At 60.5% G+C, this 55,332-nt stretch carries 59 protein-coding genes, 1 pseudogene and 1 riboswitch (2 of these 61 running past the window's edge); of the genes and pseudogenes, 23 read left to right on the top strand and 37 right to left on the bottom strand.

Translation table 11 applies throughout. The annotated features are described in order from the left end of the window. A protein-coding gene (locus HX823_RS10095; RefSeq protein ID WP_016974948.1) for a BON domain-containing protein crosses the window boundary here: on the top strand, positions 1 to 69 show its 3' end. It extends 513 nt beyond the left edge of the window; the window shows 69 of its 582 coding nt (coding positions 514-582); its start codon lies beyond the left edge, outside the window; its stop codon occupies positions 67 to 69. A gap of 58 nt (positions 70 to 127) precedes the next feature. On the opposite strand, the gene HX823_RS10090 is transcribed toward HX823_RS10095, so the two are convergent. The 7 genes from HX823_RS10090 to HX823_RS10060 form a co-directional block, all read right to left on the bottom strand. Continuing rightward, the gene (locus tag HX823_RS10090; RefSeq protein ID WP_177074787.1) at positions 128 to 901 is read right to left on the bottom strand and encodes an OmpA family protein; all 774 of its coding nucleotides are present in this window, start codon (positions 899 to 901) and stop codon (positions 128 to 130) included. Positions 902 to 1,093: 192 nt separating this feature from the next. Further along, the gene (locus tag HX823_RS10085; protein ID WP_177074786.1) at positions 1,094 to 1,738 is read right to left on the bottom strand and encodes an MBL fold metallo-hydrolase; all 645 of its coding nucleotides are present in this window, start codon (positions 1,736 to 1,738) and stop codon (positions 1,094 to 1,096) included. An 85-nt stretch (positions 1,739 to 1,823) separates the two neighbouring features. After that, positions 1,824 to 4,553: a LuxR C-terminal-related transcriptional regulator gene (locus HX823_RS10080; protein WP_177074785.1), complete on the bottom strand. Its 2,730-nt coding sequence runs from the start codon at positions 4,551 to 4,553 to the stop codon at positions 1,824 to 1,826. A 186-nt stretch (positions 4,554 to 4,739) separates the two neighbouring features. Beyond that, entirely contained in the window at positions 4,740 to 6,104 is a 1,365-nt protein-coding gene (locus HX823_RS10075; RefSeq protein ID WP_177074784.1) for a DUF1329 domain-containing protein, read from the bottom strand. Positions 6,105 to 6,147: 43 nt separating this feature from the next. Next, a complete protein-coding gene (locus tag HX823_RS10070; RefSeq protein ID WP_038849886.1) occupies positions 6,148 to 8,016 on the bottom strand; it encodes a DUF1302 domain-containing protein in 1,869 nt (622 codons plus the stop codon). A gap of 331 nt (positions 8,017 to 8,347) precedes the next feature. After that, the gene (locus tag HX823_RS10065; protein ID WP_177074783.1) at positions 8,348 to 10,030 is read right to left on the bottom strand and encodes a fatty acid--CoA ligase; all 1,683 of its coding nucleotides are present in this window, start codon (positions 10,028 to 10,030) and stop codon (positions 8,348 to 8,350) included. A gap of 131 nt (positions 10,031 to 10,161) precedes the next feature. Next, complete coding sequence (locus HX823_RS10060; protein WP_010213066.1) at positions 10,162 to 10,794, bottom strand: LysE family translocator; 633 nt, start codon at positions 10,792 to 10,794, stop codon at positions 10,162 to 10,164. An 85-nt stretch (positions 10,795 to 10,879) separates the two neighbouring features. Here HX823_RS10060 and HX823_RS10055 point away from each other — a divergent pair, with 85 nt between their 5' ends. The 3 genes from HX823_RS10055 to HX823_RS10045 all read left to right on the top strand — a co-directional run bounded on the left by HX823_RS10055 (position 10,880) and on the right by HX823_RS10045 (position 13,719). Further along, a complete protein-coding gene (locus tag HX823_RS10055) occupies positions 10,880 to 11,845 on the top strand; it encodes a 2-hydroxyacid dehydrogenase (RefSeq protein WP_177074782.1) in 966 nt (321 codons plus the stop codon). A 30-nt stretch (positions 11,846 to 11,875) separates the two neighbouring features. Then, positions 11,876 to 12,874 carry a class I SAM-dependent methyltransferase gene (locus tag HX823_RS10050; RefSeq protein WP_177074781.1) on the top strand — a complete coding sequence of 333 codons (999 nt, stop codon included), beginning with the start codon at positions 11,876 to 11,878 and terminating at the stop codon, positions 12,872 to 12,874. Positions 12,875 to 12,925: 51 nt separating this feature from the next. Then, a riboswitch (yybP-ykoY riboswitch) is annotated at positions 12,926 to 13,045 on the top strand. 89 nt (positions 13,046 to 13,134) lie between these two features. Next, positions 13,135 to 13,719, top strand: coding sequence for a TMEM165/GDT1 family protein (locus HX823_RS10045; protein WP_016978300.1), 585 nt, complete (start codon positions 13,135 to 13,137; stop codon positions 13,717 to 13,719). A 47-nt stretch (positions 13,720 to 13,766) separates the two neighbouring features. Here the strand turns inward: HX823_RS10045 and HX823_RS10040 are convergent, their stop codons facing one another. After that, complete coding sequence (locus HX823_RS10040; protein WP_038849881.1) at positions 13,767 to 14,585, bottom strand: M48 family metallopeptidase; 819 nt, start codon at positions 14,583 to 14,585, stop codon at positions 13,767 to 13,769. Positions 14,586 to 14,763: 178 nt separating this feature from the next. On the opposite strand from HX823_RS10040, the pseudogene HX823_RS32290 reads away from it, so the two are divergent. Then, positions 14,764 to 16,107, top strand: a pseudogene (locus HX823_RS32290) (HAMP domain-containing protein); the annotation flags it as partial. A gap of 15 nt (positions 16,108 to 16,122) precedes the next feature. After that, positions 16,123 to 16,965, top strand: a complete 843-nt coding sequence (locus HX823_RS32285; protein ID WP_371317952.1) for a methyl-accepting chemotaxis protein — start codon at positions 16,123 to 16,125, stop codon at positions 16,963 to 16,965. On the opposite strand, the gene HX823_RS10030 is transcribed toward HX823_RS32285, so the two are convergent. Genes HX823_RS10030 through HX823_RS10020 form a run of 3 tightly spaced genes read right to left on the bottom strand, consistent with a single transcriptional unit; the run spans position 16,962 to position 18,072 of the window. Next, on the bottom strand, positions 16,962 to 17,582 hold the full coding sequence (locus HX823_RS10030) for an SOS response-associated peptidase (protein WP_016978303.1): 621 nt from the start codon (positions 17,580 to 17,582) through the stop codon (positions 16,962 to 16,964). The two genes, HX823_RS32285 and HX823_RS10030, sit on opposite strands and share 4 nt — an antisense overlap. A 36-nt stretch (positions 17,583 to 17,618) precedes the next feature. Further along, positions 17,619 to 17,879 (bottom strand): putative signal transducing protein, encoded by a 261-nt coding sequence (locus HX823_RS10025; protein WP_033899411.1) that lies wholly within the window; start codon positions 17,877 to 17,879, stop codon positions 17,619 to 17,621. Between the two features lie 10 nt (positions 17,880 to 17,889). Beyond that, positions 17,890 to 18,072, bottom strand: coding sequence for a CPXCG motif-containing cysteine-rich protein (locus tag HX823_RS10020; protein ID WP_010213079.1), 183 nt, complete (start codon positions 18,070 to 18,072; stop codon positions 17,890 to 17,892). Positions 18,073 to 18,204: 132 nt separating this feature from the next. Between HX823_RS10020 and HX823_RS10015 the strand changes: the two genes are divergently transcribed. Then, positions 18,205 to 19,368, top strand: coding sequence for a 1-acyl-sn-glycerol-3-phosphate acyltransferase (locus tag HX823_RS10015; protein WP_177074779.1), 1,164 nt, complete (start codon positions 18,205 to 18,207; stop codon positions 19,366 to 19,368). Between the two features lie 118 nt (positions 19,369 to 19,486). Here the strand turns inward: HX823_RS10015 and HX823_RS10010 are convergent, their stop codons facing one another. After that, positions 19,487 to 19,744, bottom strand: a complete 258-nt coding sequence (locus HX823_RS10010; RefSeq protein WP_177074778.1) for a hypothetical protein — start codon at positions 19,742 to 19,744, stop codon at positions 19,487 to 19,489. Positions 19,745 to 19,926: 182 nt separating this feature from the next. Here HX823_RS10010 and HX823_RS10005 point away from each other — a divergent pair, with 182 nt between their 5' ends. Beyond that, a complete protein-coding gene (locus tag HX823_RS10005; protein ID WP_033899405.1) occupies positions 19,927 to 20,136 on the top strand; it encodes a hypothetical protein in 210 nt (69 codons plus the stop codon). A gap of 57 nt (positions 20,137 to 20,193) precedes the next feature. On the opposite strand, the gene HX823_RS10000 is transcribed toward HX823_RS10005, so the two are convergent. Next, the gene (locus HX823_RS10000) at positions 20,194 to 20,781 is read right to left on the bottom strand and encodes a YajG family lipoprotein (RefSeq protein WP_177074777.1); all 588 of its coding nucleotides are present in this window, start codon (positions 20,779 to 20,781) and stop codon (positions 20,194 to 20,196) included. A gap of 194 nt (positions 20,782 to 20,975) precedes the next feature. On the opposite strand from HX823_RS10000, the gene HX823_RS09995 reads away from it, so the two are divergent. Together HX823_RS09995 and mqo are read left to right on the top strand one after the other, a co-directional pair. Beyond that, a complete protein-coding gene (locus HX823_RS09995; RefSeq protein WP_033899399.1) occupies positions 20,976 to 21,209 on the top strand; it encodes a hypothetical protein in 234 nt (77 codons plus the stop codon). A 718-nt stretch (positions 21,210 to 21,927) separates the two neighbouring features. Beyond that, positions 21,928 to 23,436: a malate dehydrogenase (quinone) gene (mqo, locus tag HX823_RS09990; protein ID WP_038849871.1), complete on the top strand. Its 1,509-nt coding sequence runs from the start codon at positions 21,928 to 21,930 to the stop codon at positions 23,434 to 23,436. A gap of 63 nt (positions 23,437 to 23,499) precedes the next feature. Here the strand turns inward: mqo and HX823_RS09985 are convergent, their stop codons facing one another. The 4 genes from HX823_RS09985 to HX823_RS09970 form a co-directional block, all read right to left on the bottom strand. Next, the gene (locus tag HX823_RS09985) at positions 23,500 to 23,787 is read right to left on the bottom strand and encodes a PA4642 family protein (RefSeq protein WP_016976601.1); all 288 of its coding nucleotides are present in this window, start codon (positions 23,785 to 23,787) and stop codon (positions 23,500 to 23,502) included. Between the two features lie 73 nt (positions 23,788 to 23,860). Continuing rightward, positions 23,861 to 24,346: a hypothetical protein gene (locus HX823_RS09980; protein ID WP_177074776.1), complete on the bottom strand. Its 486-nt coding sequence runs from the start codon at positions 24,344 to 24,346 to the stop codon at positions 23,861 to 23,863. 35 nt (positions 24,347 to 24,381) lie between these two features. After that, positions 24,382 to 24,849: a WbuC family cupin fold metalloprotein gene (locus HX823_RS09975; protein WP_016976599.1), complete on the bottom strand. Its 468-nt coding sequence runs from the start codon at positions 24,847 to 24,849 to the stop codon at positions 24,382 to 24,384. 3 nt (positions 24,850 to 24,852) lie between these two features. Continuing rightward, the gene (locus HX823_RS09970) at positions 24,853 to 25,410 is read right to left on the bottom strand and encodes a hypoxanthine-guanine phosphoribosyltransferase (protein WP_038849867.1); all 558 of its coding nucleotides are present in this window, start codon (positions 25,408 to 25,410) and stop codon (positions 24,853 to 24,855) included. Positions 25,411 to 25,574: 164 nt separating this feature from the next. On the opposite strand from HX823_RS09970, the gene upp reads away from it, so the two are divergent. Further along, a complete protein-coding gene (gene upp / locus HX823_RS09965) occupies positions 25,575 to 26,213 on the top strand; it encodes a uracil phosphoribosyltransferase (RefSeq protein WP_010213094.1) in 639 nt (212 codons plus the stop codon). A 2-nt stretch (positions 26,214 to 26,215) separates the two neighbouring features. Next, on the top strand, positions 26,216 to 27,490 hold the full coding sequence (locus tag HX823_RS09960) for a uracil-xanthine permease family protein (RefSeq protein WP_177074775.1): 1,275 nt from the start codon (positions 26,216 to 26,218) through the stop codon (positions 27,488 to 27,490). Positions 27,491 to 27,620: 130 nt separating this feature from the next. Here the strand turns inward: HX823_RS09960 and hisC are convergent, their stop codons facing one another. The 10 genes from hisC to HX823_RS09910 form a co-directional block, all read right to left on the bottom strand. Next, complete coding sequence (gene hisC / locus HX823_RS09955; RefSeq protein ID WP_016976595.1) at positions 27,621 to 28,673, bottom strand: histidinol-phosphate transaminase; 1,053 nt, start codon at positions 28,671 to 28,673, stop codon at positions 27,621 to 27,623. 3 nt (positions 28,674 to 28,676) lie between these two features. Beyond that, positions 28,677 to 29,999, bottom strand: coding sequence for a histidinol dehydrogenase (gene hisD / locus HX823_RS09950; RefSeq protein ID WP_177074774.1), 1,323 nt, complete (start codon positions 29,997 to 29,999; stop codon positions 28,677 to 28,679). A gap of 128 nt (positions 30,000 to 30,127) precedes the next feature. Then, positions 30,128 to 30,763, bottom strand: coding sequence for an ATP phosphoribosyltransferase (hisG, locus tag HX823_RS09945; RefSeq protein ID WP_003188599.1), 636 nt, complete (start codon positions 30,761 to 30,763; stop codon positions 30,128 to 30,130). 154 nt (positions 30,764 to 30,917) lie between these two features. Then, on the bottom strand, positions 30,918 to 32,183 hold the full coding sequence (gene murA, locus HX823_RS09940; RefSeq protein ID WP_010213103.1) for a UDP-N-acetylglucosamine 1-carboxyvinyltransferase: 1,266 nt from the start codon (positions 32,181 to 32,183) through the stop codon (positions 30,918 to 30,920). Between the two features lie 23 nt (positions 32,184 to 32,206). After that, the gene (locus tag HX823_RS09935; protein ID WP_003188597.1) at positions 32,207 to 32,446 is read right to left on the bottom strand and encodes a BolA family protein; all 240 of its coding nucleotides are present in this window, start codon (positions 32,444 to 32,446) and stop codon (positions 32,207 to 32,209) included. A gap of 114 nt (positions 32,447 to 32,560) precedes the next feature. After that, positions 32,561 to 32,866, bottom strand: coding sequence for a lipid asymmetry maintenance protein MlaB (locus tag HX823_RS09930; protein WP_016976200.1), 306 nt, complete (start codon positions 32,864 to 32,866; stop codon positions 32,561 to 32,563). After that, positions 32,863 to 33,510 carry a phospholipid-binding protein MlaC gene (locus HX823_RS09925; RefSeq protein ID WP_016976201.1) on the bottom strand — a complete coding sequence of 216 codons (648 nt, stop codon included), beginning with the start codon at positions 33,508 to 33,510 and terminating at the stop codon, positions 32,863 to 32,865. Before HX823_RS09925 ends, HX823_RS09930 begins: the two co-directional genes overlap by 4 nt. An 11-nt stretch (positions 33,511 to 33,521) precedes the next feature. Then, on the bottom strand, positions 33,522 to 33,989 hold the full coding sequence (gene mlaD / locus HX823_RS09920) for an outer membrane lipid asymmetry maintenance protein MlaD (RefSeq protein ID WP_003171814.1): 468 nt from the start codon (positions 33,987 to 33,989) through the stop codon (positions 33,522 to 33,524). Further along, complete coding sequence (gene mlaE, locus HX823_RS09915) at positions 33,989 to 34,786, bottom strand: lipid asymmetry maintenance ABC transporter permease subunit MlaE (protein WP_028618862.1); 798 nt, start codon at positions 34,784 to 34,786, stop codon at positions 33,989 to 33,991. Before mlaE ends, mlaD begins: the two co-directional genes overlap by 1 nt. Continuing rightward, on the bottom strand, positions 34,786 to 35,595 hold the full coding sequence (locus HX823_RS09910; protein WP_003171811.1) for an ATP-binding cassette domain-containing protein: 810 nt from the start codon (positions 35,593 to 35,595) through the stop codon (positions 34,786 to 34,788). Before HX823_RS09910 ends, mlaE begins: the two co-directional genes overlap by 1 nt. Positions 35,596 to 35,892: 297 nt before the next feature. Here HX823_RS09910 and HX823_RS09905 point away from each other — a divergent pair, with 297 nt between their 5' ends. The 10 genes from HX823_RS09905 (at position 35,893) to HX823_RS09860 (ending at position 42,902) form a co-directional block, all read left to right on the top strand. Further along, positions 35,893 to 36,867 (top strand): KpsF/GutQ family sugar-phosphate isomerase, encoded by a 975-nt coding sequence (locus HX823_RS09905; RefSeq protein ID WP_177074773.1) that lies wholly within the window; start codon positions 35,893 to 35,895, stop codon positions 36,865 to 36,867. Continuing rightward, positions 36,868 to 37,392, top strand: a complete 525-nt coding sequence (locus HX823_RS09900) for an HAD family hydrolase (RefSeq protein ID WP_010213109.1) — start codon at positions 36,868 to 36,870, stop codon at positions 37,390 to 37,392. A gap of 8 nt (positions 37,393 to 37,400) precedes the next feature. Further along, positions 37,401 to 37,973, top strand: coding sequence for an LPS export ABC transporter periplasmic protein LptC (gene lptC, locus HX823_RS09895; RefSeq protein ID WP_038851048.1), 573 nt, complete (start codon positions 37,401 to 37,403; stop codon positions 37,971 to 37,973). Further along, positions 37,960 to 38,493 (top strand): lipopolysaccharide transport periplasmic protein LptA, encoded by a 534-nt coding sequence (gene lptA / locus HX823_RS09890; protein WP_038851047.1) that lies wholly within the window; start codon positions 37,960 to 37,962, stop codon positions 38,491 to 38,493. The genes lptC and lptA overlap by 14 nt, the downstream gene beginning before the upstream one ends. After that, complete coding sequence (gene lptB, locus HX823_RS09885; protein WP_003171806.1) at positions 38,493 to 39,218, top strand: LPS export ABC transporter ATP-binding protein; 726 nt, start codon at positions 38,493 to 38,495, stop codon at positions 39,216 to 39,218. The genes lptA and lptB overlap by 1 nt, the downstream gene beginning before the upstream one ends. Before the next feature lie 185 nt (positions 39,219 to 39,403). Beyond that, entirely contained in the window at positions 39,404 to 40,897 is a 1,494-nt protein-coding gene (locus tag HX823_RS09880; RefSeq protein WP_177074772.1) for an RNA polymerase factor sigma-54, read from the top strand. 75 nt (positions 40,898 to 40,972) lie between these two features. Further along, on the top strand, positions 40,973 to 41,278 hold the full coding sequence (hpf, locus tag HX823_RS09875) for a ribosome hibernation-promoting factor, HPF/YfiA family (protein WP_003171804.1): 306 nt from the start codon (positions 40,973 to 40,975) through the stop codon (positions 41,276 to 41,278). Between the two features lie 10 nt (positions 41,279 to 41,288). Further along, positions 41,289 to 41,753, top strand: a complete 465-nt coding sequence (gene ptsN, locus HX823_RS09870) for a PTS IIA-like nitrogen regulatory protein PtsN (RefSeq protein ID WP_038851044.1) — start codon at positions 41,289 to 41,291, stop codon at positions 41,751 to 41,753. Between the two features lie 2 nt (positions 41,754 to 41,755). Continuing rightward, positions 41,756 to 42,613, top strand: coding sequence for an RNase adapter RapZ (gene rapZ, locus HX823_RS09865; protein WP_028618857.1), 858 nt, complete (start codon positions 41,756 to 41,758; stop codon positions 42,611 to 42,613). 16 nt (positions 42,614 to 42,629) lie between these two features. After that, the gene (locus HX823_RS09860; protein ID WP_016974292.1) at positions 42,630 to 42,902 is read left to right on the top strand and encodes an HPr family phosphocarrier protein; all 273 of its coding nucleotides are present in this window, start codon (positions 42,630 to 42,632) and stop codon (positions 42,900 to 42,902) included. Between the two features lie 37 nt (positions 42,903 to 42,939). Here HX823_RS09860 and HX823_RS09855 read toward each other — a convergent pair whose 3' ends face one another. The 6 genes from HX823_RS09855 to pmbA form a co-directional block, all read right to left on the bottom strand. Further along, positions 42,940 to 43,833, bottom strand: a complete 894-nt coding sequence (locus HX823_RS09855) for a ZIP family metal transporter (protein ID WP_177074771.1) — start codon at positions 43,831 to 43,833, stop codon at positions 42,940 to 42,942. A gap of 32 nt (positions 43,834 to 43,865) precedes the next feature. Further along, complete coding sequence (locus tag HX823_RS09850) at positions 43,866 to 44,477, bottom strand: superoxide dismutase (RefSeq protein ID WP_177074770.1); 612 nt, start codon at positions 44,475 to 44,477, stop codon at positions 43,866 to 43,868. A 1-nt stretch (position 44,478) separates the two neighbouring features. Then, positions 44,479 to 44,907: a hypothetical protein gene (locus HX823_RS09845; protein WP_016976210.1), complete on the bottom strand. Its 429-nt coding sequence runs from the start codon at positions 44,905 to 44,907 to the stop codon at positions 44,479 to 44,481. Positions 44,908 to 44,934: 27 nt separating this feature from the next. Beyond that, entirely contained in the window at positions 44,935 to 46,311 is a 1,377-nt protein-coding gene (locus HX823_RS09840; RefSeq protein WP_177074769.1) for a lyase family protein, read from the bottom strand. After that, positions 46,304 to 46,699: a hypothetical protein gene (locus tag HX823_RS09835; protein WP_038851040.1), complete on the bottom strand. Its 396-nt coding sequence runs from the start codon at positions 46,697 to 46,699 to the stop codon at positions 46,304 to 46,306. Before HX823_RS09835 ends, HX823_RS09840 begins: the two co-directional genes overlap by 8 nt. A gap of 150 nt (positions 46,700 to 46,849) precedes the next feature. Further along, positions 46,850 to 48,196, bottom strand: coding sequence for a metalloprotease PmbA (gene pmbA / locus HX823_RS09830; protein ID WP_033899352.1), 1,347 nt, complete (start codon positions 48,194 to 48,196; stop codon positions 46,850 to 46,852). 108 nt (positions 48,197 to 48,304) lie between these two features. Here pmbA and yjgA point away from each other — a divergent pair, with 108 nt between their 5' ends. Continuing rightward, entirely contained in the window at positions 48,305 to 48,826 is a 522-nt protein-coding gene (gene yjgA, locus HX823_RS09825; RefSeq protein ID WP_033899348.1) for a ribosome biogenesis factor YjgA, read from the top strand. 47 nt (positions 48,827 to 48,873) lie between these two features. On the opposite strand, the gene tldD is transcribed toward yjgA, so the two are convergent. From tldD to rng, 4 genes are all read right to left on the bottom strand, one after another. Further along, positions 48,874 to 50,316: a metalloprotease TldD gene (tldD, locus tag HX823_RS09820; RefSeq protein WP_038851034.1), complete on the bottom strand. Its 1,443-nt coding sequence runs from the start codon at positions 50,314 to 50,316 to the stop codon at positions 48,874 to 48,876. A gap of 16 nt (positions 50,317 to 50,332) precedes the next feature. Continuing rightward, positions 50,333 to 51,181, bottom strand: coding sequence for a carbon-nitrogen hydrolase family protein (locus HX823_RS09815; RefSeq protein ID WP_038851033.1), 849 nt, complete (start codon positions 51,179 to 51,181; stop codon positions 50,333 to 50,335). Between the two features lie 48 nt (positions 51,182 to 51,229). Beyond that, on the bottom strand, positions 51,230 to 55,045 hold the full coding sequence (locus HX823_RS09810; protein ID WP_177074768.1) for a YhdP family protein: 3,816 nt from the start codon (positions 55,043 to 55,045) through the stop codon (positions 51,230 to 51,232). A 76-nt stretch (positions 55,046 to 55,121) separates the two neighbouring features. Further along, positions 55,122 to 55,332 carry the end of a ribonuclease G gene (rng, locus tag HX823_RS09805; RefSeq protein WP_003171790.1) on the bottom strand. 1,247 nt of this gene lie beyond the right edge of the window, so 211 of the gene's 1,458 nt are visible here — the last part of the coding sequence; its start codon lies beyond the right edge, outside the window; its stop codon occupies positions 55,122 to 55,124.

Below are 55,332 nucleotides of genomic sequence, written 5' to 3'. Positions count from 1 at the left end.
GCAGCCAACTTGGTGCAGGGTGTGTCCGGGGTACAGAAAATCGTCAAGGTGTTCGAGTACATCGACTGACCGAAACGACAGCCACAAAAAAGGGCGCCGCACGGCGCCCTTTTTTATTAGCGAATGTTTACTGGTACTGCGAGTACGGGTTGCCCTGGAACTGGTTGTTCTGTTGTGGCGCCTGTTGCTGGGCACTTGGCTGGCCATACTGCTGGCCTGGGATCGGGCCGAGGTTGACTTCTACGCGACGGTTCTGGGCACGGCCGTTGACGTCGGCGTTGCTGGCAATCGGGTTATCCGGGCCAGCACCGCGGGCGCTCAGGTTGGCGCCGTTGACGCCTTGGGACGTCAGGTAGTTGGCCACGCTCTGGGCGCGACGCTGGGAGAGGTCCATGTTCAACTGGCGGCTACCCGTGCTGTCGGTGTAGCCGACGATCTGGATAGTGTTCTGGTTGAACTGCTTGAGCGAGTTGGCCAGGTTGTTCAGCGGCTGGTAGAAGCTGCTGGAGATCGCGTCCGAGTTGGTCGCGAAGGTGATGTTGCCCGGCATGATCAGCTTGATCTGGTCACCCTGGCGCTGAACTTCAACACCGGTGTTGGCCATGCTTTCACGCAGTTTCTTTTCCTGCTGGTCGGCGTAATAGCCGTAACCCGCAGCGCCGGCACCCGCTACGACGGCGCCGATCAGTGCGCCCTTGCCACGGTTGTTGTGGTCGATAGCCGCACCCGCCAATGCACCGGCCAGGGCACCCAGGCCACCGTACTTGGCGGTCTTGCTCATACCGCCGGATTCATTACTCGCCTGTCCCTGGCTGCTGCCGTCATAAGGGTTAGGTGATGCGCAGCCGGACAACAGGGCTACGACGGTAGCGACAACAAGCAGACGACGCGAAGTGAACATGAAGGGAGCTCCTACTTTTGCATTCTATGGTGCAAAGGACATTGGCAATGGACCTGTGCCGAGTTTGGAACGCGACAAACGGTAAAAATTCCGTGGCTACAGAAACCGTAGCAGACGCACGCTGAACACGACCTGAGTTTTTGCGACAAGGCTTGCCTGTTATAGAACGCGTGCTTCCCGGAAATTATTCCTTTACGCCCGCACAAAAGGGTTCTCACGCATTTCATCGCCCAGTCGGGTATCCGGCCCATGACCGGTCACCACCGTCGCGCCCTCGTCCAGGGTGTACAGGCGCTGCTTGATCGAACGCACGATGGTCGCCTGGTCGCCGCCCCACAAGTCCGTACGCCCCACACCTCGACGAAACAGCGTATCGCCAGCAATCAGCAGCTTGGCATCGGCAAACCAGAAGCTCATCGACCCCGGCGTATGACCTGGGGTGTGCAACGCCACGCCACAGCCGCAGGCCAACTCCTCATCATGCTCCAGCCAGCGATCCGGCGAAGGCACCGGGATGTAGGGCACGCGAAACATCTGGCATTGCATTTCCAGATTGTCCCAAAGGAATTGATCCTCTTTGTGCAGGTGCAACGTAGCGCCGGTCTTCTCTTTCAACTGGCCGGACGCCAGGAAGTGATCCAGATGGGCATGGGTGTGGATGATGCTCACCACCTTCAGGCCCAAGGCATCGAGTCGCGCCAGGATCAGCTCATGATTACCGCCAGGGTCGACCACGATGGCCTTCTTGCTGATGGGGTCGCCGATGATGGTGCAGTTGCATTGCAACGGGCCGACGGGAAAAGTTTCGCGGATGAGGGTCGGCTTGGCGGTTTCCATTCAGGGTCCTGTCGTGCAAGTGAAATGTCGATTCCGGGCAAATATCGCCAGAATAATTGCACCATTAAAACAGACTGGGCCCCTCCTAGCCGATCAACCTCAGCTCTTGAGCCCTAGCCACCGCCTGGGTACGCCGCTCCACACCCAGCTTGCTGTTGATGTGGCTCGCGTGCGTCTTGACCGTGTGCAGGGAGATAAACAACCGGTTGCTGATCTCTTGGTTGGAACACCCCTGAGCAATCAATTGCAGCACCGCCAGCTCCCGCGCGCTCAACGTCTCATGGGTTGAAACAGCCTCCACCACCACGACCGACGGCAACAACGCCAGCAGACTCTGGTTCAGCAGCCCATGGGGATCTTTGGCAAGTTGCTCGCGCATCCAGTCTGGATGAGTCTCCAGCAAACGCTGGAAGGGTTGCAACGCGCCACCCATGCCGGCCTCAAGGGCCTGGGCAAATACCGGACGCGCCTTGGCCTCCTGGCCGTCCTCCAGCAGCAGTTGCACCTGCTGGGTCAGGGCCATCAGCGCGATCATCTGACGCCCGCTGTTGTGCGCCTGTTGCGCCAGTTCTTCAAGGCGCTGCAACGCTGCAGCAGGTTGGTGGCGAGTCGCGTCCAACGCAGCCTGTTGCAGCCCGATGTGCTGCGGCAGGTGTGGGTGGAACTCCGGCGCCGCGGCGGCGTGTTCGCCATTGTAGGTTTGCCCCAGGCGCGTCAACCAGGCGTCGGCCAGGTCGGTACGGCCCTGGGCCAGCCACAGCTCGCACTTGATCAGGGTGATCATTGCCAGGTAGTAGATCGGCGGCACGTCCCAGATATGCATCAGGCGCTCGGCCTCGGCCAGTTCGGCGAAGGCTTTGGCGAAGTCGCCACGGCGCCCCTCGAAATTGGCAATCACACAATGGCCGATCAACACACTGATATCGCGACACGCGCGGGCTTCAGCAAGACCGGCACGCAAGCGGGCAAGACCCGCTTCGGGCTGGAGCCGCACCAGCAACAAAAAACCCTCGTAAAGCGATAACCGTGCACGCACCGCGTACAAGCGCTGCGGCGCCAGACCGTGCAGGCGTTGCAGGCCCTGGCGCACTTCATCCAGGGAACGCAGGATTTCGCCGCGCGCCTGCAACACCCGCGCACGGTCGTAATGGGCCAGGGCTTCGAACAAGGGGTTGCCGACGCGCTGCGCCAGTTCCAGGGATTCACGATTCAAGCCACGTGCACGCCACAGGTCGGCATCGACAATGGCCAGGTTGGACAGGGTCGACAAGCACATCAACCGCTGGCCATAACGCCGTTGCGGCAAGCTTTCCAGCGCCTCGCTGCAATAGCGCTGGGTCAGTTCGCGATCGCCCCGGCCACGGGCGATGATCCCGCTCAACGCCAGCCACTGGGCCAGCATCGATTTTTGCGCAGTGGCCGACGGTGCCGGCAGGAAGCGACTGAGATAGCTGGACAGTTCCTCCGCCGCATCCAGCTGACAGGCCAGGCCCAAGGCCCAGCTGTAGAGCACGATCAAGCGCGGCGTGCTGATCAGCAGGCTGTCGGGCAAGTCCATTTTCCAGCGCAGCAACATGCCTACGTTCTGCTCGGCCAGCAGCTGTTCTTCGGAAAGGTTTTGTACCAGATTCGCAGCCACATCCAGATGACCGGCGCGCAACGCCTGCTCTACCGCTTCATCGATCAAGCCTTGGGCATTGAACCAGCGACACGCGCGCAGGTGCAGGCTGGCTGCCGGCAGTACGTTGCTGCTGGCACGTCGCGTGCGCAGCAAATCCGAAAAAAGATGGTGATAACGGTACCAATGCCCCTGGTCGTCCAGCGGCACCAGGAACACTTGGTGCGCCTGCAGGTAACGCAGGATTTCGGCGCTGTCGTGGGCTTCACGCACCGCGTCGCAGAGTTCGCTGCAAAAACGGTCCTGAGGCGCAGTGTCGTACAAAAACGCCTGCACGTCGGCCGGAAGGCAGTCGATGACTTCTTCCAGCAGGTAATCGCGGATCAGCCCCTCGCCGCCGTGCAGGCTCTGCGGCAAGGCGCCGTCGCTGCCAGCCTCGGAGGCGGCCAGTAGCCAGAAACGCAGGCCGGCGACCCAGCCTTCGCTGCGGCGGATCAGGTTGTCGAGGGCTTCGCCGCGCAAGGAACTGCTGTGGCGATCCAGCACGGCCAGTGATTCCTCGTGCGTCAGGCGCAGATCCTGTTCGTGCAGTTCCAGCAGGTGACGCGACAACCGCAGCCGCGCGAGATGCCAGTCCGGCCGCTGACGGCTAGTGACCAATACCACCAGGCCATCAGGCAAATGATTGAGGAAAAATTGCAGGCAACGGTCAAGCACGGGCCCCTGGGCCAGATGGTAATCATCCAGCACCAGCAATAACGGCGTGCGGGTGGACAGCTGCACCGCCAGCTCGTCGAGCAGGCCATCGAGCCATTCTTCAAAGGCAAAGGGTTGATGACGCTGACGCATTTTCAGCAAGCCCAGGGATTGGGCGCCGAGTTGCGGGAAGAATTGCTGCAAGCCATCGAGCAGGCGTTCGAGGAAACGCCCAGGGTCGTTGTCCCGTGGGCTGAGGCCCAGCCACAGGCTTTGCCAATGGGCCGGCAAGCTCTGGCAGAACTCCACCGCCAACGAACTCTTGCCGAAACCTGCCGGTGCGCTGACCAGTAACAGCCGCCCTTCCAGCCCGGCGCTCAGACGTTCGCACAGGCGCGGGCGCAGCACATAGCCGTCAGGCAGCGGTGGCCTGTAGAAGCGACCTTCCAGGGTCGGGATTACCGCACTGGCAGGCCCTTGGATTCGGGACAGATCAGTCATCGCCGGGCTCTTGTAGAAGGCTGTTGTCGGCATTGCAGATGTCCGCAGACTAGCGGTAAAAGCCGCCGGTTTGTAGATCTTTGCTACAAATGACTGAAAAAGAACTGCGACAAAAAAATACGCGCACAAAAAAGCCCCGAACCGGTCGGGGCTTCTTTGCGAGGATGCGGCCTCGGTTAACGCACGTTAGCGAACACCATCCTGGCGCAGGGCCGCCGGGGTGAAGTCGCTGGTGGTGGCGGTGAAGCCAAAGTCATACGCCTGCTTCTCTTCGTTCTTCATGCCCAGCGCCAGGTAACGGCCGGACTGCAGGTCGTAGAGGGTTTCCAGGGCGTACCACGGCACTTGCTTGTCGTAGTAGTTCTCGGCATGGGCTTCCGCCACGCGCCACAGTTGGCCACGACCGTCGTAGTGGTCGATGACCGCTGCTTGCCAAGTGTCTTCGTCGATGAAGAAGTCACGCTTGGCATAGATGTGGCGCTGGCCTTCCTTCAAGGTGGCGACCACGTGCCAGACGCGACGCAACTCGTAGCGGGTCAGGTCCTGGTTGATGTGGCCGGCCTTGATGATGTCGGCGTACTTGAGCTTCGGATCGTCGATCTTGTAGCTGTTGGAGGCGATGTAGATTTCTTTCTTGCCGTCCAGCTTCCAGTCGTAGCGATCCGGTGCACCGTTGTACATGTCGAGGTTGTCGGAGGTACGCAGGCCGTCGGCTGCGGTGCCTGGCCCGTCATAGGACACTTGCGGCGCCCGGCGCACACGGCGCTGGCCGGCGTTGTAGACCCAGGCCGAACGCGGCTCCTTCACCTGGTCCAGGGTTTCGTGCACCAGCAGCACACCACCGGCCAGACGTGCTGGCGCGGTCACTTGCTGCTTGAAGTAGAACAGCACGTTGCCTGGATTTTTCGGGTCGTAGTCCTTCATCTTGTCGCGGAACACGAACTGGTCGCGGAAGTACACCAAGCTGTAGGAGCCGTTGGTTTGCGGCGTAGCCTGGGTTACCAGACGGGTTACGCTGCCGCCGCGATAGCGGGTGATGTGGTTCCAGATCACCTCAACACCGCTTTTCGGGATCGGGAACGGCACCGCGGTTTCGAAGTTTTCCAGGCCGTTGCCGCCAGACACCAGGTTGGTGGTGGTGGCGTTTTTCTTGATGGACGCAAACACCTCCGCCGGCACGGTGGCACCGCGATGGGTCGGGTAGACCGGCATCTTGAAGGTTTCCGGGTAGCGCTTGAACATCGCGTACTGCCCCGGCGCCAGCTTGTCCTTGTACTGCTCGACGTTCGCCGCGGTGATGGTGAATTGCGGTTGTTCACTGGCGTACGGGTTGGCCAGGAATCCACGGGCGTCAACGGCGCCTGCGTTGGTGGGCAGCGGCGACCATTTAGGAATGGTGCCCGCAGCGTTACCGGCCATTTCGGCGCCCATCGGTGTCAGGGTCGTGCCCAGCTTGGCGGCTTCATCCGCCGACACTGCCGCCATGACGTTGCTCGCCAGGATCGACAGTCCAAGCACACCCACGTGCAACAGACTTTTAGTTATTTTCATGCTCTGGTCTTCCTGAAAATACATGCATCTAAAAAGAGTGTGCTTAGAAGTTCACGCCAAGGCTGAGCGCAACAAAGTCTCGGTCATTCACCGTAGTGAAATCGCCACCGAAGAAGTTGGTGTAGTTCAGGCTGGCGGTGTAGGTGTTCTGGTATTCGGCATCCAGACCCAGGCTGACGGCCTTGCGACCCTCTTCGAAGTTGGCGCCTGGGCCAGGGGAGTAACCCTTGACGTCATGGGACCAGGCCACGTTCGGCTTGAGGTTCACACCCGCGAAGACATCCGGGTATTCCCAGATGGCCCGACCGCGATAGCCCCACGAAGTGGCGGTGGTGAAACCATCATTGTTGCAGTTGGTGTTCAGGCCGTTCGCGCTACCCAAGCCAGCGCCTTGAGCGGTAGAGAAGTTGAGCGCTGCACAGGCATTGTTCGGAAGCGAGCCAGGACCGAAGACCGGGTCACGACCGTAACGCACGTCCGACTTGCTTTCCAGGCCACCCACATGGGTAACACCCACTTCACCTACCAGCGTCAAGCGGCTCGCGCCCATCACTTGGTCGAAGAAGTGAGTAAAGGTGGTTTGGAACTGGGTGATTTCCTTACGACGATAACCATGCAGGTCTTGGCCTGGGCTGCCATTGAGCAACGATGCATTGCCCAATACCGGCCCGCCAATCGGCTTGACGCCAGCAAAAAGGATATCGGTAGAGTTCAGCTGTACCGGCGCGTTTGGACGGTAGCTCAACTCACCACTCCACGCGGTGCCGGTTGGCAATGTGGTGGAAAAGCTCAAGCCATAGAGCCGAATGTCTTCTGGGTACTCGATGAAGTAATTGGAGTTACCCGCGACAACCAATGGGCGCAACTGTGGCGGCAGCCCAGGCGTAGGACCGGTGTAGGCCGATTGCGGAGCACCCTGAGCACTGAAAATCGGCGCACGGCTGTGATAGTTCATGAAGTAGGCGCCGAACTCTGTGTCCAACGGCTCGAAGTTGTAATGGAACGCAACGCCGAATTGGCCACTGTCGCGCGCATCACGGTCCGGCCCACGACGAACCAGCACGCCCTCGTTGTTGACGTCCACACCCGCAGCCGCCAATCCTGGGTTAAGTGCGGCCGGTAGTGTACGGCGGCTGTTCAGCACGCGAAGGTTGTCCTTACAGCCATCAGACACGATGTCCGGTTGCGAGAAGAACGTACCGCAGTTATCGGTAACCGTCTGGTCCCATTCCAGCTGATAGAACGCTTCCGCCGACAAGTTATCGGTCAGCGTCTGCGACACATAGAACATATTGACCGGAATCAAGCCTTCCTTGACTTCAGCCCCCGGACGACGGAATGCCGACACGTCGATCGGGTTGATTGAGTTGATGCCGCCACCGATGAAGGTACTTTCGCCCCAACTCACCACCTGCTTGCCGAATCGTACGCTGCCGGGTTGGTCGGCAATTGCGTAGTTGTGGTAGATGAACGCGTCGAGAATTTGTCCACCCGAGGACTTGGCGCCCTCCTTACGGTTGTTGTCGCTGATGTCCTTGAACTCACGACTTTCATCCTTGAGTTCGAAGTCATACCAGTACTTGCCACGCACAAATACGCCGGTGTCGCCGTATTTCAGCTCCAGATCATGGATGCCCTTGAAGATTTTCGAGAACGTCTCGCCACGCTTGAAGTTCAGGTGGCCGTCATCGGAGGTCTGGGACAGACCATTGCCACCATTGTTGGCGCCGATCAGATCCTGATTGGGCTTGGCTGTCGACCAACTGGCACCCACGGAAAGCGACGAGTCAAAACTCCCTTCGATTTCACCAATGTTGAAACTGACGCCGAATGCGGGCCCGGCGAGCGTAGAAGCGAGACTGACGGCCAGGGGCAGTCTTGCCCGGCGCCAGAACTGGTTTACTGAGGTCATCGACGCTACTCCATGTGCATTATTGTTATGGCAGTGAGTTCTTTCTGTGATGCGTGTAACGGCCGGAATACAACGATTCCAATGCCGCTCGGCAGCCGAGCCCCCATGGCCCGAAGCGGAACATCCTTGAAAAACTCTGGAAGGGACTATAGCCAGCAGGGGGTAGTGCTTGATCCCTCTAAAGTGTGATTTGCATCACCGACCCGTCTGCCACGACCCTTTCGCCACGTCGGCGGAAGCCGACGCGGCAAGGATGGCTGAAAATCGGCAAATCACAAGTAAAGGTGCCAGATAGAGCATTGCCGTGCCCGAACGGGCACGGCGAGAGGCGTCAGAGGGTGGACAGGAAGGTGCTGTTATTGGCCTGCCATTCGATGATGTCGATGCGGATACGTTTTTTGTCGAGCTTGCCAACACTGGTCTTGGGAATTTCAGTAACAACGGCGATCTGGCTCGGAATCGCCCACTTGCTCAAGTGGCCCAGTTCCACGAACGGCTTGAGGTGTTCCTTGAGCTCGCGGGCCCCTATCACATGGCCATCACGCACCACCAGCAACGCAAACGGACGCTCGCCCCACTGCGGATCGGCGATGCCCACCACCGCTACTTCGCGTACCGCCGGGTGACGGCTGACCAAGTCTTCGAGGGCCAGGGAGGAGACCCACTCGCCACCGGTCTTGATCACATCCTTGATGCGGTCGCGGATGTCGATCACGCCAAAAGCGTCCAGCGTGGCGACGTCGCCGGTGTGCATCCAGCCGCCTTCCCACAGCTCGGCGCCTTTTTGCGGCTCGTTGAAATAGCCTTCGCTGAGCCATGGCGCGCGCAGCACCAGCTCACCTTGGGACTCACCGTCGGCCGGCAGGAAGTTGCCGTCGCCATCAATGATCGCGGCCTCCACCAACGGCCCGGGCACGCCAGCCTTGATGCGGTAAGTGGTGCGCTCATCCTCGCTGCCAGCCATCAGTTCTTCGTTGAGGTGGGCGCAGGACACCAATGGCCCGGTCTCGGACATGCCGTAGGCGGCGGTCAACTGAATGCCACGGGCCTTGGACGCTTCGTACAGCGAACGGTTAAGCGCACTGCCGCCGATGACGATTTTCCAGCCACCGAAATCCACGTCCTGGGCCGCCTTGGCATTGAGCACCATTTGCAGGATGGTCGGTACGCAGTGGGAGAAGGTGACCTTTTCCTTGCGCCACAGCTCCACCAGGTACTCCGGGTCGTAACGGCCGGGATAGACCTGCTTCAGGCCCAACATGGTCGCCACGTACGGCAAGCCCCACGCATGCACATGGAACATCGGCGTGATCGGCATGTACACGTCATTGGTGCCCAGCAACCGCACGCTGTCGACGCTGCCCATGATGGTCGCCACGCCCATGGTGTGCAGCACCAACTGGCGGTGGGTGAAATACACGCCCTTGGGGTTGCCGGTGGTGCCGGTGGTGTAGAAGGTGGTGGCGACGGAGTGCTCGTCGAAATCCTGGAAGTCGTACTTCGGGCTGGCGGCGGCCAGCAGGGTTTCGTACTCGCCCACCAAGTTGGGCAGTTCGGCGGTCTTGGACTCACCGTCGGTGAACAGCAGGGTCTTGTCGACCGTGGTCAGCTGCCCGGCAATCGCCTGGTAAAGCCCCACGAACTCACTGTTGACCAGCACGAAGCGGTCCTCCGCGTGGTTCATGGTGTAGAGGATCTGTTCCGGCGACAGGCGCACGTTAATGGTGTGGATCACCGCACCAATCATCGGGATGGCAAACATGCATTCCAGGTAACGATGGCTGTCCCAGTCCATCACCGCCACGGTATCACCGGCTTTCACGCCCGCTTCAGTCAGCACATTGGCCAGGCGCGCAACGCGCTCGATCAGGGTGGGGTAGGTGTAGCGCAGTTTGTCGCGGTAGACGATTTCCCGGGTCTTTTCATAGCGGGTGCCGGACATCAACAGGCGTTTGATCAACAGCGGGTATTGGTACGCACCTTTGGCGGGCGGAATGACGCGGGTCTGCAACATACGAATCCCTTTTATGACTGCACGGTCTTGGCTGAAAGAACTGCACTGTAGAGCGCATATGTTTCAGCCAAATCAGCCAAAGGAATGATTTGCAGACCCCAATGAATGCTAGCTTTGCGCCAGCATCCAGCTTACTTCATGCTGGTGAAGGCCAGCTTGACCCCAATCGCAATCAACACCGCGCCCATGGTCCGATCAAACCAGTGCCCCATCCGCGCAAACCCGGCGCGCACGCGCTGTTGGCTGAACAACATCGCCACCAGGCAGAACCACAGCGCCGTCGCTACCGCCAGGTACACGCCGTAACCGGCCTGGATCGCCAGCGGTGTGTGGGGGTTGATCACCACGGTGAACAATGACAGGAAAAACAGCGTGGCCTTGGGGTTCAAGCCATTGGTCACGAAACCAGCGGTGAATGCGCCACGCGGGGTGCGCTCGCCCGCTTCGCGGTGCAACTCGCCTTCGGCGGCAGGTTTGGCCGGCTGGGCGCGCAGGGCTTTGAAGCCGATGTACAGCAGGTAGGCGGCGGCCGCCCATTTCAGCGCGTTGAACAACACGATGGACTGGGACACGATCAAGCCGATACCGAGCAACGAATAACCCACGTGCAGGAAAATCGCCGAACCGACGCCCAGCGCAGTCCAGGTGCCGGCGCGACGGCCGTGGGTCACACTTTCACGTACCACCACCGCGAAATCCGGGCCGGGGCTGGCCACCGCCAATAAGTGAATCAAGGCTACGGTCAAAAATTCGGCGGCGTACATGCTCACTCCAATTAAGTAACTGATTATTTCATCTGATAGGCTCGGGAGATTACGCCTTCGAACCCTGTCGCAAAAGGTACAGTTGATGACGAACAATCGCCGCGCCGTCTTTCTTGATCACCCGTCCCTGGACCTGGGGGACCTCGACCTCAGCGAGCTGCGAGACAGCTTCAGCGAGTTGCAGTTGTTTACCGGCACCACGCCGCAGAACGTGATCGAACGCGTGCAAGGCGCCCACGTGGTCATCAGCAACAAGATCGCGCTCAGTACCGAAACCCTGGCGGCTTGCCCGGAACTCAAGCTGATCCTGGTGTCGGCCACCGGCACCAACAACGTCGACCTCGACGCCGCCCGCGCCCACGGCATCACCGTGAGCAACTGCCAGGGCTACGGCACGCCGTCGGTGGCGCAGCACACGATCATGCTGTTGCTCAACCTGGCGACGCGCTTGAAGGATTATCAACGGGACGTCAGCGCCGGCAAGTGGCAGGAGGCCAAGCAGTTCTGCCTGCTGGACCACCCGATTGTGGAGCTGGAAGGCAAGACCCTCGGCCTGCTCGGCCACGGTGAATTGGGCGGCGCCGTCGCGCGACTGGCTGAAGCGTTCGGCATGCGTGTTGTGCTCGGCGCTATTCCAGGCCGGCCAGCGCGGGCCGACCGCGTGCCGCTGGATGAACTGCTGGCGCAGGTGGACGCACTCACCCTGCACTGCCCACTCAACGAACACACCCGCGACTTTATCGGCGCCCGTGAATTGGCACTGCTTAAACCTGGCGCGTTTGTGGTCAACACCGCGCGTGGTGGCTTGATCAACGAGCAGGCCCTGGCGGACGCCTTGCGCAGCGGCCATCTGGGCGGCGCGGCCACCGATGTCCTGAGCGTGGAACCGCCGGTGAATGGCAACCCACTGTTGGCCGGTGACATCCCTCGACTGATCGTCACCCCGCACAACGCCTGGGGCAGTCGCGAAGCGCGCCAGCGCATCGTCGGCCAACTGGCGGAAAACGCCCTGGGCTTTTTCAACGGCGCCCCGCTGCGCGTCGTCAGTTGATAAACTGCGCCCCTTTTCAAGGAGCAGACCATGGATCCGCGCAGTGAAGTACTGCTTCGTCAGGCCGAACTTTTTCAAGGCAACCTGCTGCTGGTAGGGTTGCCTGCCGACGACCTGCTGGGTCGCCTGCCCAATGCCCACGGCTGGTGCTGGCATGCCGGCGATCAGGCGGCACTCGACGCACGTTTCCCCGAGCGCAGCCAGTTCGGCGTGAACGTGCCTGACCGGGCGTTTGATACGGCGGTGATCTTCCTGCCCAAATCCAAGGACCTCACCGACTACCTGCTCAACGCCGTGGCCTCGCGCTTGCCCGGCGCCGAGCTGTTTTTGGTCGGCGAGAAAAAAGCCGGAATCGAAAGCGCCGCCAAGCAGCTGACCCCCTTCGGCAAACCGCGCAAGCTCGACAGCGCGCGGCATTGCCAGCTGTGGCAGATCACCGTGGCCAACGCCCCGCAGGCGGTCGAGCTGGAGAGCCTCGCGCAGGTCTTCGACGTGCCGCTGGCCGAGGGCCCGCTCAAAGTGGTGAGCCTGCCAGGCGTATTCAGCCACGGGCGCCTGGATCGTGGCACCGAGTTGTTGCTGGAGCACTTGGACAAACTGCCCAGCGGCCATCTGCTGGACTTCGGTTGTGGCGCCGGCGTGCTGGGGGCTGCGGTCAAACGTCGCTACCCGCACAACACGGTGACGATGCTCGACGTGGATGCCTTCGCCGCCGCCAGCAGTCGCTTGACCCTGGCCGCCAATGGTCTGGAAGCCGACGTGCTGACTGGCGACGGCATCGACGCGGCACCCATGGGTTTGAACGCGATTTTGAGCAACCCGCCGTTCCATGTCGGCGTGCACACCGATTATTTCGCCACTGAAAACCTGCTGCGAAAAGCGGCGAAACACCTGGCAAAAGGTGGCGAACTTCGCCTGGTCGCCAACAGCTTCCTCAAGTACCAGCCGCTGATCGAAGAGCACCTGGGCGTGTGCGCAATCAAGGCCGAAGGCAATGGTTTTCGCATCTACCGCGCCAAGCGCGGCTGACGGGCGTTTGAAAAAGAAGGCTTGCCGAATGGATTTTGCCTAGGCAGAATCCGCTCCGTCCTAGGGGAGTAGTCTCCCACGAGCGCCACGCTCGTCCGGCATACGTCAACATACTTGGTCAGCAGACCATGGCGTATGCGACCCAGGAGTCCGCACAGACGGACCGGGGTTTGACAAGACCTATGACACGCACACCTTACCCGGGGCGGGAAGGCTGTACGTGTCATAGCCGTGTCGACCCGCCCCTGGAAACCTACCTGATGCTGGATTCACTACTCGTTCCTACCGCAATCGTTGCCTTGGCCGAAATCGGCGACAAGACGCAACTGCTCGCGCTCATCCTTGCCGCACGCTTTCGCAAACCCTGGCCGATCATCGCCGGCATCGTCGCCGCGACCCTGGCCAATCATGCGGCGGCCGGTGCCGTGGGGGCCTGGTTCGGCAGTTTCTTCTCGGATGCGGTGTTGCACTGGATCCTGGCGGCGAGCTTCTGCGCCACGGCCTTGTGGACCCTGGTGCCAGACAAACTCGACGATGACGAAGCCAGCACCACGCGCAAATTCGGTCCGTTCCTGACCACGCTGATCGCGTTCTTCCTCGCGGAAATCGGTGACAAGACGCAGATCGCCACGGTGATGCTGGCGGCGCAGTACCCGGAGTTGTGGCTGGTGATTATCGGGACGACCCTGGGCATGCTGATTGCCAACGTGCCGGTGGTCTTGGCGGGGAATTTTGCGGCGGAGAAACTGCCGTTGACGCTGATTCGTCGACTGGCGGCGTCGGCGTTCTTCATCCTGGCGATTGTGGCGGTTTACAAGGCCATGCAGAGCAGCGGTTGGATCTAAGGCTGCAAGCCCGCTCCCACATTTGGATCTTCACCATACCTTTCGTATCAGGATTTTTTGGCCTGCTGGTACAGCGGCATCACCTTCGGAATCGCCGCCTGCAACGAGGCGATTCGGCTGTCGGACGCCGGGTGAGTACTCATGAACTCCGGCGGCGCACCTTCCGAGGCTTTAGCCATTTTGTTCCACAAGGTGATGGCAGCGTTCGGGTTGTAGCCGGCACGGGCCGACAGCTCCAGGCCGATCAGATCCGCTTCGTTTTCATTGCTGCGGCTGTTGGGCAAGGTCATGCCGTAGTTGGCCACGGTATCGGCCAATGCCAGGCTGTCCTGGCCGAGGCCGAACAAGGCACCGGCGCCCTGCTTGGCCATCTCGATACCGTAGGCCTTGGACATGGCTTCACGGCCGTGTTCACGCAAGGCGTGGGCGATTTCATGGCCCATCACGGCGGCCAGTTCGTCATCGGTGAGCTTGAGGTTATCGATCAAGGCGCTGTACACGAAGATCTTGCCGCCAGGCCCGCAGTTGGCGTTCATCTCGTCGCTCTTGATCAGGTTCACTTCCCACTTCCATTGCGCGGCATCCGCACGGAAGGTCGGCGCCTGGGCGATCAAGCGGTTGGCGATGGCCTGCACGCGCTTGGCGTTGGCGCTGGTCTTGTCCACCTGGCCCTTGCTATTGGCTTCGCCCAACGTCTGCTGGTAGGACTGGGCATACATCTGGTCGACTTCCTGGCTCGACAGCATGCTGAACATGTACTGCTTGCGCTCAACCCCAACGGCGCCGCCGCTGGTGGTGTTGACCGACTGACACCCGGCCAGCAGCATCGCTGCAACCAGGCCGCTAACTGCCAATGACTTCTTCATGAACCTCTCCCTGAAAAAACGCCCTTAAAACATGGCGCGTATCGTAGGCGCTCGTTTGTATCGACGCCAGATACACCAGACGTGTAACCGCTGATTTTCGGATACATCCCACCGCACCCACAACGGCGGCGGGCATTCCATTTGCGACACCCCAAACATTTTTGTAGGACAACCCCTAATGCCCTGCGCGCCCGTGGCCGATACAAAAAGGCGGATTCTCTCCCCTGTGCCCGGAGCCTTCATGAAATTCAAGTCGATCCAATTTTCCGTCGCGGCACTGGCCGGGGCGATTGTCCTGAGCGTGGTCGCAGTGCTGGTGCTGTACGCCTTGTTTGCCGGAGCGCGGACCCAAGAGATGGTGCAGGATCGCACCCAAGTGCAGTTTGAACAGATCATCGAGCAGCGCCTGACCGCCCTGGCCCAGACCCAGGCCACCCTGATCCAGCGCGAACTCGAAGCACCGCTGGTGACCGCGAAGAGCCTGGCCACCGCCAACGCCCTGCTCGGCATGAAAGACGCCAGGGGCGAGCCGGCCCTGCAAGTCGGCCGAGAGCAATTGATCAACCTGCTGCATGAAACCGTGGTGCGCAACCCGAAGATCCTCGGCGCCTACATTGGCTGGGAGCCCAACGCGATCGATCATAACGACGCGGCCTATGTGAACAGCCCCATTGTCGGCATGGCCGCCGACGGCCGCTTCCTGCCGTGGTGGTATCGCAACGCCGATGGCAGCCTAGGCCTGGACAAGCTTGCCGACGTCAACGACCAGAACATCCTCTCCACCGGCGTACGCGCCAGTGAGTACTACCTGTGCTCAAAGGAAAACAAAAAGGCCTGCGCCATCGACCCTGCCCCTTATAAGGTGGGCAACGCGATGGTGATGCTGGCTTCGTTCATCGAGCCGATCATGATCGACGGCGCGTTCCAAGGTATTGTCGGTGCCGACCTGTCGGTGAACTTCATCCAGGATATGCTCACCAGCGCCGACCAAAAACTCTACAACGGCGCGGGTGAACTGGCGCTGATCTCCAGCAACGGTCGCCTGGTGGCCTACACCAAGGACGCCAGCAAGCTCGGCGAAAAGGCCAGCGACCTGCTCGACAGCAATGAACTGGCCAACCTCGACCAGTTGAAAGTCGGCGAAGTGCGCTACGACATCGACAAGGAACACGGGCACATCGAACTGTTCCTGCCGTTCAATATCGGCCAGGCCGACGCGCGCTGGACGCTGATGCTGCAACTACCGCTCAGCGCCGTGATGGCTGATTCGCAGAAGCTGCAAAGCGACCTGGAAGCCCAGCGCAAGACCGACATTTTCGGCATGACCATCGCCGGTCTGCTGATCGCGGGTATTGGTTTGCTGGTGATCTGGCTGGTCGGCCACGGCATTGCCCGTCCGCTCAAGCAAATGGTCGCGATGCTCAATGATATCGCCCAGGGCGAAGGTGACCTGACGCGGCGCCTGACCAGTGACCGTGCCGATGAACTGGGCGCGATCGCCAGCGGCTTCAATACCTTTTTGATCAAGCTGCAGGGCATGATCACCCAGGTGGTGAGTTCGGTGCAGAAGGTCAGCGACTCCTCGGAACACACCGCCGACATCGCGATCCGTACCAATCAGGGCGTGCATAAGCAGATGGTGGAAATCGATCAGGTCGCCACCGCTGTGCATGAAATGACCGCCACTGCGCAAGACGTTGCACGCAACGCCACCCAGGCCGCCCAAGCTGCCAGCCATGCCGACCAGGCCGCGAGCCAAGGCATGCGTATTGTGCGCGACACCTCCACCTCCATCGGCGCACTGGCCGAGGAAATCGGCAAAGCGGTGAGCGTGGTGCAAACCCTGGCCAAGGACAGCGAGAACATCAACGCCATCCTCACCGCGATTCGCGGGATTGCCGAACAGACCAACCTGCTGGCGCTCAACGCCGCCATCGAGGCGGCGCGGGCCGGTGAGCAAGGTCGTGGATTTGCAGTGGTCGCCGACGAAGTGCGCAACCTGGCGCAGAAGACCCAAAAGGCCACCGAAGAAATCCAGACCATGATCCAGCAGTTGCAACAAGGCACGCGGGACGTGGTGCGGGTGATGGAGGACAGCCAGAACCGCACCGATGAAAGCGTGCAACACGCCGCCAAGGCGGCCGAAGCGCTGGAGACGATCACCCAGGCCGTCTCGGTGATTAACGACATGAACACCCAGATCGCCAGTGCCGCCGAGGAACAGAGCGCGGTGGCCGAGGACATTAACCGTAACGTGATCAATATCGGCCAGGTGGCCAATGAAGTGGCGGGCGGCGCGGATGAGTCCAGCGCGGCCAGTGCGGACTTGACCAAACTGGCGGAGCAGCAGCGCCGGCTGATCAATCAGTTCAAGGTCTAAGCCGGGGTCAGGCACTCCGGCCCATTGAGCTTGGGATCGTTGACCATGTTGGCCAGGACCCGTTCGCGCAGCGCGACGGGCTCACTGGCCAGCAGGCCTTGCAATACATGCAACGGCGTCTCGGGATCGAGCCAGGCTGCCTGCCCGGCCTCATCCAAAATCAGCGGGCGACGCTGGGCCTGCGCCGCCTGGGTCACCACCGCCGTACTCAGCCACACCTGTTCCTGCACCGGATACGCTTCCCAGATCGCGGCGAAAAACAACGTGGAGCCCTCCCCCGGCGTCAGCCAGTACGGGCGTTTGCGCTGGGTGCCGCGCCATTCGTAGAACCCATTGGCGGGCAGCAGGCAACGGCGCTGGCGGAATGCTTCGCGGAACATGGGTTGTTCGGCCAGGGTTTCGGCGCGGGCATGGGCGGGCGTGCGGGAAAGATCGGTCAACCACGGCGGCGTGAGACCCCAGCGAGCGCGGGCCAGGGTGCGCTGGCCATCGGTGACGCGCTGGATCAGTACCGAATCATTCGGGGAAATATTCCACTGGGCCTGCTGATCGGCCGGGAAGCCCGGCAAGGCAGCAAAGGCAGGGTTCCAGCGAAACAGGGCATAACGTCCACACATGGGGCAACACGACTCTTGGGTAAACCGACCGACAGCCTAACAGACCAGCACATCGGGGAAGCTGTCGGGTTCATCACCGGGCAGCGGTTGTGCGCCGATATAAGCAGTAATCAGCTCACGGGCGTCCATGGCGCGGTCGTTGTCCACCTCCAGGCCCAGCAGGCCGAAAATAGGCAACTCGCCGGTGCCGCCGAGCAAATGACGGCCCACCAGATGCGCCTCGATGCCCTCGCTGGCGAGCATCTGTTGCAGCAGTTCGCCTTCCATCAGGTTTTCCGGTTCGTAGATTCGCTGCATGGTGTATCCGTTATTCGTTTTCGCTTCGGGTTTCGAGCATCCACTCTTCCCCATGTACCTGCAGATCGAAAATGATCGGCCGGCAACAGACCTGACAGTCCTCTATATAGGTCTGGTCACCACCGGACAAATCCACAGTTGTCTCGACCACTTCACCGCAATAAGGACAATCGTACGTCGCGTTTTCCAGCATCGCAGCCTCCAAGGTGACTTGTGCGTATAATCGCCGGTCTATTGACAGGGCTATTTTCGGCTGAGGCCATTCCTCAGTCCGCCCCCTGGTATTTCCTTTACTTACCCTAGCCGTTTCTAACAAGAGAGCATGATGGGCGAATTCGATACCATCCGACCTTACAACGACAGCGAAGTCCCGGCAGTGCTGGCACGTCTGTTCAGTGACAAGGCCTTTCTGGACATCCTGACCCACTTCCGCTTCCCGCGCTTTGCCGGCGCCCTGGGCTGGCTGCTCAAGCCGATGATCGCCCGCAAACTGCGCCGTGAGTTCGCTGGCGTCACCACCGTGGCCACGCTGCAGGACAAAGTCGAGTACTACGTCGACCACACCATTGATCGGGCGACCGACGGCGTGACCTACACGGGCGTCGAGCAGCTCAAGTCCGGCACGGCTTACCTGTTCCTGGCCAACCACCGCGATATCGTGATGGACCCGGCCTTCGTCAACTACGCCGTTTACCACGCTGGCCTGCCGACGCCGCGCATCGCCATCGGTGACAACCTGCTGCAAAAGCCGTTTGTCAGCGACCTGATGCGCCTGAACAAGAGCTTCATCGTGCACCGCTCGATCACCGGGCGCAAAGAGAAGATGGCGGCCTATCAACTGCTGTCGGCATACATCAACCATTCGATCCGCAACGACGTTGCATCGATCTGGATCGCCCAGGCTGAAGGGCGCGCCAAGGATGGGGATGATCGCACCGAGTCGGCGATCCTCAAGATGTTCCACGTCAGCCGCAAGGATGAGCCGTTTGCCGAGGTGATCCAGTCGTTGAACCTGACGCCGGTATCGATCAGCTACGAATATGACCCGTGCGACTCAGCCAAGGCCCGCGAGCTGTACATCCGTGCCACCACCGGCACCTACAGCAAGGCGCCGGGCGAGGATGACGTGAGCATTGCGCTGGGCATCACCGGCTACAAAGGCCGCGTGCATGTGAACTTCGCGCCGCCGATCACCGAGCGCTTCGAAGACACCAAGCTGCTGGCCGCAGAGATGGACCGGCAGATTCTCGGCGGATACCGCTTGTTCCCGGTGCATTACCTGGCCTACGCCCAGTGGAGCGATGCCGACCCGCAATTGCAGGTGCCGACCGCCGCCGAAGTGTTCCCGGCGGACGAACTGGCCAAGGCCAAGACGGAGTGGGAGCGACGCTTGAACGAATGCCCGGCCGAGCACCGCCCTTTCCTGGTGGTGCAATATGCAACGCCGGTGCGCAATCAGTATCGAGTTAAAGCCGGAATACCTTTGTAAACACTGAAAAAAATGTGGGAGCGGGCTTGCTCGCGAATGCGGTGTATCAGTCAATTATGTATCGACTGACATTCCGCATTCGCGAGCAAGCCCGCTCCCACATTTGTGTTGTAGCGTTTTAGAGGTGGGTGCTGAGCCAGGAGATGGCCAGCGCCAGCCCAAGGCAGGCAAACCCGATGCGGTAAGCCAGACGATGCGCCCGTTCGGTGCGCACATCCAGAAACAACATCGGTTGGTCGATCGCGCGGTCTTCACCTTGCGCGGTCAGGTCAGCCAGTGCGCGCTGTTCGCGCAGGCGAGTGATGAACAGCAGCGCAGCGCCCGGGCAGGCCACTGCTAACGCAACAACATTGGTCAATAATGCGGGCAGCGCCATCGCAAACCTCGGTAAAACAGTGTTTTGGTATCGGTTCAGATACAAACCTGAACGATAGTGGCCTCCGGCGCCGTAAATGCTCCCTCCCCCATTGACGGGTAATGTATCCAGTAATTTACGCCGTCACCTGAACGTCACCTTAACAAGCCACTCTGTTGCCCTTCGACGCTTAGGAGCTTGTCATGCTGCACGCGCAAAACCAGGATCGGCTGTACCTGATCGCCCAAAGTGATGAGCAAGAAGCACTGGTCGGCGGCCTCGCCTTCAACGTCCAGGACCGCCACTGGCTGGTGTATTGCGCCCTCGGCGGACATCAGCATGCGGACCTGCCGGAGACCGATCTGCTGACAGGGGTGAGCCTGCTGGATTTCTGTATCGACAGCGCCGCATGAAACTGGAGACGAAAAAAAGCCGGGCTCATCACTGAGCCCGGCTTTTTGCTGGATCGCTTATTGCGAGCTGAGCAACGAACCGATGCTTGGATCCTTGAACAGGCGGGTCAAGGCATCACTGAGGACGTCGCTGACCAGCTTGGTGTTGGTTTCCTGGTTCGGCGACATGCCGAAGCGCTGGTTCAGGGACGCGCCATAACGACCGCTGTAGCGACGGGTGCCGGCGCTGACATCGGACTTGAAGGTCGCGCCGATGGACGCTTCGGTCACGTACAGGCCGTCTTTAGGCGATTGGTACTTCAGTTCAGCCAGGGTGATGGTCAACTGCGGCGCACCCGGTGCATTCGCGCTCGGGGTGAAACCCAGCAGACGCACGGCGGCTTCTGCCTGGGCCTGCAGTTTGGGCAGCACGTCCTGGGCATTCAGCGAGACCAAGGCGGTTTCCGGGTACAGGCCACCGCGCGAGCCGAGGGTCGGCGACGGACGACCATCCACCACACGCACCGACACCGGCTGGCCGTGGCCCACTGGGGCCAGCTGCGTGGTGATTTTCGGCTCAGGGGTCAGTTGTTGCGGGCTGTTGGCGCAGCCAACCAGAGTCAAACTGGTCACAGTGATCAAACCGAACAACAGGCGTTGCAACATGCGCTTCTCTCCAGAAATCAGGATCCGACAGGCCGGCAGTATAGCGGGGCGCCACTGCGGGGAACTAGCATCAGTTACAACCTGAGACCGGTTGGCTGGGCGGCGGTTCGATGTCACCGATATGTCACACCCGTTACATGGGCTCGTCATCCCGGCCAGGCATGCTGGGTCCCAATCTCAGGAGGTTGATCGCCATGCATTTTCTCTGGTCATTGTTTACGCGCAAGCCCGCCCTTCGTCAGTTTGCCCTGCTCGATGTGCAAGGTCGTTGCCAGGCCTTCAAAGAGTGCAGCCAGCCGCCTGTTGGCGACGGTTGGGTAGAAATCGATGAAATCCGCCTGAGCTGGATGCACCACCCGCTGCCGGCCCGCGCCCGCGTCAGCCCACGTCCTGCGCGGTCGCCCCGGCATCAGCCGTTGGCCGCCTGACCGAACGCCTAATAAAAGTCATAAAACACGCCCATTTCCCTGGCGTTCTTCGCTACAATCTCCCCCCGATTATAAGGACGTCTCCTGATCGGGCCTCGCAGCATCGTTAATGCCTCGGCACTAACCCCCCAATCGCCCACAGAGAGCCGCCCACACAGATCGAGTGAAGCTGGCGCGCTTGCTGTTTTCTTTGCAAACCACCCGCCTTTACCGAATCTGCCAGAGCTGCCATTGCGCTCGGCCACTTGAGTTGTTTGCCCGTTTTGCCGCGTGTCGGCTAGGGGCCAGGTGCCAGGCTGGGGCAGCCCTTTTTTGAGGTTCACGTCTTCAAAAGAGCGTGAAAAAACGGGTTTTCACAACTTCACAAGAGTGTGGCGAGCAAATGAATAGTTTGGCGTTTGTACAAGCACCATCAGCGTCTGGAACAGCCCAACCACACAGGACCGAGCACGCCTTAAAAACCGGAGCTTGAGCCTGTCCGCTACGGATTGGTTGCACGAATCGCACGCTTTGACCATAAGTCGAATTGCCACAGGCGCCCATGAATGCGTTCATAGGCAGATTAGCCCGGCAGGAAGCGTGCGCTGAACATGCAAAGAATTGCGAATCGGACATGGCGATCCTGGCCATGGGTAACCTGGGGCAACACGTGAACCGCCCCGTCACTCCTGGCAGCCATGCCGTCAATTTGGTGCTGCAGATTTTGGAGACGCGTTAAATGGCGCATAACGAAGCAGTCGACGTAGTACTGGTAGGGGCAGGCATCATGAGTGCCACCCTGGCCGTACTGCTCAAAGAGCTCGACCCCGGCCTCAAGCTGGAAGTCGTTGAGCTGATGGATTCGGGTGCCGCGGAAAGTTCCAACCCGTGGAACAACGCCGGGACCGGCCACGCCGGGCTGTGTGAGCTGAACTACACGCCGCAGGCCGCCGATGGCTCCATCGACATCAAGAAAGCCGTGCACATCAATACCCAGTTCGAGGTGTCGAAGCAGTTCTGGGCGTACCTGACCAAAAAGGGCACCTTTGGCTCGTCCAAGTCCTTTATCAGCCCGGTGCCGCACCTGAGCTTCGTGCAAGGCGACAAAGGCGTGGATTTCCTCAAGAAGCGCTTTGAATCCCTCAGCCAGCACCACGCGTTTTCGGACATGCACTACACCGAAGACCGTAGCGAAATGGCCGAGTGGATGCCGCTGATGATGCCGGGCCGCCCGCTCGACGAAAAAATCGCGGCCACCCGCGTGATGAACGGCACCGACGTCAACTTCGGCGCGCTGACCAACCAACTGCTCAGCCACTTGACCAGCTCGCCCGACGCCCAGGTCAAGTACTGCAAGCGCGTCACCGGCCTCAAGCGCAACGGCGCGGGCTGGACCGTGAGCATCAAGGACGTCAACAGCGGCAACAGCCGTGAAGTGGACGCCAAGTTCGTGTTCCTCGGCGCCGGTGGCGCGGCCCTGCCGCTGCTGCAAGCCTCGGGCATCGAAGAAAGCAAAGGTTTTGGCGGTTTCCCGGTCAGCGGCCAGTGGCTGCGTTGCGACAACCCGGACGTGGTCAAGCACCACCAGGCCAAGGTCTACAGCCAGGCCGCCGTGGGTTCGCCGCCGATGTCAGTGCCGCACCTGGACACCCGCGTGGTGGATGGCAAGAAGTCCCTGCTGTTCGGGCCATACGCCGGTTTCACCACCAAGTTCCTCAAGCACGGCTCGTTCCTCGACCTGCCGATGTCGATTCGCGCCGGCAACATCGGCCCGATGCTCGCCGTGGCCCGCGACAACATGGACCTGACCAAGTACCTGGTCAGCGAAGTGCGCCAGTCCATGGAACAGCGCCTGGAATCCCTGCGTCGTTTCTACCCGGAGGCGAAAGCCGAAGACTGGCGCCTGGAAGTGGCCGGCCAACGGGTGCAGATCATCAAGAAAGACCCGAAAAAAGGCGGCGTGCTGCAATTTGGCACTGAGCTGGTCGCGGCCAAAGACGGCTCGCTGGCTGCGCTGCTGGGCGCGTCCCCAGGTGCTTCGGTGACGGTTTCGATCATGCTGGAATTGATCGAGAAGTGCTTCCCAGGCAAAGCGGCGGGTGAATGGGCCGCCAAGTTGCAGGAAATTTTCCCGGCTCGGGAAAAGGTCCTGGAGACGGACGCCGAGCTGTATCGCAAGATCAACGCGCAGAACAACATCAGCCTGGAGCTGGTTGAACCTGCCGCCGAGACCGAAAGCTACGCTTGAGGCGCCATAAAAAACGCCCCGCTCTCAACCTGAGGACGGGGCGTTTTTTTATGTCTCGGATAATCAGCCGCGAGCGTTTTCGATCAGTTCGATGTACTCGTCCGCGTTGCGCTGGTCCTTGATCAGGTCGACAAAGGTCTGGCCATGCTCATCCTTGCCGTCGAGGTCCAGGCCCGCTTCCTTGAAAAAGCCCAGGAACCGCTCGAAATCGTCGATACGCAGGCCACGGTAGGCCTTGATCAGTTTGTGCAGGGACGGGGAAGTCGCGTCGACCGGCTCGAAGTCCAGGAACAACTTGATCTGATCGTCGCCGATCTCGTCACCAATCACCTGTTTCTTATCTTTACGCATTACCGACTCCAGCCTGCAGACATTTACACGGGGTTTGAAGTCTACCTGCGGGGCGCGGGCTTGTGTAGGCGGGCTACCTGGCCTTTACAGCGCCGGTGTGCAGATCCGCCCAGATGTGGCCATTGGCGTAGCTGAGAAACTGCACGTACACCGTGTCATTGCGCAGCAGGTCGACAATCACGCGGTATTGAGCCACCGGGTAGGACAGTGTCAGGGTTTTGCTCTTGTCATCGTAGGCCGGTTTTTTCAGGCTTTTGCTTTCGGCATCGAAATTGAGCACCACTTGAGCGATAGACGCGCCTTTGTTCAGGGACTTGCCCTTGAGGCGGATCATCAGCGGCGAGGTCACCGGGATCGGTTGCTGGCTGGACTGGCGCTGGTTGCCGACTACCACCGCATACTCGGTAACTTGCAGCAGTTGTTGCTGATCGGGCGTTTCGGCACGCAGGGCCAGATCGTCCGACGGCAGGAATTGGCTGTGCATCGGTGCCGGCGCCGCGGCCAGCGGCAGGCTGAGGGTCAGCGCCAGGGCGGCGCAGGTGCGTATCAACAGGCTCATGGGCCGCTCCGGCAAGATGGGCCCAGCACTGTAGCTCAATCGAACTGGGCAAGCATCCAGCGTTGATACTCGGCCACGCCAGCATCGCCTTCGCGGGGGGCCCAGTCGGCCAGTTCGCCTTCGCCCACCGGGCGATACGGGCCAGCCTTGCACTCGAACATCACCGTGTCGGGCGCAAGCACCACCAGGCCGTGGAACACGCCAGGTGGAAGATCGACCCCAGCGCATTCACCACCAGCCTGCATCACGCGCTTGGTGAGCACTTCGCCGGACTCACTGAACACCAGCAAACCCAGGCTGCCCTGCAGCACAAGCAAGGTTTCCGCCTTGTCCGCACTCAGGTGACGATGCGGTGGTACATAAGTGCTGGGTTGCAGCCCTACGGCCAGACGGTGGCAAGGTTCTTCCATCTGGTGGAAATTGTGATGGTGCCGGCCACGAGGGCTGGCGCCCGCTTTCTCGGCCAGTTCGGCAAACAGCGTCTGATCCAGAAAGCGGGCCATGACTTACATCCCTTTGACGGCGTAGATGCCATTGGCGTTGCGCCAGTAGCCTTTGTAGTCCATGCCGTAACCGAAGATGTAGCGGTCGATGCACGGCAGGCCGACATAATCGGCCTTCAGGTCTGGGCGGGCTTTGCGGTCGTGGTCTTTATCGATCAGCACAGCGGTGTGCACGTTGCGCGCGCCGGCGTGTTTGCAGAAGTCGATGATCGCGCCCAAGGTGTGGCCTTCATCGAGGATGTCGTCGATGATCAGCACGTCGCGGTCGATAAACGAAACTTCCGGCTTGGCTTTCCAGAACAGGTCGCCGCCGCTGGTTTCGTTGCGATAACGGGTAGCGTGCAGGTAGGAGGCTTCCAGCGGGAATTGCAGGTGAGTCAGCAATTTGCCGGCGAAGATCAGGCCACCGTTCATCACGCAGAAGACCACCGGATTGGTGTCGGCCATTTCGCGGGTGATGTGCGCGCCGACCTTGGCGATCGCCTCTTCGACTTGCGCTTCGGTGTACAGGCAGTCAGCCTCGCGCATGATTTGACGGATATGCTCGAGATCAGCGGACATGGCGCTCTCCAAGGGGGTGCTGTGGCAAGAAAAGCGGGCGAAGGTACGCTTCTCGTGCGCTCCGGGCAAGCCTTAATGGACTAACGTACTAGATGTCTATAGGACAACACCCTCGGATAGATTAATCTAGGCCGGTTTTTTTGCCCGCCGCCGGAGCCTTTCCCATGCCCACTCGCGAGATCCGCCACCCGCTGATCCGACACAAGCTCGGCCTTATGCGCCGCGCCGACATTAGCACGAAGAACTTCCGTGAGCTTGCTCAGGAAGTCGGAGCGTTGCTCACTTACGAAGCCACCAAGGATTTGCCCCTGGAAACCTACGAGATCCCCGGTTGGGCCGGTCCCGTCCAGGTGGAGAAAATCGCAGGTAAGAAAATCACCGTGGTCCCGATCCTGCGCGCCGGTATCGGCATGCTCGAAGGCGTGCTCAGCCTGATCCCGGGCGCCAAGGTCAGCGCCGTGGGCGTAGCCCGCAATGAAGAGACGCTGGAGGCCCACACCTACCTGGAAAAACTCGTTCCGGAAATCAACGAGCGCCTGGCGATGATCATCGACCCGATGCTGGCCACCGGCAGTTCCATGGTTGCCACCATCGACCTGCTGAAAAAAGCTGGTTGCCGGGACATCCGCGCCATGGTCCTCGTCGCTGCGCCCGAAGGCATCGCCGCCGTCGAGAAGGCCCACCCGGACGTGCAGATCTACACCGCCTCCATCGACGAGCGCCTGAACGAACACGGCTACATCATCCCAGGCCTGGGCGATGCCGGTGACAAGATCTTCGGCACCAAGCAGAAGGACGCGTGAGCATGCAGGATGAATTCAACGACCCGCTTTGGCGCCAGATCCTGTCTGGCGCACAAATGCTCTTCGTGGCATTTGGCGCGCTGGTGTTGATGCCGCTGATCACAGGTCTTGATCCAAACGTCGCGCTGTTCACCGCAGGCCTGGGCACGTTGCTGTTCCAGGTGGTGACAGGGCGGCAGGTGCCGGTATTCCTGGCGTCGAGCTTTGCCTTTATTACTCCGATCATTCTCGCCAAGGGCCAATTCGGCCTCGCGGCGACCATGGGCGGGGTGATGGCGGCCGGTTTCGTTTATACCTTCCTCGGCCTCGCAGTGAAGGTCAAAGGAACCGGTTTTATTGACCGACTGCTGCCGCCTGTGGTTATCGGGCCGGTGATTATTTCCATCGGCCTGGCCATGGCGCCAATCGCCGCCAATATGGCGATGGGTAAATCCGGCGATGGTGCCGAGCTGATCCATTACCAGACGGCGATGATGATCTCGATGCCGGCGCTGCTGACCACGTTGATCGTGGCGGTGTTCGGCAAGGGCATTTTCCGCCTGGTGCCGATCATCTCCGGCGTGCTGGTGGGCTTTGCCATGTCGTTCTACTTTGGCGTGGTCGACACGGCGAAGATCGCCGCCGCGCCGTGGTTCGCCCTGCCCCACTTCACCGCGCCAGAGTTCAACTGGCAGGCGATTCTGTTCATCGTCCCCGTGGCCCTGGCCCCGGCGATTGAGCATATCGGCGGTGTGATTGCAGTAGGCAGCGTGACCGGCCGCGACTACCTGAAGAAGCCCGGCCTGCATCGCACCCTACTGGGAGACGGTATTGCCACCACAGCCGCCGGCCTGTTTGGTGGCCCGCCTAACACGACCTACGCGGAAGTGACCGGCGCGGTGATGCTGACCAAGAACTACAACCCGAAGATCATGACCTGGGCAGCGGTGTTTGCCATCAGCCTGGCGTTTATCGGCAAATTCGGCGCACTGCTGCAGAGCATCCCTGTGCCGGTGATGGGCGGGATCCTGTGCCTGCTGTTTGGCTCGATCGCGGCGGTGGGCATGAACACGCTGATCCGCCACAAGATCGACCTGGGCGAAGCGCGCAACCTGGTGATCGTGTCGGTGACATTGGTATTCGGGATTGGCGGTGTGCTGGTCGGCACCGGCACCGGCCCGGATGATTTCGGCCTCAAGGGCATTGCCCTGTGTGCGGTAGTAGCGATTGGCTTGAACCTGCTGCTGCCGGGCAATGATGGTTGGAAGAACAAGAAGCCGGAAGAACCGCTGCTGTAACTAACACCGCAAAACCAAAAGTGGGAGCGGGCTTGCTCGCGAAAGCGGAGTGTCAGTCGATATAGGTTTGACTGATACACCGCCTTCGCGAGCAAGCCCGCTCCCACATTTTTTTGATCTTCAGTGTGGCTTAGAGCTCACCGAGGCCATCAATCAGCGCCTGGTTCTGCTCCGGCGTACCAATGCTGATCCGCAGGAACTGCGCAATCCGCGCCTGCTTGAAGTGCCGCACGATCACACCCTGTTCACGCAACTTGGCCGCCAGGCCGGCAGCGTCGTGCTTGGGGTGACGAGCAAAGATAAAGTTCGCCGCCGACGGCAACACTTCAAAGCCCTTCGCCTCCAACTGCCCAACCACCTTGTTGCGGCTGTCGATCACCAACTGACACGTCTTGTCGAAATACTCGCGGTCCTCGAACGCCGCCGCCGCACCGACAATCGCCAGGCGATCCAGCGGATAGGAGTTGAAGCTGTTCTTGACGCGCTCCAGCGCCTCGATCAGGTCCGGATGGCCCACGGCCAGGCCCACGCGCAAACCGGCCAGTGAGCGCGATTTGGACAGGGTCTGGGTCACCAGCAGGTTCGGGTAACGGTCCACCAGGCTGATCGCGGTTTCGCCGCCGAAGTCGATATAGGCTTCATCAACCACCACCACCGAATCCGGGCTGGCCTTGAGGATCTGCTCCACCGCATCCAGCGCCAGCACGGTGCCGGTCGGCGCGTTCGGGTTGGGGAAGATGATCCCACCGTTGGGCTTGGCGTAGTCCGCCACACGAATCTGGAACTGCTCGTCCAGCGGCACCGGGTCGGATTGAATGCCATAAAGGCCGCAATACACCGGGTAGAAGCTGTAGCTGATGTCCGGAAACAGCAGCGGCAGGTCGTGCTGGAACAGGCCGTGGAAGATATGGGCCAGGACCTCGTCCGAACCGTTGCCGAGGAACACCTTGCCAGCATCGATCCCGTAATACTTGGCGACCGCTTGCTTGAGCAGGTCGCTGTTGGGGTCCGGGTACAGGCGCAGGTTGTCGTTCAACTCGGCCTGCATCGCCGCCAACGCTTTGGGCGATGGGCCGTAGGGGTTTTCATTGGTGTTGAGCTTGACCAGTTTGGTCAGCTTGGGTTGCTCGCCGGGTACGTAAGGCACGAGGTCCTTGACGAAAGGGCTCCAGAATTTACTCATGCCTCAGTTCCCCTTCTCTTCAAGGATGCGGTATTCGGCGCTACGGGCGTGGGCGCTCAGGGACTCACCACGGGCCAGCACCGAGGCGGTCTTGCCCAACTCGGAGGCGCCCTGCGGCGAGCAGAAGATGATCGACGAACGCTTCTGGAAGTCATACACCCCCAGCGGCGACGAGAAACGCGCGGTGCCGGACGTCGGCAACACGTGGTTCGGGCCCGCGCAGTAGTCGCCCAGGGCTTCGCTGGTGTGGCGGCCCATGAAGATCGCACCGGCATGGCGGATCGACGGCAGCCAGGCTTGTGGATCGGCGACGGACAGCTCCAGGTGCTCCGGCGCGATGCGGTTGGCCACTTCGATGGCCTGCTCCATGTCACGCACCAGGATCAACGCGCCACGGCCATTGATCGACTTCTCGATGATCTCGGCGCGGTCCATGGTCGGCAGCAACTTGTTGATGCTGGCGGCGACCTGGTCGAGGAACGCGGCGTCCGGGCTGACCAGGATCGCCTGGGCGTCTTCGTCGTGCTCGGCCTGGGAGAACAGGTCCATGGCGATCCAGTCCGGATCGGTCTGGCCGTCGCACACCACCAGGATTTCCGACGGGCCGGCGATCATGTCGATACCGACCTGGCCAAACACGTGACGCTTGGCGGTGGCGACGTAGATGTTGCCGGGACCGACCACCTTGTCCACTTTCGGCACGCTTTCGGTGCCATAAGCCAAGGCGGCAACGGCTTGGGCGCCACCGATGGTGAACACACGGTCGACACCGGCGATGCACGCAGCGGCCAGCACCAGCTCGTTGATTTCACCGCGCGGGGTCGGCACCACCATGACCACTTCGGTCACGCCTGCCACTTTGGCCGGGATGGCGTTCATCAATACCGACGACGGGTAGGAAGCTTTACCGCCTGGCACGTACAGGCCGGCGCGGTCCAGCGGCGTGACCTTTTGGCCCAGCACGGTGCCGTCGGCCTCGGTGTAGCTCCAGGAGTCCTGTTTCTGCTTTTCGTGGTAGCTGCGCACCCGCGCCGCCGCGACTTCCAGGGCTGCGCGCTGAGGTGCAGTAATGCGCGTCAGGGCCAGCTCCAGGCGTTCACGGGGCAGGATCAGGTCGGACATCGATGCGACGTCCAGGCCATCGAACTGGCGGGTGAAGTCCACCAGCGCCGCATCACCGCGCTCGCGCACGGCCTTGATGATGTCGAGCACTCGCCCGTTGACCGACTCGTCGGACACGCTTTCCCAGCTCAGCAGATGATCCAGATGATGGGCAAAATCCGGATCGGCAGCGTTGAGTCGGGCAATTGCAGTGGACGTGGTCATAGCGAGGGCCTCAATAGAATTGGCAAAAACTCAGGCGCCCTAAACTAGCAGTCGTTTCCGCTTGGGCACCTGAGAATTCTGGCTATGAGGCGGATAGACGGGCGCAGCCTTCCGGCTACGCGGGTAAGTCAACCGCGGTGTCGCGACTCCACTGCCTTGCGCAGGGTGTCGATCAACGCCTGGATACGGGCGTGCTGCATCTTCATCGAGGCCTTGTTGACGATCAGGCGGGAGCTGATGTCGGCAATGAAGTCTTGCGGCTCGAGGCCGTTGGCACGCAGGGTGTTACCGGTGTCGACCACGTCGATGATTTTGTCGGCCAGGCCGATCAGCGGCGCCAGCTCCATCGAACCGTAGAGTTTGATGATATCGACCTGGCGACCTTGTTCGGCGTAGTAACGCTTGGCAACGTTGACGAACTTGGTCGCCACGCGCAGGCGGCCTTTAGGCTCGACGTCGCCAACACGGCCGGCGGTCATCAGCTTGCACAGGGCAATACGCAGGTCCAACGGCTCGTACAGGCCCTGGCCGCCATATTCCATCAGCACGTCCTTACCGGCGACACCGAGGTCGGCCGCGCCATGTTCAACGTAGGTCGGCACGTCGGTAGCCCGCACGATCAACAGGCGAACGTCGTCCTGGGTCGTGGGGATGATCAGCTTGCGGCTCTTGTCCGGATTCTCGGTCGGCACGATGCCCGCTTCAGCCAGAAGCGGCAAAGTGTCGTCAAGGATGCGGCCCTTGGACAGTGCGATGGTCAACATGGGAAACGTCAGTCCTTCATCAGGCTATTGCTGCCCGGTCGCAAACGGCGCCGGACACAGATCGAGGCCATTACAGCCTCGATTTGGAACAAATTCAGCATACTGCTTCTTTAATTTGTAGTGAGCGGGCTTGCCCGCTCACTACAAACGGCAACTAGCCCGGTACGCGGCGGATTTTTGCGCCGAGCATCTGCAGTTTTTCTTCGATGCACTCGTAGCCACGGTCTATGTGGTAGATGCGGTCGATCAAGGTGTCGCCTTCGGCGATCAGCGCCGAAATCACCAGGCTGGCCGAAGCCCGCAGGTCGGTGGCCATCACTGGCGCGCCTTTGAGTTTCTCGGTGCCGGTGACGATGGCGGTGTTGCCTTCGACCTGGATCTTCGCGCCCATGCGGTGCAGTTCATACACGTGCATGAAACGGTTTTCGAAGATGGTCTCGATCACGGCGCCGGTGCCTTCGGCAATGGCGTTCAAAGAGATGAACTGTGCCTGCATGTCGGTCGGGAACGCCGGGTATGGAGCGGTACGCACGTTGACGGCCTTAGGACGCTTGCCGTGCATGTTCAGCTCGATCCAGTCTTCACCAGTGGTGATTTCGGCACCGGCTTCGCGCAGTTTTTCCAGGACCGCTTCCAGGATGGTCGGATCGGTGTCCTTGACCTTGACGCGGCCACCGGTCACGGCGGCGGCAACCAGGTAGGTGCCGGTCTCGATACGGTCTGGCATCACCTTATAGGTAGCGGTGTGCAGGCGCTCTACACCATCGATGGTGATGGTGTCGGTGCCAGCACCGGAAACCTTGGCACCCATGGCGTTCAGGAAATTGGCCAGGTCGACCACTTCCGGCTCGCGCGCAGCGTTCTGCAGCACGCTGCGGCCTTTGGCCAGGGCAGCGGCCATCATGATGTTCTCGGTACCGGTCACGCTGACGGTATCAAAGAAGAAGTTCGCACCACGCAGGCCGCCTTCCGGCGCCTTGGCCTTGATGTAGCCGCCTTCGACGTCGATGACCGCGCCCATGGCTTCGAGGCCACGGATGTGCAGGTCCACCGGACGCGAGCCGATGGCGCAACCGCCAGGCAAAGCGACTTCGGCTTCACCGAAACGGGCAACCATAGGGCCCAGCACCAGGATCGACGCACGCATGGTTTTCACCAGTTCGTACGGGGCGATCAGGGTCTTGATGGTGCGCGGGTCGATTTCGACGGCCAACTTCTCGTCGATCACCGGCTCAATGCCCATGCGACCGAACAGCTCGATCATGGTGGTGATGTCGTGCAGGTGCGGCAGGTTGGCCACAGTGACCGGGCCATCGCACAGCAGGGTCGCTGCCAGGATCGGCAAGGCGGAGTTTTTTGCACCGGAGATGCGAATCTCGCCATCAAGGCGGGCACCGCCGGTAATAATCAATTTATCCATAAGAATCTCGACGCCTTGGGGGCTCAGGTGCGCTCGGCCCAGGCCGCGCGGCTGAAAAATTTCATAGTGACCGCATGGATGCTGCCATCGGTGATCCACGGGTTCAAATGGGCATAGATCTGCTGTTGACGCTTGACCGGGCTCAGTGCCGCCAGTTCATCGCTAATCACGTTCAGCTGGAAGTTGCAGCCTTCGCCTTCAACTTCAACGGTCGTTTCCGGCAGCTTTCCTTCAAGAAAGCTCTTAACTTCTAGGGCCTGCATGCTCAACCTCTATCGGCGCCCAGTGCGCGCGGGTCGCACATCATACAAAAAAGCCCCGCGCCTGCGAACCCCGCATAGCAGGACTCTGACGGGGGGCCTCTTTAATAATGTGTATTAAGGGTGCGCCAGCAGCTCGGTCAACCCGGAAACTTCGGCGATTTCACGCATGTCTTCGGGCATTGCACGAATGCTGACCGGCTTTTTGGCCGCTTCAGCATCGCGCAAGAAACACAGCAGCAAGGACAAACCGACGCTGCTGGACTTGGTCACCGCCGAACAATCCAGCACCAACGCGGGCGCGGAGCTGGTCTTGATCAGTGCCTGACCCTGCTTGCGCAGGTCAGGCCCGGTGCGGTAATCCAGCACGCCGCTGATGAACAGCTCGCCGGCATTGCCTAGACGAACAGCCGCTTCAGTCATTGCGCAGGCTTCCCGGCTTCTTTATCGGACGTTTCCTTGGCCTTGGCGACTTCACCGGCCCAACCATTGATGGTCTTGTCCAGGTCATTGCCATTGCGCTGCATGGCGTCGGCGAACTGATCGCGGAACAGCTTGCCGATGTTGATACCGTTGATGATCACGTTACGCAGCTTCCACTCGCCGTTGACCTTCTCCAGGGTGTACTGCACCGGGTAGACGGCGCCGTTGTTGCCCTTGACGCTCATGTTGACGCTGGTGCGATCACCGGACTCATCACCGGCGGGAGCGACGGTAATGCCCTGGTTGTTGTACTCAAGCAGCGCATTGCCATAGAACTGGAAGAGGCCACGCTTGAAGTTTTCCTGGAAGGTCTGCATCTGCGCCGGGGTCGCCTTGCGCGAATACTTGACGGTCATGATGCTGCGGGAAATACCCTCGGCATCGACGACCGGGCCGACAATGGTGTTGAGCGCGTCGTAGAACTTGCTCGGATCTTGCTTGTACTGTTCTTTATTGGCAGTCAGGTCAGCCAGCATTTTGCTGGTCGTGTCCTGCACCAGGTCGTGGGCAGAACCTGCAGCGTTAGCCATCAGCGGCAGCGCTGCCAACAACACCAGCAGGCCACGTCGCAAGGTAGAGATCATGAACAGATTCCTCATTTGGCGTCTTTATTGACCGTATTAAGCAGGAATTTACCGATCAGGTCTTCAAGCACCAGCGACGACTGTGTGTCGTGGATTGTCGAGCCATCCTTGAGCAGGGCTGTTTCCCCACCCACGCTGACACCGATGTATTTTTCGCCCAGCAGACCCGCAGTGAGGATAGATGCAGTGGAGTCAGTCGGCAGATTATCTACCTTCTTGTCCAGTTGCATGGTCACTCGCCCGGTGAAGCTGTCGCGATCCAGATCGATTGCCGTGACCTTGCCGATGGTCACACCGGCCATGGTCACTTTAGCTCTGACAGTCAAACCGGCGATATTGTCGAAGTAGGCGTAAAGTTTATAAGTGTCGGCGGTGGGGCTGGCCGACAGACCACTGACTCGCAGGGCCAACAACAGTAAAGCCAGGATGCCAGCCAGCAAGAAAAGGCCGACACCGATTTCCACAGTGCGGTTTTGCATCAGAAATCTCCAAACATCAAGGCGGTCAAAATGAAGTCAAGGCCCAGTACCGCCAGCGAGGCGTACACAACGGTCTTGGTGGTGGCGCGACTGATCCCTTCTGAAGTGGGCTCACAGTCGTAGCCTTGGAATACGGCGATCCAGGTGACGACGAAGGCGAAGACGATGCTCTTTATAATGCCGTTGAGCACGTCACCGCTGAAGGTCACGCTGTTTTGCATGTTGGCCCAGTAGGAGCCGTCGTAGACGCCCAGCCAGTCCACCGCCACCCACGAACCGCCCCAGATACCCACCACGCTGAAGATCATCGCCAGCAGTGGCAGGGAAATGAAGCCGGCCCACAGGCGCGGGGCAACAATGTACTTGAGCGGGTCCACGCCGATCATTTCCAGGCTGGACAGCTGTTCGGTGGACTTCATGTTGCCGATTTCGGCAGTCAGCGCCGAACCCGCACGCCCGGCGAACAGCAAGGCGGTTACCACCGGCCCCAGCTCACGCAACAGCGTCAGGGCGACCATCTGCCCCACCGCCTGCTCCGAACCGTAGCTGGAAAGAATATTGAAGCCTTGCAACGCCAGCACCATGCCGATGAAGACCCCGGAGACCACAATGATCACCAGGGACATCACGCCGACCGAATGCAGTTGCTTGACCAACAGGCCGAAGCCGCCGCCAATACCGCCGCGACCGAGCAGGGCGTGGAACAGGAAAATCGTCGAACGGCCGAGCACTTCGACAATGTCGATACCCGAGCGACCGAAAAGGCGAACCTTCTCGATAAGAGATGTCTTGCGCATCAGCGCTTCCCCAGAAGATCTGAGCGGTAATCCGCTGCCGGAAAGTGAAAAGGCACCGGGCCGTCGGGATCGCCGGTCATGAATTGGCGAATGCGCGGGTTGTCGGCGTTCATCAGCTCTTCCGGCGTGCCCTGCCCCAGCACCTGGCCATCGCCTACTACATAGAGGTAATCGGCGATGCTCGCGGTTTCTGCAAGGTCGTGGGAGACCACGATGCTGGTGATACCCAGCGCATCATTGAGCAGGCGGATCAAGCGCACCAGCACGCCCATGGCAATGGGGTCCTGGCCGACGAAGGGCTCGTCATACATGAGGATCTGTGGGTCGAGGGCGATGGCGCGTGCCAGCGCCACACGGCGCTTCATGCCGCCGGAAAGCTCGTCAGGCATCAGGTCGATGGCACCGCGAAGGCCTACGGCCTGCAGTTTCAGCAACACAATGTCACGAATCATTTCATCGGACAGCTGGGTATGCACCCGCAGCGGAAAGGCCACGTTCTCGAACACATCGAGGTCGGTGAACAGCGCACCGCTCTGGAACAACACGCCCATGTGCTTGCGCGCATCGAACAGATCGCTGCGCGACAGCGTCGGCAGGTTCTGGCCATTGACCCACACTTCGCCGGCGCTGGGGCGCAATTGCATGCCCATCAGGCGCAACAGGGTGGTCTTGCCGCAACCGGAAGGCCCCATGATGCCCGTGACCTTGCCGCGCGGAATGCGGATATCGACGTTATTGAAGATGCTGCGCGTCCCGCGCTTGAAGGTCAGTCCCTTCAGCTCGACCGCGTAGGCGTTATCGGCACTCATCTAAACTCCTTGGGATGCAGCCTCTCACTCAGACACCACACTTGCGACAAACGTTTGCAACCGTTGTGCAATAGTTGGCACGTGGGCTGGGCGGACCGAACTGGCGGCGAACTATATCACTGCTGGTACAAGGCGCCCAAGGCCGGAACAGCGCTTGTTCAGATTGGGGACAGGGAAAAATCGTTGTTTAGGATGAATCTCAGGCGCATTGCGAACAAACCCTGACGAACTAGCGTGAGGGAATTGATCATTACCGCTATAATCGCCGACTTTTCGTCAGGCTATACGATTTCAGACATGAGCCAATCCAGCGACCTTATTCAATCCGCACAACGCACCATCCGCCTCGAGCTTGAAGCCGTAGAAGGCTTGCTGGCGCATATCGACGCAGATTTCGTACGCGCCTGCGAGATGATTCTGGCCAGCAAGGGCCGCGTTGTCGTGGTCGGCATGGGCAAGTCGGGCCACGTCGGCAACAAGATCGCCGCCACCCTGGCCAGCACCGGGACCACTGCGTTCTTCGTGCACCCGGCAGAAGCCAGCCACGGCGACATGGGCATGATCACCAAGGATGACATCATCCTGGCGCTGTCCAACTCCGGCACCACCAACGAAATCGTGACCCTGCTGCCGCTGATCAAGCGCCTGGGCATCCAGATGATCAGCCTCACCGGCAATCCGGATTCGACGCTGGCCAAGGCCGCCGAAGTGAACCTGAATGTTCACGTGGCCCACGAAGCCTGCCCGCTGAACCTGGCACCGACCTCCTCCACCACCGCCGCACTGGTCATGGGCGATGCCCTGGCCGTGGCGTTGCTGGAAGCCCGTGGGTTTACCGCGGAAGACTTTGCGTTTTCCCATCCAGGTGGCGCCTTGGGCCGTCGCCTGTTGTTGAAGGTGGAAAATGTCATGCATTCTGGTGATGAATTGCCCCACGTCCAGCGCGGCACCTTATTGAAGAACGCGTTGATGGAGATGACCCGCAAGGGCCTGGGCATGACCGTGATCCTGGAAGCCGACGGCCGCCTGGCCGGCGTGTTCACCGACGGCGACCTGCGTCGCACCCTGGACCGCACCATTGATATCCACACCGCAACTATCGACGCGGTGATGACCCCTCACGGCAAGACCGCCCGCCCCGAGATGCTGGCAGCCGAAGCCTTGAAAATCATGGAAGACCACAAGATCGGTGCACTGGTGGTGGTCGATGGCAATGACCACCCGATCGGCGCCCTGAACATGCACGACTTGCTGCGTGCGGGAGTGATGTAAATGACCAGCGACCTGTTGCAACGTGGCAAGAACATCAAACTGGCGATTTTCGACGTTGACGGCGTGCTGACTGATGGCCGCCTGTACTTCCTCGAAGACGGCAGCGAATTCAAGACGTTCAACACCCTCGACGGCCAAGGCATCAAGATGCTGATGGCGTCGGGCGTGCAAACGGCAATTATCAGCGGCCGGAAAACTCCGGTTGTGGAACGCCGCGCACAAAACCTGGGGATTCCTCACCTGTATCAGGGCCGCGAGGATAAACTGGTGGTTCTGGACGAGCTTCTTGGCCAACTCAACCTAAGCTATGAGCAGGTCGCCTACTTGGGCGATGACCTGCCAGACCTGCCGGTGATCCGTCGAGTGGGCTTGGGCATGGCCGTCGCCAATGCGGCGGCGTTTGTTCGCGAGCACGCCCATGGCATTACCACCGCCCGTGGCGGCGAAGGTGCCGCCCGCGAGTTCTGCGAGCTGATCCTGCGTGCGCAAGGCAGCCTTGAAGCGGCCCACGCCGCCTACTTATAGAGCGTTTTATGCTGAGCAAAAAGATTCGCAACTTCCTGCTATTCGGGGTCATCGCCGCGTTGTTCCTGGCGGTGGGCTACTGGAATATCAGCCCGGAGCGCTTTCTCGACCAGCCTGCTGCGCAGGTTGACGAAGGCGCTATCGATTATTACGCCATCAACGCCAAGAGCGTGCAGTTCCTGCCGGACGGCAAGGTGCAGTACGAGATGACCTCGGACAAAGTCGAGCACCTGAAGACCACCGAAGTCACCCTGCTGACCAACCCCGACATGAACATCTACCGCGGCACCGAGTTCCCATGGCACGTCACCAGCAAGCGTGGCGAGGTCAACCCTGACGGGACCGAGGTAGAACTGATCGACTCGGTGCGCGTTGCGCGCACCGACGATAAAAACCGTGAGACCGTGATTACCAGCAGTCGCATGACCGTATTCCCGCAGAAGCAATATGCGCAGACCGAGCAAGACGTTAGAATCGACGGCGCTGGCGGTGTATCGACTGGCAAGGGAATGAAAGCGTATTTGAAAGAAAGCAGGATACACCTGCTATCGAACGTAAGAGGACAGTATGAGGCTCGTTAAAACTCTCCCTATTTTGCTCGGCCTGGGCGCAGCACTGGGAAGCGTGAGCGCCTGGGCTCTGCCGAACGATAGCCAGCAGCCGATCCACATTTCGGCTGACGATGCGCAGCTGGATGACAAACAAGGCGTCGCCACCTATACCGGCGGCGTGATCATCACCCAGGGCTCGATGAAGATCACCGGCAACACGGTGACACTGACTCGCACCCAATCGGGCGACATTGACGTGGTGACCTCGGTGGGTAACCTGGCTTACTTCGAACAGAAGCAGTCTGCGACCGATACCGGCCCGATGAAAGGCTACGGCAAGACCATCCAGTACCACGCCCAGCAGAACCGCATTGTCCTGATTGACCAGGCCAAGGTGCTCAGCCCCGATGGCAACTCCACGGAAGGTGAAAAAATCACCTATGACACCGTGAAACAGATCGCTAACGCCGGTCGCGCCAATGGCAGCAAAGTTACCGCGCCTCGTCCACGCATCGACATGGTTATCCAGCCGAAGAAGAAGGCCGAGTAATGGCAACCCTGAAAGCCCAGCATCTGGCCAAGGCCTATAAAAGCCGTCAGGTCGTGCGCGACGTCAGCCTGTCGATCGACAGCGGCCAGATCGTCGGCTTGCTCGGCCCCAACGGCGCCGGCAAGACCACCTGCTTCTACATGATCGTCGGCCTGGTCCAGGCGGACCAGGGTCGCGTGCTGATCGACGACCTGGACGTGAGCCACCAGCCGATGCACGGCCGTGCGCGCGCCGGTATCGGCTATCTCCCGCAGGAGGCGTCGATCTTCCGCAAACTGTCGGTCGCCGATAACATCATGGCGATCCTCGAGACCCGCAAGGAGCTCGACCGTGACGGCCGTCGCAAGGAGCTGGAAAGCCTGTTGCAGGAATTCCACATCAACCACATCCGCGACAACCTCGGCATGAGCCTGTCCGGTGGTGAGCGTCGTCGTGTGGAAATCGCCCGCGCCCTGGCCACGGCACCCAAGTTCATCCTGTTGGACGAACCGTTTGCCGGCGTTGACCCGATCTCGGTCGGCGACATCAAGCAGATCATCCATCACCTCAAGGCCAAGGGCATTGGCGTGCTGATCACTGACCACAACGTGCGCGAGACCCTCGATATCTGCGAAACCGCGTATATCGTCAACGATGGTCAACTGATTGCCGAAGGTGATTCCGCCACTATCCTCGCCAATGAACTGGTCAAGGAAGTGTACCTGGGTCACGAGTTCCGCCTGTAAACACCGTGGTGTCACGGCCGTTTGCCGAGGTGCGCGGGAGTCAATGAAAACCTCCGGATTTTTATTGTTACCGCGCTCTAGGCAAAGCCCCCGACATCAGGCATATAATTTGCTTATGTTTGGCGCTCACGCGCCCTGTCGTGGATGGCGCATTGCGCCGGCGAATAAGGTGTTAAGCCCCTGCCATGAAACCATCGCTAGTCCTGAGAATGGGCCAGCAGCTGACGATGACACCTCAGCTGCAACAGGCCATCCGCCTGCTCCAATTGTCGACCTTGGACCTGCAACAGGAAATCCAGGAGGCCCTGGAGTCCAATCCGATGCTCGAACGCCAGGAAGAAGGCGACGACTTCGATAACGCAGACCCGCTGGCCGATAACATCGAGCAAAAACCCAATTCCGACGTGCAGGAACCCTCCTATCAGGAAACCGCCCCTACGGTGGATAACCTTGAGGAAGGCGAATGGAACGAACGTATCCCCAACGAGCTTCCCGTCGACACGGCCTGGGAAGACGTCTACCAGACCAGCGCCAGCAGCCTGCCCAGCAATGACGATGACGAGTGGGACTTCACTACCCGCACCTCCGCCGGCGAGAGCCTGCATAGCCATCTGCTGTGGCAACTGAACCTGGCGCCGATGTCGGACACCGACCGCCTGATCGCCGTAACCCTGATCGACTGCATCAACAACCAGGGTTATCTAGACGAGACGCTTGAAGAGATTCTCGAAGCCTTCGACCCGGAACTGGATATCGAGCTGGACGAGATTGAAGCCGTCCTGCACCGCATCCAGCAGTTCGAACCCGCCGGTATCGGCGCGCGTACCCTGAGCGAATGCCTGCTGCTGCAATTGCGCCAACTGCCAGTCAAGACACCTTGGCTGGCCGAGGCCCAGCGCCTGGTTACCGATTACATTGACCTGCTGGGCAGCCGCGACTACAGCCAGTTGATGCGCCGCATGAAGCTCAAGGAAGACGACCTGCGCCAGGTGATCGAGCTGGTACAGAGCCTCAACCCGCGCCCGGGCTCGCAAATCGAGTCCAGCGAAGCCGAATACGTGGTGCCTGACGTGATCGTGCGCAAGGACAACGAGCGCTGGCTGGTGGAGCTGAACCAGGAGTCGGTGCCACGCCTGCGGGTCAATCCGCAATATGCCGGTTTCGTGCGTCGCGCCGACACCAGCGCCGACAACACCTTCATGCGCAACCAGTTGCAGGAAGCGCGCTGGTTCATCAAGAGCCTGCAAAGCCGCAACGAAACCCTGATGAAAGTGGCCACCCAGATCGTCGAGCACCAGCGCGGCTTCCTGGAATACGGCGACGAAGCCATGAAACCGCTGGTGCTGCATGACATCGCCGAAGCGGTGGGCATGCATGAATCGACGATTTCGCGCGTCACCACGCAGAAATTCATGCATACCCCACGGGGTATTTATGAACTGAAATACTTTTTCTCCAGCCACGTCAGCACCTCCGAAGGCGGTGAATGCTCGTCCACGGCGATCCGCGCGATCATCAAAAAACTGGTTGCCGCGGAAAATCAGAAAAAGCCATTGAGTGACAGTAAGATCGCTGGTTTACTGGAGGCACAAGGCATTCAGGTCGCCCGTCGAACCGTCGCCAAGTACCGCGAGTCCCTCGGGATCGCGCCTTCCAGCGAGCGTAAGCGTTTGATGTGACGGGCGGGCCACAGCGTTCCAGTGGTGGGTATTCCTGCCCACCGCTTTATGCACTGGCAACGAAGGAGAAGCTGTATGCAAGTCAACATCAGTGGACACCAGCTGGAAGTCACCAAACCCCTGCGTGAATACACCGAAAGCAAGCTGAACAAGCTGGCGGGGCATTTTGACAAGATCACCAACGTGCAGGTCATCATGGAGGTCGATAAGCTCAAGCAGAAAATCGAGGCCACCCTGCACGTACCGAATGCAAAGCTGGTCGCCAATGCGGAGCATGAAGACATGTACGCGGCGATTGACTCGCTCTACGACAAGCTTGACCGCCAACTCATAAAGCATAAGGAAAAGAATCTGCACCTGATGCAAGGTACAGGTCGTTAACCCTCCCCCCATGATCCGACTTGAAACCATCCTGACCCCCGGCCGTTCCCTCGTGAACGTGCCGGGCGGCAGCAAGAAGAAAGCCCTCGAACAAATTGCCAACCTGATCGCGCGCGAAGTGCCGGATCTGGAGATGCAAGATGTCTTCGACGCGCTGATTGCCCGTGAAAAACTCGGTTCCACCGGTTTTGGCAACGGCATCGCCATTCCTCACTGCCGTCTCAAGGGCTGCGAAACCCCCGTCAGCGCCCTGCTGCACCTGGAAGCCCCCATCGATTTCGATGCCATCGACGGCGCCCCGGTTGACCTGCTGTTCGTTCTGCTGGTCCCGCAAGCCGCCACTGATGCGCACCTGGAACTGCTTAGGCAGATCGCCAGCATGCTCGATCGCAAGGAAGTGCGCGACAAACTGCGCAGCGCCAGCAGCAACGAGGCGCTGTATCAGGTTGTCCTGGATGAACAGAGCGGGCAGTAATCATGCGTTTGATCATCGTCAGCGGCCGCTCCGGCTCGGGTAAAAGTACCGCCCTCAATGTGCTTGAGGACAACGGTTTCTATTGCATCGACAACTTGCCCGCCGGCCTGCTGCCGGAACTGGCAGAACGCGCGTTGATCCACACCGAACTGGCGCAACCGCTGGTCGCCGTTTCGATTGATGCCCGCAACCTGCCCAGCCACCTTGAGCGATTCCCGCAATTGCTCGAGGAAGTACGGGCCAAGCACATTCATTGCGACGTACTGTACCTGGATGCCGACGAAGAGACGCTGCTCAAGCGATTCTCGGAAACCCGCCGGCGTCACCCCCTCAGCAGCCCTCACCGCTCCCTGGCCGAAGCCATCGAAGACGAAACCAAGCTGCTGGGGCCGATCATTGACCTCGCCGACCTCAAGATCAACACCACCAGCCTCAACCTGTACCAGTTGCGCGATGCCATCAAGCTGCGCCTGCTGAACCAGCCGGAGCCGGGCACGGCGTTCCTGGTGGAGTCGTTTGGGTTCAAGCGCGGCATGCCAGTGGATGCCGATCTGGTGTTCGACGTACGTTGCCTGCCCAACCCTTACTGGAAGCCGGAACTGCGTGAACAGTCGGGGCTGGATCAGCCCGTGGCCGATTACCTGGCCGCGCAACCGGATGTGGAGGAGATGTTCCAGGACATCTCCAGCTACCTGCTCAAATGGCTACCGCGTTTTGCCGCAAGCAACCGCGCCTATGTCACCATTGCCATCGGCTGCACCGGCGGGCACCACCGCTCCGTCTACTTGACCGAGCGCCTGGGCCAGGTGTTGCAACAAACCCTCAAGAACGTCCAGGTCCGCCACCGCGACCTTAGCTGAAAGGAACACCTTCGCGATGCCCGCTCTGGAAATTGAAATCATCAACAAACTGGGCCTGCACGCCCGTGCCTCGGCCAAATTCGTCGGCGTGGCCGGGCAGTTTCCCTGCCAGATCCGCGCCGGTCGCACGCCAGAGTCCATGGTCGACGGTAAAAGCATCATGGCCATGATGATGTTGGCAGCCGGCAAGGGCACCAAGATTCATTTGAAGACAGAAGGTGAGCAGGAAGACGAAGCGATGGCCGCACTGGTAGCGCTGATCAACAATTTCTTTGATGAGGGTGAGTAAGCTCACCCTTTGAGACAGGCGTGAAGCCGCAACGGCTTCACCCCAACGCGGTATCCATCACCATCATCAAGCAGAACCCGATGCACAGCCCCAGGCTGGCGAGTTTTTCGTGACCATTGCGTCGCGACTCGGGGATCACTTCGTGAGTCACCACCAACAGCATCGCGCCGGCTGCCAGGGCCAGTCCCAGCGGCAAGAGCACCTCGGCCAGGCTCACCAACCAGGCGCAGAGCACAGCAAATACCGGCTCCACCAGGCCTGATGCTGCGCCGATCAGGAACGCCTTGACCCGCGACATCCCTGCCCCGGCCAACACCAACGCAATCACCAGCCCTTCGGGTACATCCTGCAAGGCAATGCCCATGGCCAGGCTGTCGGCATCCGGCATGCCGCCGCCCGCCGAGACGCCGACCGCCATACCTTCCGGGATGTTGTGGGCGATGATGGCAAACACGAACAGCCAGATACGCGGCGGAATCACCGGCTTTTCCGCTGTGCCCACCAACATTTCCGGACTGGCGCCGGAGACCTTGCGGTCCACCAGATACAGCCCGAAAGCACCCAACATGATGCCAAAACTGATCAAACCACTGGCGCCCCAGGGCGAAAGCCCCAGACCTTCAGCTGCGGCAATGCCCGGCACGATCAGCGAAAACGCTGTCGCCGCCAGCATGACTCCAGCCCCAAACCCCAGCAGCGTATCGCTCAACGCCACCGGCATCCGTCGAATGACCAGCACCGGCACCGCACCGAGCGCCGTGCCGAGTGCGCAGATGGATCCGCCCTGCAGGGCGCGCAGAATGCGCGGTTCCAGGTTCAGCCAGGCCAGCCCATGGGCCACCAGCAATGCAGTACCTGCCAACAGCAACAGCGAGCCAAACGCATAACGAAACATTCTCCCGCTGCTGATCGCCAGTGTTTCAGTGCCCATAGTCGGCCTTAGATCTTGTTATGAGGTGAATGTCAGGCCACGGCGGCTTGATAGCGGGCAGCAACTTCTGGCCAGTTGATAACACTGTAGAAGGCATTGATGTATTCCGGACGGCGGTTCTGGTACAGCAGGTAGTAAGCGTGCTCCCACACGTCCAGACCGAGGATAGGGGTGTTGCCGTTCATCAACGGGCTGTCCTGGTTACCACTGCTTTCCACTACCAGGGTCTTTTGCGGGGTGACGCTCAGCCAGGCCCAGCCACTGCCGAAACGGGTCAATGCGGCCTTGGTGAAAGCCTCCTTGAAGCTGTCGAAACCACCCAGTTGTTCGTCGACAGCCTTGCCCAGTGCGCCTTCGGGCTTGCCACCGCCTTTGGGCGACATCACCGCCCAGAACAGCGAGTGGTTGGCATGGCCACCGCCCTGATTGATCACGGCTGCGCGCAGTTTTTCCGGCAGTTGCTGCACGCTGGAGACCAGCTTCTCGACCGGCCAGCCGACGAACTCGGTGCCCTCGACGGCGGCGTTGAGGTTGTTGATGTAGGTCTGGTGATGCTTGGTGTAGTGGATTTCCATGGTTTGCGCATCGATATGCGGTTCCAGGGCGTCATAGGCGTACGGCAATGCAGGCAGGGTATAAGTCATATCAATGTGCTCCATAATGAGGAGTGGCGGGTTGCGCCGCAGCGCCACCCAACAGGCGATGGGTACGCGGGTACTCGCCGTGATCGCTGATGAAATTCAATAGCTCGACGTAGGTCTTGCTGCTCTGACGCAACGCCGCTTCGCGCAATTGCGGGCTCAGACGCGAGTCCTGCATGGTCTGCAACAAGCGCTGATGGATAGCGCACAGGTACTCCGCGCTCTCCTCCGGCTGGTTCAGGCGCAGGTGCAGGTCCGCCAGGTTGTGATGGGAAATGACGCAAGCCGCCACTGCTTCGTCGGCATCCGCCCAGCGTTCGAACAACACTTGGGCCAGGGCCAGGGCTTGCAAGTAGGCCTCGCGAGCGTCCACCAACTCGCCCGCCATAAAGCAGCGATTGGCCCGTTCGATCGTGCGTTTCCAGTGCTCCATGGTGAGCCTCCAAAGCAGGGTCGGTGATTACACGCCGCCAGCGGTGAGCTTTTCCGGGTCCAGCAGGATCTCCAGTTGGCTGCGCGGCAAATCCGTGTGTTCAAGGGCGACGTCAATCACCGGACGGCCTTGTTGATAGGCCTTCTTGGCGATTTCAGCAGCCTTTTGGTAACCGATGATGGGGTTGAGTGCGGTCACCAGGATCGGGTTGCGCGACAGCGCTTCCTTGAGCTTGGCTTCGTTGACCTTGAAGCTGGCGATGGCTTTGTCGGCCAACAAACGGCTGGAATTGGCCAGCAGTTCGAGGCTGCTGAGCAGGTTCTGCGCAATGATCGGCAGCATCACATTCAGCTCGAAATTGCCTGACTGACCGGCGACGGTGATCACCGTGTCATTGCCGATGACCTGAGCGGCAACCATTGCCGTGGCTTCCGGAATCACCGGGTTGACCTTGCCGGGCATGATCGAAGAGCCCGGCTGCAAGCCTTCCAGCTCGATTTCACCCAGGCCGGCGAGCGGGCCGGAGTTCATCCAGCGCAGGTCGTTGGCGATTTTCATCAGCGACACGGCGGTGGCTTTCAACTGGCCAGAGACTGCAACGGCCGTGTCCTGGGAGCCAATCAGAGCGAACAGGTTCTTGCCGGGGGTGAATTTCACGCCGGTCAGGCTGCTCAACTGCTGGCTGAACCGTGCAGCGAATTCAGGGTGTGCGTTGATTCCGGTGCCGACCGCCGTACCGCCCTGAGCCAGCGCTTGCAGGCTCGGCAGAAGGTCCTGCAGATGACCGATATTGGCCTTGAGCTGCTGCGCCCAACCGTTGAGCACCTGGCTCATGCGTACCGGCATGGCGTCCATCAGGTGCGTGCGGCCGGTCTTGATAAATGGGTGAACCTCTTCGGCTTTTTTCTCGATGACCTGCACCAGGTGCAGCAGGGCCGGGAGTGTTTGTTCATGCAGGACCAATGCGGCACTGACGTGGATCGTGGTCGGGATGATGTCGTTGCTGCTCTGGCCGCAGTTCACGTGGTCGTTGGGGTTGACCGACTCGCCGAGCAAGCGGGTGGCCAGGGTGGCAATCACTTCGTTGGCGTTCATGTTGGAGCTGGTGCCGGAGCCGGTCTGGAAGATATCCACCGGGAAATGCGGCATGAAGTCGCCTTCCAACAAGCCTTGGGCGGCGTCGACGATGGCCTTGCCCTGCCCTTCGCTGATTTGCTTGAGGTCGACGTTGACCTTGGCGGCGGCGGCCTTGGCCAGGATCAGGGCGCGGATGAATTGCGCCGGCATGCGTTGATGACTGATCGGGAAATTGTTCACCGCGCGCTGGGTTTGCGCACCGTACAAGGCCTCGGTCGGCACTTGCAGTTCGCCCATGCTGTCGCGTTCGATACGGGTGTTACTCATCGTTAGATCCTTGCACCAGGTCGGAGTGAGAAATGGACGGCAGCAATTCGCAGGTCGCCAATCGCCACGCAAAGGACTGCCAGCGCTTGAGGCGGCAGGCGCAGTGAGAGAGTTTTTCCAGGTCACGCAGTGGGCGCCACGCCTGATCCAGACACAGGGAGCGCCAATGCCAGGGCAGCGCGATGTCGCTGGCGGTATCGAGCAGCAGGCGGAATGAGGTTTCTGCGATCGTCCACGGATGGGTGGCGGTGCAGCACGCCAGGTATCGACCTTCATTGAGGTAATGTTCGATCAGACGCGGCTCGTTGGGATCGAGGCCACAGCGAATCTGGCGACTCATCCAGCGCCAGCTTTCCAGATAAGGATCCTCATGCAGGACAGAACTCATGATCCACGCTCATTCGGTAATGATATTTATTATTAAATGATATTGAGAATCAAAACAATAGCGGCAGATTGATCCGCTTACAAAACGCCCACAAAAAAAGGCGCGCCACCTGATAGGTGGCGCGCCTTTTTGGCTTACGCGTTAGAGGGATCAGCTGCCGGCGACAGTCATTCGCTCGATCAACACCGAACCTGTGCGAATGTTGCTGCGCAATTCCAGATCATTACCCACGGCGACGATCTGCTTGAACATGTCGCGCATATTGCCGGCGATGGTCACTTCCTGGACGGCGAACTGGATCTCGCCATTTTCCACCCAGAAACCCGCCGCGCCGCGTGAATAATCACCGGTGACCATGTTCAAGCCATGGCCCATCAGCTCGGTCACCAGCAAGCCACGCCCCATGCGCCGCAGCAGCGCAGCTTGGTCTTCATCGCCATGGGTGACGAACAGGTTGTGTACGCCTCCGGAGTTTGCGGTGCTTGGCAGGCCCAGCTTGCGACCGGCGTACGTGCCCAGCACGTAAGACACCAACTCGCCCTTCTCGACGAACGGCTTTGCATAGGTCGCCAGACCATCACCGTCGAACGACGTACTGCCCATGGCGCGCATCAAGTGCGGGCGCTCATCAATAGTCAGCCATTCAGGGAACAGCTTCTGGCCAATCGCCCCCTCCAGGAACGAGGACTTACGGTACAAGTTGCCACCGGAAATCGCCCCCAGGAAACTGCCAAACAGCCCACCGGCCAGTTCTGCCGAAAACAGCACCGGCACTTCACAGGTCGGTACTGGGCGCGCACCCAGACGGCTCGCCGCACGCTGCGCGGCGCGCTGACCAATGCTGACCGGGTCCGCCAGCAACTCGCCCTGGCGGTTCACGTCGTACCAGTAATCGCGCTGCATCTGGCCATCAGCCTCGGCGATCATCACGCAGCTCAAGCTATGGCGGGTGGACGCATAACCACCGATAAAGCCGTGGCTGTTGCCATATACGCGGCAGCCCTGGTGCGTGCTCAACGTGGTGCCATCCGCATTCTTGATGCGGGCATCTGCGTCGAACGCGGCGGCTTCGCAGATCAGCGCCTTTTCAATGGCCTGTTCGGGGGTGATGTCCCAGGCGTGAAACAGATCGAAGTCCTTCAGGTCCTTGGCCATCAGCGCCTTGTCGGCCAGGCCCGAGCTTTCGTCCTCGGAGGTGTGCTTGGCGATTGCCAACGCAGCCGCCACTGTCTCGCGAATCGCTTCCGGACCACTGGCCGAGGTACTGGCCGAACCTTTGCGCTGCCCGACATACAAGGTGATACCAAAACCCTGGTCGCGGTTGAACTCAACGGTTTCCACTTCCCGCTGGCGCACCGACGTCGACAGCCCCTGCTCCAGCGACACCGCCACTTCACAGGCACTGGCCCCCTGGCGCTTGGCCTCGGCGAGGATCTGCTCGACTTGTTCCTGCAGTGCCGGTAACGCTTGCGGACCGACGCTTTGGGCTGCACTCATGGTTTTCTCCACTCAAATTCTGCTTTCGGTTAAGGCCATCGAGCGACCGGGCCGGACAAGCGGCCCCCGACTGGTTATCATGGCGGCGTTTCTTTGCGGACTGCCACCATGGTTGATTCTTACGACGACTCCCTCGATGGGGAGAAAAGCAAAACCCAGGTCAAACGTGAGCTGCATGCTCTGGTTGACCTCGGCGAGCGCCTTACAACGCTCAAAAAAGACTTGATTGCAAAACTGCCACTGACCGACGAAATGCGTCGTGCCCTGGCCGATGCGCCCAAGCACACCGCGAATATCGCGCGTAAACGGCACATCTCGTTTATCGGCAAACTCATGCGCGATCAGGACATAGACGCCATTCTGACCTTGCTCGATCAAACCGATGCCTCGACTCGCCAGTACAACGAACGCTTCCATAACCTGGAACGTTGGCGTGACCGCCTGATCTCGGGCGATGACGCGGTGCTGGAGAAATTCGTGGTGGACTACCCGGACGCGGACCGCCAGCAACTGCGCTCCCTGATCCGTCAGGCCCAGCACGAACTGGCGCATAACAAGGCGCCGGCCACCAGCCGTAAAATCTTCAAGTACATCCGAGAGCTGGACGAGACTCAACGCGGCCTGCGCTGATCCTCTTCCCCGGGTGGCGGTTTTCGCCACCCGAAGCTCCACCTTTCTTACGACCCCGTGCCACCCACGGTGATCGCATCAATCTTCAGCGTTGGCTGGCCGACACCCACCGGTACCGACTGCCCGTCCTTCCCGCAGGTGCCTACGCCACTGTCCAGCGACAGGTCGTTACCGACCATCGATACCTTGCTCATGGCTTCCGGACCGTTACCGATCAACGTTGCACCTTTGACCGGCGCGGTGATCTTGCCGTCCTCGATCAGGTACGCCTCGCTGGTGGAGAACACGAACTTGCCGCTGGTGATATCCACCTGGCCACCACCGAGGTTGGCGCAGTAGATACCGCGTTTTACCGAAGCGATGATCTCGGCCGGGTCGCTTTCACCACCGAGCATGTAGGTGTTGGTCATGCGTGGCATCGGCAGGTGCGCATAGGATTCACGGCGGCCGTTACCGGTGCGCGCCACGCCCATCAGGCGGGCGTTGAGCTTGTCTTGCATGTAGCCCTTGAGCACGCCGTTTTCAATCAGGGTGGTGCACTCGGTCGGGGTGCCTTCGTCGTCGACGCTCAGAGAGCCCCGGCGACCGGCCAGGGTGCCGTCATCGACGATGGTGCAGAGTTTGGACGCAACCATTTCACCCATGCGCCCGCTGTAGGCCGAACTGCCCTTGCGGTTGAAGTCACCTTCCAGGCCATGGCCGACCGCTTCGTGCAGCAGCACGCCGGACCAGCCCGAACCCAACACCACCGGCAACGTGCCGGCCGGCGCCGGAATGGCTTCCAGATTGACCAGCGCCTGGCGCAACGCTTCACGGGCGTAACCCATGGCACGGTCGTCGGCGAGGAAATAACGGTAGTCGGTACGCCCGCCGCCGCCATGACCACCGCGCTCGCGGCGACCGTTCTGTTCGACGATCACACTGACGTTGAAGCGCACCAGCGGCCGCACATCCGCCGCCAGGCCGCCGTCGGTGGACGCCACCAAAATGCGCTCCCACACACCGGCCATGCTCACGGTGACCTGCTGGATACGCGGGTCGAGAGCGCGGGTAGCGGCGTCGATACGCTTGAGCAGCTCGACCTTTTCCGCACGGCTGATCACTTCCAGGGGGTTATCCGGCGCGTACAACTGCGCCACGTCCTGAGTGCTGAACGCCTGCACCGTGCCATTCTGCCCTGCGCGGGAGATCGAGCGCGCAGCACGCGCCGCCAGGCCCAGGGCTTCCAGGGTGATCGCGTTGCTGTAGGCAAAACCGGTTTTTTCACCGGACTGCGCACGCACGCCCACCCCCTGGTCGAGGTTGAAGCTACCTTCCTTGACGATGCCGTCTTCCAGAGCCCAGGACTCGGAAATCTGCCCCTGGAAATACAGGTCAGCCGCGTCGATGCCCGGCCCGGCCAGGTCGCCGAGTACGGTTTGCAAGCTTTCGATGGTCACGCCACCGGGTGCCAGGAGGTGATCACTGACTGAGGACAACAACTCGCTCATAGGTATGGCCTTAAATTCATCGTTCCGAAGCAGGTCGCTGTGCGCCCTGCGAGAAAAAGCGCCGATGGTTGACCACCGGCATGCGCGCCCTTATCGACGCTTGTTCACTGCTATCGCGTGCGGCCAGCAACACCGCTTCGCCTTGATCCTGTTGTGCCAGCACCCGCCCCCAGGGGTCGACAATCGCCGCATGACCATAGGTTTCCCGTGGTCCCGGATGCACACCGCCTTGAGCAGCCGCCAGCAGGTAGCACTGGGTCTCGATGGCGCGTGCGCGAATCAGCACATCCCAGTGCGCCGCGCCGGTCACCGCGGTAAACGCGGAAGGCGCGGTAATCAATTCAGCCCCTGCCGCGCGCAACTCGCTGTACAGCTCGGGGAAGCGCAGGTCGTAGCACACTGTCAGGCCCAAGCGGCCGACGGGCGTGTCCGCCACCACCACATTGCCTCCGAAAGCATAGTCGTCGGATTCGCGATAACGGCCACGGGCATCGGCGACATCCACATCGAACAGGTGCAACTTGTCGTAACGGGCAACGATTTCGCCCTGATCATCGACCAGCAACGAGCAGGCATTGGACTTGGCGTTTGGCTGGTCCTTTGGTGGCAGCGGCAAAGTGCCTGCCACTATCCATAAGGTGAGGTCGCGGGCGGTCTGTTTCAACCACGGTAGGATCGGGCCCTCGCCCAGTGCTTCGGCGCGACCGATGTCGGCCACGTCGCGGCGGCCCATGGCGGCGAAGTTTTCCGGCAAGACCGCCAGCTTCGCACCACCCGCCGCAGCTTGTTCCAGCAGGCGCCGGGCCTGAGCCAGGTTGGCCAGCACATCGCTCTGGCTGACCATTTGAATTACCGCAAAGGACATGGGCCGTCTCTCCGTCATGGGCATGCGGCCATGCTACTCCACAGGCCCTCAGTTTGGCTTTTCAAATGGCTTGTCGAAGGTGATTTTCGGGTCCTTCCACGGGCCTTCCACCTTGTATTGCACACTGGCGAAGCGCGCAACACGATCACCGATCAACTTGTCGATCAGGAACAGCGCGCCACCAATGGCAGGCGCGCCCACGATCAGCGCGGCGATCGGCAGGTTATTGGTCACCGGCAAGGTGACCAGCAGCTTGGCGTCGACACGGTCTGCGACCAGGTCCAGGGTGCCGTTGAGTTCCAGGTTAGTGGAAGGCCCGGTCATGGTGATCGGCTCACGGGTCACGAACACGCCGTTGCTCGCCGCCAGCAAGCCCTTCACACGGTCATAGCTCAAGCCCTTGCCGAGCAAGTCCGAGAAGTCCAGGCGCAGACGGCGCCCAATGGAGTTGAAGTTCAGCAGGCCAAACACCCGTAGCGCCTGGGCGCCGCCTTCCACTTCGACGAACTGGCCATTGCGGAACGCCGCATCGAGGCTGCCGGAGAAGCGCTTGGGCCCGACATAGGCTGGCGAACCAGGCCACCGACCATCGACATCCAGGTGGAAATCCTGGCTGGTGACGGTTGGCGCATATCCCCAGCCCTTGAGTACATCGCCGATATTCTTGCCATCCAGGCGGCCTTTATACCAACTGCTGCTGTCGCCGGCCGTCCCTTCCCAACCACCGGCGCCCTTGAGCTGCATGCCCTTGAGGCCGAGGTCCAGATTATTGAAAGCCAGGCCTTTGGCCGTCGGGCGGATTCTCAGCGACCAGGCACCAATCAGATCCGGTCCTTGGAACAATTGATCAATGGCGATATCCAGCGCCGGAATGTCCTTGGGGTCGATGCCCGCCAAGGGATCTGGCGCGTTTTCGTCAGCCTGCACCGTCGGATCCACCGCCGGCAGCTTCACATATTGCAGGTTGACCGCAATCGGTGCGCCCTTGGCGTCCGGCAGGTTGACCGTGCCCTTGGCTTGCTGACTGTCGAGTTGCAAGCCCCAGGCCGCAGGCTTACGTGCCAATTGCAAATTGACCTGATCAAACTGGGTGCCAAAACCGGTCAGCTTGCCCACCTTGAAGTCAGCGCCGCTGAGCAACTGCTTGGCGCTACCGCCCGGATCGTTGCCCGCGTAGCGGTCAACCAGCTTCTTCCACGGATCGATATCGAGCTCAGACAGCACGCCGCGAATGCGCAAGCCCTTGGCCCCTGGCAACACGGCATCGCCATCACCCAGGAAAAGCTCACCGCGCCCTTCATTGAATTTGTCCGGCGGCGCCGCAAAGGTGAAGTTGGCCAGTTCGCCATAGTCGAACCAATAACGCCGCTCCGCCCCCTGCAAGGTCATGCGGAACACACTGTCACGCCCCTGGCTGGCCGGCATACCGAACGGTGCCGGCAGGTCCACGGCAACGCCTTTCAGGTTGGAGTTGACCATCAATTGGCTATCGGCGCCGTCGAGGGTCAATTGCAGCTGGTAGGGAATATCGCCGGACACCGGCAACGGCTGGCTGATTTTCAACCAGTCCGTCAGCCGCTTGACCGTCACCTGGCCCTTGGCATTCACCCGCGTGCTGATATTGCCCGGCTTGCCATCGGCAACGATCTGCGCGGTGATCGGCCGGTCAAACGCCTGGGCCGTGATGTTCTGGCCACTGAGGCCTTTGGCGCTGTCGAAGCGGAAATCGCCCTTGAGCTGGGTGAGGTCCAGGGTCGGTTCGGTCAGTTGCAGGCGCGATTTATCCGTCTTGAAGTCCACCACAATCTTAGGATCAGTGCCCTTGGCCAACGGCACATCCAGGTCAAGACTGCCCTGCAGGTCGCCCTCGCCCTTCCAGCCGGCAAATGTCGATGCGGTGCCGATCGGCGCTTCCTGGAGGATTTTCAAACCATCGCCCAAGCCACCGGCAAACCCGCCGGTCAGCAACAGATGGCTGTCCTTGCCCTCCGGCGCGTGGGGGATATTGACGTAGATGTCCTTGACCTTGGTGTCGAGGAGCTGGCCCTTGCTGGCCAGGATGCGCACACCGCTCTCCTCGACAAACACTTCGCCAGTGACCTTGCTCACATGCGGCCAGCCCGGCTGGAACGCCAGTTCGGCGTCATGCACCTTGAAGAACAGACTGATATTGCGCGAGGCCGGCAGTGCGTCGTGGTTCAGCGAGCCCTGGTACTGGAAGAAACCCTGGTCCACCGCGCCCTTGAGAATCGCCGTGCGCAGCCACTCATCCAACGCCGGGCTTAACACCGCCGGCAGGTATTTGGGGGTGAATCGCCCATCGCCATCGACCATGCCGACCCGTAGGTCCATATAGTCTTCCTGGTTGTGGTCAAAGTGCAGGCGAATCAAGAAATCCGCAGCGACTTTGCCCTCCTCACCCAACACCTTGATGTAGGGCGCGATCAGGGTGAAGCCTTCCTTGTCGAGCTTCCACGTCAGGCGCGCGTTGGCCTGGATGTACTGCCACGGTTTGGCAAAGATCGGGTCGAGGTGCAGGGAAAAGTCCTTGCTGTCCATGCGCAACTCGCCGTGGCCCAGGTCACCACTGATGCTGCCGGACACGTTGCGCGCGGCCGGTGCGCCAAAGTAGGCATCAAAACCAATGCGTTCGAGGTTGGCGGCGAAGCTGACTTTTTGATCGGTGGTGTCTTGAGGGCGAAAATCCACCAGCACATTACGCAGCAGGCCCGTGGCCTTGAGGTGCTGAATGGTCTTGGCAAAACCTTCCGGCAGTGGCGCCAGGGCATTGAGCAGTGGCGTGATCGGCGTCAGATCCAGACGGTCGGCCTGGAGCTTCCAGACTTCCTGATCCTTGTCGGTGGCCAGGGTTTGATGAAGTTGCAGGCGCGACTCCCAGCGGGTTTCCCCAAGGTTCATCGCCAGCGAGTCGAACAGCACCTTCAGGCCGCTATCACTGCGTTGCAGGTAAGCCGTGAGCGCCAGGTTCTCGATATGCACAGGTTTGCGATCGGCGTAGCTGCCTTTTACCTGCGGCGAGTTGAGGCGCACTACTGCGCTCTGCACGGTGCCTTTGGCCCAGGTCAGCCAGAATTCACCGCCGGCCTTGAATTGGGTGAGCTTCCATCGCTGGGTCAGCTTGGCTGGAATCCACTTGGCCCAGTCGCTTTGCGGCAGGCTCAGGTAAGCCTGGACCTCGCCGTCCTTCCACTGGCTGGCGCGGATACGGGTACGCAGGCTCACTGCCAAAGGCTGGCCGTCGGGCAGGGTCAGACGCGCATCCAGGCGTTGGCGGGTGACGCCGGTGTGCAGGCTCAGGCCGACATACGTCAGGGTCACAGGCGCCTGGTCAAACGGCTGCAAGGTCACCTGGCTGTCGAGCAGCGACAGGCGCTTGACCTTTTGCATGTTCTTGAGCAGTTGCTCAGGGTCGACAGGTTGGTCGTCCTGCACCGGCAGGCCCTGCAACGCCCATTTGCCGTCCTTGTCTTCCTTGACGCTAAGCTGCAAGCCACTGACCTGCAAATGAGCAATACGCACTTCGCGGGCCATCAGGCTGGCCCACATGTCCGGCACCACTTCGACCTGGTCCAGGCGCAAGGCACTGCTGCCCTCGCCTACCATCACATCATGGGCCCGCAATACCGGCGCGAAGCCGCTCCAGCGGCCTTCAAGGCTGCCAATGTGCAACGGCATGTCCACCGCGGCCTGGGCCTTGGCTTCGATCTCTGCACGGTACTCGGCCACCAGTGGCGTCAACTCACGACCCAGGCTCACATACACCGCTGCCAATACCAGCAGCAAGGCACAGAGGCCCAGGCCCCAACGGGTCAAAGCGGCAAAAAAGCGTATCAGACGCTCCATGTCAGGCGACCCTCAAGGCAGTAGTCGGACGGCAGATCAAGGTCTGCCCGTCTCGTAAAAAGAAAACGATTGGGGATCAGAGCAGCACCACGTCGTATTGTTCCTGGGAATACATGGTTTCGACCTGGAAGCGTATCGTGCGGCCGATAAATCCCTCCAGTTCGGCAACGTTACCGGATTCTTCGTCCAGCAGCCGGTCGACCACTTTCTGGTTGGCGAGCACTCTGTAACCCTCGGCCTGGTAGGCTCGCGCCTCTCGCAGGATTTCGCGGAAAATCTCGTAGCAA

This window comes from Pseudomonas sp. P7759, from assembly GCF_013386445.1.
In the GTDB taxonomy this organism is placed as follows: Bacteria; Pseudomonadota; Gammaproteobacteria; order Pseudomonadales; family Pseudomonadaceae; genus Aquipseudomonas; species Aquipseudomonas azotoformans_A.
This window is presented reverse-complemented; position numbering and strand designations above follow the sequence as displayed.

Coding starts and splice junctions, on each gene's coding strand:
- HX823_RS10090 (WP_177074787.1), bottom strand. CDS start 901: ATGTTCACTTCGCGTCGTCTGCTTGTTGTCGCTACCGTCGTAGCCCTG.
- HX823_RS10085 (WP_177074786.1), bottom strand. CDS start 1,738: ATGGAAACCGCCAAGCCGACCCTCATCCGCGAAACTTTTCCCGTCGGC.
- HX823_RS10080 (WP_177074785.1), bottom strand. CDS start 4,553: ATGACTGATCTGTCCCGAATCCAAGGGCCTGCCAGTGCGGTAATCCCG.
- HX823_RS10075 (WP_177074784.1), bottom strand. CDS start 6,104: ATGAAAATAACTAAAAGTCTGTTGCACGTGGGTGTGCTTGGACTGTCG.
- HX823_RS10070 (WP_038849886.1), bottom strand. CDS start 8,016: ATGACCTCAGTAAACCAGTTCTGGCGCCGGGCAAGACTGCCCCTGGCC.
- HX823_RS10065 (WP_177074783.1), bottom strand. CDS start 10,030: ATGTTGCAGACCCGCGTCATTCCGCCCGCCAAAGGTGCGTACCAATAC.
- HX823_RS10060 (WP_010213066.1), bottom strand. CDS start 10,794: ATGTACGCCGCCGAATTTTTGACCGTAGCCTTGATTCACTTATTGGCG.
- HX823_RS10055 (WP_177074782.1), top strand. CDS start 10,880: ATGACGAACAATCGCCGCGCCGTCTTTCTTGATCACCCGTCCCTGGAC.
- HX823_RS10050 (WP_177074781.1), top strand. CDS start 11,876: ATGGATCCGCGCAGTGAAGTACTGCTTCGTCAGGCCGAACTTTTTCAA.
- HX823_RS10045 (WP_016978300.1), top strand. CDS start 13,135: ATGCTGGATTCACTACTCGTTCCTACCGCAATCGTTGCCTTGGCCGAA.
- HX823_RS10040 (WP_038849881.1), bottom strand. CDS start 14,585: ATGAAGAAGTCATTGGCAGTTAGCGGCCTGGTTGCAGCGATGCTGCTG.
- HX823_RS32285 (WP_371317952.1), top strand. CDS start 16,123: ATGATCACCCAGGTGGTGAGTTCGGTGCAGAAGGTCAGCGACTCCTCG.
- HX823_RS10030 (WP_016978303.1), bottom strand. CDS start 17,582: ATGTGTGGACGTTATGCCCTGTTTCGCTGGAACCCTGCCTTTGCTGCC.
- HX823_RS10025 (WP_033899411.1), bottom strand. CDS start 17,879: ATGCAGCGAATCTACGAACCGGAAAACCTGATGGAAGGCGAACTGCTG.
- HX823_RS10020 (WP_010213079.1), bottom strand. CDS start 18,072: ATGCTGGAAAACGCGACGTACGATTGTCCTTATTGCGGTGAAGTGGTC.
- HX823_RS10015 (WP_177074779.1), top strand. CDS start 18,205: ATGGGCGAATTCGATACCATCCGACCTTACAACGACAGCGAAGTCCCG.
- HX823_RS10010 (WP_177074778.1), bottom strand. CDS start 19,744: ATGGCGCTGCCCGCATTATTGACCAATGTTGTTGCGTTAGCAGTGGCC.
- HX823_RS10005 (WP_033899405.1), top strand. CDS start 19,927: ATGCTGCACGCGCAAAACCAGGATCGGCTGTACCTGATCGCCCAAAGT.
- HX823_RS10000 (WP_177074777.1), bottom strand. CDS start 20,781: ATGTTGCAACGCCTGTTGTTCGGTTTGATCACTGTGACCAGTTTGACT.
- HX823_RS09995 (WP_033899399.1), top strand. CDS start 20,976: ATGCATTTTCTCTGGTCATTGTTTACGCGCAAGCCCGCCCTTCGTCAG.
- mqo (WP_038849871.1), top strand. CDS start 21,928: ATGGCGCATAACGAAGCAGTCGACGTAGTACTGGTAGGGGCAGGCATC.
- HX823_RS09985 (WP_016976601.1), bottom strand. CDS start 23,787: ATGCGTAAAGATAAGAAACAGGTGATTGGTGACGAGATCGGCGACGAT.
- HX823_RS09980 (WP_177074776.1), bottom strand. CDS start 24,346: ATGAGCCTGTTGATACGCACCTGCGCCGCCCTGGCGCTGACCCTCAGC.
- HX823_RS09975 (WP_016976599.1), bottom strand. CDS start 24,849: ATGGCCCGCTTTCTGGATCAGACGCTGTTTGCCGAACTGGCCGAGAAA.
- HX823_RS09970 (WP_038849867.1), bottom strand. CDS start 25,410: ATGTCCGCTGATCTCGAGCATATCCGTCAAATCATGCGCGAGGCTGAC.
- upp (WP_010213094.1), top strand. CDS start 25,575: ATGCCCACTCGCGAGATCCGCCACCCGCTGATCCGACACAAGCTCGGC.
- HX823_RS09960 (WP_177074775.1), top strand. CDS start 26,216: ATGCAGGATGAATTCAACGACCCGCTTTGGCGCCAGATCCTGTCTGGC.
- hisC (WP_016976595.1), bottom strand. CDS start 28,673: ATGAGTAAATTCTGGAGCCCTTTCGTCAAGGACCTCGTGCCTTACGTA.
- hisD (WP_177074774.1), bottom strand. CDS start 29,999: ATGACCACGTCCACTGCAATTGCCCGACTCAACGCTGCCGATCCGGAT.
- hisG (WP_003188599.1), bottom strand. CDS start 30,763: ATGTTGACCATCGCACTGTCCAAGGGCCGCATCCTTGACGACACTTTG.
- murA (WP_010213103.1), bottom strand. CDS start 32,183: ATGGATAAATTGATTATTACCGGCGGTGCCCGCCTTGATGGCGAGATT.
- HX823_RS09935 (WP_003188597.1), bottom strand. CDS start 32,446: ATGCAGGCCCTAGAAGTTAAGAGCTTTCTTGAAGGAAAGCTGCCGGAA.
- HX823_RS09930 (WP_016976200.1), bottom strand. CDS start 32,866: ATGACTGAAGCGGCTGTTCGTCTAGGCAATGCCGGCGAGCTGTTCATC.
- HX823_RS09925 (WP_016976201.1), bottom strand. CDS start 33,510: ATGATCTCTACCTTGCGACGTGGCCTGCTGGTGTTGTTGGCAGCGCTG.
- mlaD (WP_003171814.1), bottom strand. CDS start 33,989: ATGCAAAACCGCACTGTGGAAATCGGTGTCGGCCTTTTCTTGCTGGCT.
- mlaE (WP_028618862.1), bottom strand. CDS start 34,786: ATGCGCAAGACATCTCTTATCGAGAAGGTTCGCCTTTTCGGTCGCTCG.
- HX823_RS09910 (WP_003171811.1), bottom strand. CDS start 35,595: ATGAGTGCCGATAACGCCTACGCGGTCGAGCTGAAGGGACTGACCTTC.
- HX823_RS09905 (WP_177074773.1), top strand. CDS start 35,893: ATGAGCCAATCCAGCGACCTTATTCAATCCGCACAACGCACCATCCGC.
- HX823_RS09900 (WP_010213109.1), top strand. CDS start 36,868: ATGACCAGCGACCTGTTGCAACGTGGCAAGAACATCAAACTGGCGATT.
- lptC (WP_038851048.1), top strand. CDS start 37,401: ATGCTGAGCAAAAAGATTCGCAACTTCCTGCTATTCGGGGTCATCGCC.
- lptA (WP_038851047.1), top strand. CDS start 37,960: ATGAGGCTCGTTAAAACTCTCCCTATTTTGCTCGGCCTGGGCGCAGCA.
- lptB (WP_003171806.1), top strand. CDS start 38,493: ATGGCAACCCTGAAAGCCCAGCATCTGGCCAAGGCCTATAAAAGCCGT.
- HX823_RS09880 (WP_177074772.1), top strand. CDS start 39,404: ATGAAACCATCGCTAGTCCTGAGAATGGGCCAGCAGCTGACGATGACA.
- hpf (WP_003171804.1), top strand. CDS start 40,973: ATGCAAGTCAACATCAGTGGACACCAGCTGGAAGTCACCAAACCCCTG.
- ptsN (WP_038851044.1), top strand. CDS start 41,289: ATGATCCGACTTGAAACCATCCTGACCCCCGGCCGTTCCCTCGTGAAC.
- rapZ (WP_028618857.1), top strand. CDS start 41,756: ATGCGTTTGATCATCGTCAGCGGCCGCTCCGGCTCGGGTAAAAGTACC.
- HX823_RS09860 (WP_016974292.1), top strand. CDS start 42,630: ATGCCCGCTCTGGAAATTGAAATCATCAACAAACTGGGCCTGCACGCC.
- HX823_RS09855 (WP_177074771.1), bottom strand. CDS start 43,833: ATGGGCACTGAAACACTGGCGATCAGCAGCGGGAGAATGTTTCGTTAT.
- HX823_RS09850 (WP_177074770.1), bottom strand. CDS start 44,477: ATGACTTATACCCTGCCTGCATTGCCGTACGCCTATGACGCCCTGGAA.
- HX823_RS09845 (WP_016976210.1), bottom strand. CDS start 44,907: ATGGAGCACTGGAAACGCACGATCGAACGGGCCAATCGCTGCTTTATG.
- HX823_RS09840 (WP_177074769.1), bottom strand. CDS start 46,311: ATGAGTAACACCCGTATCGAACGCGACAGCATGGGCGAACTGCAAGTG.
- HX823_RS09835 (WP_038851040.1), bottom strand. CDS start 46,699: ATGAGTTCTGTCCTGCATGAGGATCCTTATCTGGAAAGCTGGCGCTGG.
- pmbA (WP_033899352.1), bottom strand. CDS start 48,196: ATGAGTGCAGCCCAAAGCGTCGGTCCGCAAGCGTTACCGGCACTGCAG.
- yjgA (WP_033899348.1), top strand. CDS start 48,305: ATGGTTGATTCTTACGACGACTCCCTCGATGGGGAGAAAAGCAAAACC.
- tldD (WP_038851034.1), bottom strand. CDS start 50,316: ATGAGCGAGTTGTTGTCCTCAGTCAGTGATCACCTCCTGGCACCCGGT.
- HX823_RS09815 (WP_038851033.1), bottom strand. CDS start 51,181: ATGTCCTTTGCGGTAATTCAAATGGTCAGCCAGAGCGATGTGCTGGCC.
- HX823_RS09810 (WP_177074768.1), bottom strand. CDS start 55,045: ATGGAGCGTCTGATACGCTTTTTTGCCGCTTTGACCCGTTGGGGCCTG.